We start from the raw sequence: 56990 nt of genomic DNA on the forward strand, positions 1-56990 counted from the left end.
GGAGGGTTATCGAATTTTGACACCTCACTGACAAGCCACCCCTTGACTCTTCCTGGCTGCAGCCCCTTGCATTGCTGTATCAATTCTTGCTCATAGTCAGATAACCATCTGCTATCCATTATTCCCTCCACAAAAATCAAGTGTAAAAAATATGCCTGATGACTTTTGATTAGTCAAGACTATATTTCACTCAAAATAACTAATCATAAAAACACAGGAGGAAGTTATGAGCAAAATCCTAAGAACAGAAGACATTGCAGAAATGCTTCGCACAACCACTGCTGCGGTGAGATGCCATATCTCCCGGCAAAAATGGGATGTGGTGCCCAAACCTTTTAAGCTGGGACGAAAATGGGCCTGGCTCTCGGAAGACGTCAATAACTGGTTAAACGATCAAAAAAATCAAGGAGGGAAAAATTATGAAGTGTAAATTAAAAAGGCTCAAAGTGGTGGTGGGGGCCACCGCTCTGAGCCGCAACGAAACGACCCTTGGGCTGAGTCATCTTTGTTATCCAAAAAATATCCACCTTCAAACCAAAAGTCAAGGAGGTGGATATGTATAAGATGGAAACCTTATCTTTAAATGCAAATAACGAACATGATCAAACAGAACATGCCTGTATCACCCTGGTCACCAGCTATTATCCTGAGTGTGTTACAAAACAGTATTGGTTGGATGACAACCAGGAGCTGCAAAAAAAGACCACTGCTTACATGGTTCGGGGAAAAGCAGAAATCATTGACATAGCTGGTCTAAGCGACTTCTCAACATTATTGCAAAACTTAAAACCGAACCAGGCCTTGACATATGGAATCCCTCCTGAAAGTGGGATCGAACTGGTAACAAGCAAAAAGTGGTTTAAAATGGGCAAGCCTGCAAACAAAATCCCAAGAACCAAGGAAATGTTTACTTGGAAAAATGGTCCTGGCGTATTGATGCTTGATTATGACCCGGATGCCGGAAACAAAGCTTTAAGCAAAGAGGAAATTGTCCAGGCGCTAAGAAGCACTTTGCCGGGGCTGGCAAAAGCAAAAATGCTGTGGTGGACATCGAGCAGCAGTCATATATTCAATAACGGTAAGGACATTACCGGACTTAAGGGTCAGCGCCTGTACCTGTTTGTAAAAGACAGTAGAGACATACCCAGAGCTGGCCAGGCATTAAATGAACATCTTTGGGCCGCCGGGTACGGGTATTACATGGTTAGCAAAGCAGGCAGCCTGCTTGAGAGATGTCTTTTTGATACCTCTGTCTGGCAGTCAAACCGACTTGATTTTGCAGCCGGGGCATACACATACAGTCCTTTGGAACAAAAACGAGGGGTGCCTGAAATCATACCCGGTCAATGCGAGTTCATTGATACCACCGTGGCCATTCCTGAATTATGTACACAAACACAGGCCTTGGCAAATGAAAAAAGAGAAAAGGCAAGAAGGGACGCTGGAGAAGAGGTCAAAACTCAAAAGAAGAAATATATCCACGACAAGACCCAGGAAATAGCTGGTTCCAACGCAGGGCCGAATAAAATCGAAAAGGTTCAAAAGACAGTTGAGCAGGCACTTGAGAAAAACAGCCTTAATTATGATTACCCGATTATTGTTGTTGATGAAAATACCCAGAAAGAATATCGGGTTACGGTTGAGCAGATTCTGGCTAACAAGAAAAAGTACCATGAGTGTCTTACCAAAGACCCACTGGAACCAGAGTATGATGGAGGCAGAGCTGTCGGAAAGTTATATCTCAAGGCCAATCCCACCCTAAATTCTTTTGCCCATGGGGGCAGGAAATTTAAACTGCTGCCCAGATTACAACGAGATGAGGTGGTTGAATATGCAAGAAAGGGAGAACTAGGATGCGCAGAATTGTTTTCCAGCCTGTTTAGAGGGCATTTCTGTTATGACCATACAGAAGGTGGCTGGTATGAATTTCTGGGGCATTACTGGCAGATGGAAAAAGTGGGCAGACATTTAAAATCCGCAATTAACAAGGTCCAAACCATCTTTGAACAAACTAAAAATGAGCTGGATGGCGAAATCATGATATTGGGCCAAAAGATAAAAAATCCACAAAATGAAAATGACAGCAAGGAAAAGATGAAGCAGGAAAAGGATAGACTTCAGGACCAGTTTCAAAATGTCTCCAAAATAGTTAGAAAATTAAACAAGCTGGCCTTCAGAAAACAGGTTGTGGAATTTGCAGCTCAGGGAGATAAAGCTTTGGGTATAAGGGGCGATGAATGGGATCTTAAGCCCTGGAAACTGCCCTGTGCTAACGGCGTTCTGGACCTGAAAAATGGCAATTTGAGGGAAGGAAGGCCTGACGACTATCTGCGCTCAGCCTGCCCTACCAGCTTCAACCCCGAAGCTGAGGCACCTACATGGGAGAAGGCATTACAGGAGATATTTGCTGAAGATAAGGAGTTAATAAATTTTGTACAGCGTGTGCTTGGAATGGCCCTTGTCGGTGATACCGTTGAGCATAAAATGATAGTTCTATGGGGATGTGGACGAAACGGTAAGTAAGGACACCATTTTGGAGGCCATAAGTCATGTGCTGGGAAATAGTCTGGCTGGTGCTGTTCAGTCCGAACTTTTGCTGGATCAGGGACGCCTTAAAAGCAGCAGTGGTCCAAGTGCCGATATCATGCGTCTGCGTGGGCTCAGGCTTGCGTGGGCCAGTGAAACAAACGAAGGGCGAAAACTGGATGCTGGCAAGATCAAGCTATTGACAGGTGGTGGCAACCTGGTCGGTCGGGCACCCTACAGCAAGTACGAAGTCAGTTTTGCCCAAAGCCATACCCTGTTTTTACTTACAAACTGCAAGCCACATGCCCCCAGTGATGATTATGCCTTGTGGAAAAGGATGGTACTTATCCCGTTTACCCAGTCGTTTGTAGACTCTCCTGAAAAAACAAACGAAAGACAGGTGGATAAATACTTGCTTGAAAAACTTAAAAACGAAGCAGAGGGTATTCTTGCCTGGTTGGTACGGGGATGTGCGGCCTGGCAGAAATATGGCCTGAATCCGCCTGGAATCGTTAACCAGGCTGTGCAGGATTATAGAAATGATGAAGATATCCTGCAGCAGTTTATTGAAGATGCTTGTTTTCAAGGTAATGATTGCATGGCTTGTGCTAGCGACCTGTATGAGCACTACAAATCGTGGATGCATAATAATAGTATGAAACCTCTTACCGGAACCAAATTTGGTCGTAAAATGTCAGAACGATATAATAAGAAAAAAGTGGGCAATATTAACTACTATATGAACATTGGTATTTTGTCCAGTTAAATTTATACTCCGGGTATGCCAAGTTTACCATCTATGTAACAAACTTTATATATGCATAATATCTATTTTTTTGAATTTTAAAAAGTTTATGCAAAATGGTCTTAACTTGGCATACCCGGCATAAGAATCAATGCAATATTTTTTGTTGTATTTCCTATATTTTTTAAAAATGGATTCAATAATAATTTTTTATATTAATTATATTTTTAATTATTGTATACATGCATTAAATATAAATCAACAGCATAACACAGTAATAGATACCATTTTTTGACCAACATGTAAACAGCATTTTATGATAATGACATAAACACAAAAAACTCCGTTTTTCTCGTAGGTTTTATCAAAACATAAAACTCCTCTCTGATTGGTGAAAATTTTCATAATACAGTCCAGCTGTAGAAAAACATTTTTGTTGCCAATTATTTATAAACTCGAATTTCATCCGGCCACTACCGCACAGCCAGGTTCCTTACCAGCATCCTGGTCCACTCTTCTCTGCCGCTCAGGGTGGGTATTTTGCCTCATTTAGTTTATTTGCCAGTTCCACGTAGGAAATTTCTGGATCTTTCTCCTTTTCCATCCTGATCCATTGGGTGACGGCTGCTTTGTCCGGCTTGCCGTTATGGATGCTGTTTCTCACAAACTCCAGGTCTGCATAAGCATAGTCGTCCAGGGGCGCAGATTCTTGTGCTTCCTGCGGGATTGACTCAGCATCTACAAGATTGATCGATGGATGGCTGACCTGCATTTTCTCCAGATCCAGGTCGCTCAGCTCAACCCCTTCAGCTGGATCAGCCCCCAAATCATTTTCCAACTGCCCCAGCCTTTCCTCCAGGTTATTCATTCCCTCCTGGACCTGGGTGAGTGCTTTGTATACCTGCACCATGGAGCCATTTATTTCCGCTGTCAGATTTAAAAGGGTGTCTTCCAGGGCATCAGCCAAGCCCTTGATTTTTTTCTGGACTACAAGTTCAGCTTGGCTGGACACTGCGGCATAAAGCTCCTGCTGGAGTTCGTCTTTTAGCTGGGAGTTTTGAATAAAACATTCGCCGCATTCTCCAACACCATCTTTCCTCGTTCCGTTTTCTCCTTCCTCCTCAAGAATCCTCCTACCTCCTCCTTCATCCTCCTTCCTCTTCGTTCCTCCTCCTTCGTTCTCATCCCTCCTCGTTCGTCCTCCTTCCTCTTCAGCGCCACTGGTAAGGCTAGACATCAGATTGTTAAGAGCCTGAAGGCCTGACAATCCCTGTTTTTCGGTCAAATAATCCCTGATCATGGCAAATGTGTATCCGTGTTCTCGTAAAGTGAAAACCAATTCAAAAAAATCAAGATTATCAGACCAGTATCTATAATGTCTCCCGTCATAAAGGCTGCTGAGATAATCTGAAAAATAATCCTTGCAGTCGATGACAGAGCGATAACGAATACCCAAAAGTTCAGCAATATCCCTGAGCGTTAACAGGCTTTTCTCCGTCATGTGATTACCATCCCGTAATTTTTTGATACTTTTGCGGTTATGTTACCATTAACACCGTGTAACAATAAAGTTTCAGCGATAACATCCGTCATCATTTGTTACCATGCTTTCCCTCTGATGGGTGAGGCCTTTAAAATGCCCCGATCACCTTCACTCTATCAGTATTAACTACCTGATTTTACACAACCCATCAGAAAAAATCCCACCAACAAAATTTTCACCTTCTTATATCCCATCAGCTGTCGGCCAAAAGTGTCAGAACATATATAATGAATTCAAAGGATTGGGTATCAAAATCATCCACCTTATATCCCATCAGATCAGAGCTTAGGGTATCAGCTTTTTCGCCCTGAAGCACTTTCACTTGTCTTGCCCTGGATGCTGGAAAAGACAAGCTCAGTAGCATCTTTCAGGGTATCTTGTGACAGATGCGCATACCTCTGGGTGGTTGATATGTCAGCATGACCAAGAAGTTTTTGGACTTCGTAAAGAGATCTGCCACTGTTTATAAGCAGACTGGCAAAGTTATGCCGCAGATCATGTATGCGAACATCAGGAATACCTGCCTTTTTGCGTATGCGATCCCAAGTGCCATGGAAATGCTTCATAGGCTCACCTGTCTCCGGGTTTGGGAATACATACTCGCATCCATTTTCTTTACGCCTCTCCAGAACATTTAATGCTCCCCTGGACAGGGGAATAACCTTTTTTACCTTGGCTTTGTTCCGCTCTGCCGGAATAATCCAGACTCCCTTTGCCATATCCAGTTCCTGCCATGGCAGATTGACTGCCTCTGAGCGCCTTGCTCCAGTTAGAATCAAAAACTCAATAATGTCAGGTACAACAGGGCTTCTGCACTTTTTTAATTCGCTAAGCAGCCTTTCGGTTTCATCACTGCTCAAATACCTCTCTTTATGATTTTCTTCTTCAAGTCTGGAGACATGCCTGGTCGGGCTTTTATCAATGACTTCCCACCGTTCCGCCAGGTTGAATATGTATTTGACCAGGGCCATGTAGCGATTCACTGATCCCGGTTTATGCCCCATGCGCAGAAAATTCGACTGTAGCTCCTGGACATCATCTCTGGTGATCTCAGACAATTTCATATTACCCCACAAGGGCATAATTCTTTGGTTGATCAATTTTTCATCGAACTCCCAGCTTCTTTTATGCACCTTGATATACGGAATATACTTGTCTTCTACGAACTGCTTAAAGCTTGGCATATTGCGGTTTTTTTCTACCTGCTCTCTGGGATCGTAGCCCATGATTGTCTGCGATCTGATTTGTTTTGCTCTGTGACGGGCATCTTCAAGTGATATGGAATCTGTGGGGCCTATTCTGGCCTGTTTGACCCTGCCGAATTTGTCCCGGTAGCGCTGGTAATAAGTGCACTTGCCAGTGCTTCTTACTTCCAGGGTGAAGCCGGGAATGTCTGAGTCAAAATAGTCAACCTTGGCCTTGTTCCTGACAGTGGGTGGGTTGGAGACGAATGAGGGGGTTAGATGGATTTTGGGCATTGATAATCCTCCATATAATATTTATAAATATAAATTACATTTATAAGGCCTGTAAACTGTCACCATAATTAAAAATAATATAAGATTTTTTTATAGAAGTCAAGATCAATATCTGATAGTAAGAAGAAAATTGTTTCCAGGGATAAACAAATGTTCAAAGAGGTCACAGGAGAGCAAATACGAGCCGCAAGGGCTTTATTAGGCTGGTCACAAAAGAGGCTTGCTGAAGAAACTTATATGTCGCAAACTCCCATCACCAGGCTGGAACGAGGGATAGTAGACAGGGTGAGTACATTAAAGTTAGTGGTTCAAACACTGGAGGAGGCCGGGATAGAATTTGTCAACAGGCCCGATGGGACGCTCGGCGTGCACCTGTTGCCGGACAGAAATGATTCAGATAAGCAGCTTACAGAAAATGACCAGCATTTAACTTAAGCGTAGCAGACAACATATACAAACCCTTACAACCTTGAAGCCACAGAAAGCCCAAGAAGGACCTTGAAATCAAAAAAGCGACCCTTGGCTCGAACAAAACCCTTGAAGCCACACATGGGCTTTGTATGGCTTTTTAGCTGGCCGAGCTGAATTATTTAAGGAGGATAGACATGAAGGCTTATGAATACATTGCAGAAGTTTCACCAGACGGGCACATCTCTGTTCCAGAAGACTTGAAGGAAAAGCTGGCACAGAATCCCAAAGTCAGGGTAATGTTATTATTTGAAGACGAGGAAAACTCATGGAATGAATTCACAAGGTCCGAATTTCTAAAGGGCTATTCACATAAGGACTCAGTGTATGACAACCTATAGCTTTGGCGATATCGTTTTGATTGGCTTCCCACATACAAGCCAGTCAGAGATGGCCAAAAGGCCGGCACTTGTCATTTATGACTCCGCTGATAATGACTTGCTTCTGGCCAGGATCACCTCACAAAGGTACACCTCACAATCTGATTATAGAATAATAGACTGGCAAGATGCAGGTCTTATACTGGAATCATATATCAGGCTGGGCAAGCTGGCCACCATTGAAAAGAAATATGTACTTCGGCTATTGGGACGATTGCAGAAGCAAGAGCAGGACAAAGTCCTCTCTATCCTGAAGGATATAGTCTGTGGTGGGCATTAAAACTTTTAACAAGAAGGTTGCCGGATTTTGAATCCACACAAGGCCGAATAACGGCCTTAGATAGTAAAAGATGAGGCAAGGGTCGGATAAAAGGCTGGAAGCCACACACAAAAGCGTGGGGGCTATTCTTGAGGGTGTGAGGGTAAAAAGCCAGCAGAGAAATCCCCTGCTGGCCTACATAGATCAACTAAGCTCTTCTGGTTCTTCCTCTTTGGCGGCCTTGAGCTTTTCATCCAGCTCTCTTAGGCTATTCAAGAAATTACTGGCTTGAGACGCCGGAATAATCAAGGTGCCGACTTCTAAGACTCTGGCAAACACTTAAACATCAAAAAGCTCCGGCTCCAGATCGGTTACTCCAGCCAGGCCTACTTCGTCATCGTGCACAACCCTCTGGGCTGTGAGCTCTTCCTTGCCCTCGGGAAATTTGGCACCTTCCGGGTTTTCCAGCACCAGGAAAAAATCGCGCTCGCCCTGATTGGAATTAGCCAGGGTCTGCACCCAGACCTTGGCCCACTGATCTCCCTCTTCCAGGGTCAATGTACCTTCGGTGGGTATATAGTCATATCGTAATCATTCAGGGGGTGCCAGCAATCGCTACCGAGAATAAACTTGAGGCGTACCCTCCAGCCGTGAGCGGCAGAGCCGCCCGCGTGCAACGAAGTTGCCCGTGCCAAAAAAATCTTCTTAGGCACGGGAAGCCTTCAGGCTTCACACAGGTACTCCGCACACACGGTTTGGAAGAATAAAGATCCCCAGAAGCATGCCCCGCCCATATCTTTAAACACAGTCTTGAGGTATTCGTTATAGTTTCTTCAGGCTTTGTGTGCGCAGGCAGCAAATAGTTTTAAGGATATGTGCGGGGGCATTACCCGCCTGACAGACAGGCAAATTGGCATGCCCCCCTGAAGGGTTACGTCATATCCAGCCTCGGCTGTACCGTCACGGGTATAAAAATCCACCGAGACTTCCCGGCTGGCGGGAGAGCCAAGCTCCACCATAAACCATACGCCTTCGCCTTCTGATACTTCCATGGGCACGGAATCCCTGGAAGGAGGCTCTGTGCTGCGGGCTTCTGGCTCCTGGACCACACCTGTAGATTGATCTATCCAGTCCGTATAAGAGCTAATCCGGGTGGATACCCCGATGTCGCCTACCGTGCCTACAGGCTGATCACCGGAGATAAATGTGTGTATTCCGGCTAAAAGCCAGTCGTCTTCATCTGCCAGAAACAGGCCTCCGCCTGAATCGCCGGGAGTAAGCATAGCCTCGTATTCGCCAACACCCAGGTGGGTCTCTCCCAGGATATTGCCAAGGGTATCATTTCTAATAGTTCCGTCATCGTAGTCGAATACCAGCTGATCCTCAAGGCTGCCTTTCCAGCCCCGTGCAGACATGGGCTCGGCTGTAGCATCCACAGTGTTTAGACCCTCTCTTAAGGTGGGCTGGGGATCATTTTTGGGAGTGCCGTAAGGATACATCCCCTCGCCGTATCCGGTTAGAAAAGCCAGCTGCCCTACCTCATCATCCTCCCGGTACAGCTCGTAGCGATCCGCTGATGCAGGAGCGGACCTCTCCAGGGTAACCAGGGCCAGGTCATGCCAGTATCCTTCCAGATCATCCGCCATATAGGCCGGATAGGTTTTAATATCCTGAACCTGTGCGTAGTCTGCCTAACCCGGAAAATAGACTTTGGTGTCAGAGGGATCAAAGTCATCCACCACGTGGGCGGCTGTGAGAATATGCAGACCTGATCTGGATAGAACACCAGAGCCCGAGGATTCACCATCTGCAATGCGCACCACCCCGGACCACTCTGATTCAGGTACTTCTCCGCCTCCATCCAGACGGTTTATTGCGGGATAATACATAGTGTGTCTACCTCCCAAAATATATGGCTCCAGAAATTTTATCATACCTCGAGCAGTGCAAGCAGATACTGCCCATACCCGTTCTTGCCCATGGACCTGGCTGTATTCTCCAGCTCCTGGTCCGTAAGCCAGCCGTTTCTCCAGGCTATCTCTTCCAGGCAGGCTATCTTATACCCCTGGCGTTTTTCAATGGTCTCCACACCAGAAAAAAAACGCAAGAAGAGACTGTCCCTTATGTTGCGAGTTCTCGTAACAGGCTGATATGCATGTAAATAAACCGGATTTGGCGGGGTCTTCATATCTTCATGGATACCAGGGGGATATGAAGACATGCAGCATAATTATTTTGGGCTGGCAACATAATTTTTGGCCTTGGAATATAGTACCACTTGTTTGGACTCAGCCTGCATATGGGCCTTACAGGCTGTCCAGCCAGTCCAGAGTCTCCTGCTCTTTTTCCCAGTCCAGAAGTTCATCCAGTTTGGGGTCCTGGGTCTGGTTCTGGGTGTATTCAATGAACTTCTGCTGCAGCTCTCGTTTGCGATTCAGACTCAGCTTGAGATAGACCATGGTGGATTGCAGGTTTTCATGTCCCAGGTGGTTTTTGATGTCTGTCAGGCTGAAGCCGGTCCCGAGCATGTTGATGGCACATGAATGCCTGAAGCAATGCACCGGATTCAATCCCTGGAATCGGTTTTCTTCAAACACCAGGCTCAGATATTTCCTGCATAACCGGTAGATGCCGTTTCTGGTAAAGCCTTGCCTGCGCTGATTTAAAAACAGGGTGTTCTGATGCAAGGGTTTGGGCCTGGGGCGGTATTTCTGGATATACATGGACATGAGCTGGACTGTCTTGGGCCAGAGCTCGATTTGGCGGTAGCGGTTGCCCTTGCCCAGGATGGCCAGGGTTTTCTTGTGCGGGTCAAAGTAGTCCAGACGTAGCGAGGCTGATTCCTCGGCCCTGGCCCCGGAGTTGTAGAGCAGGTGGATGATGGTATAATCCCGGAAAGCTCCGCTTTTCTTGAGATTTATACTATCCAGGACCAGCAAAACCTCTTCATGGGTGAGAAAGGCAGCCAGTTTTTTGGGGAAGCGCTTCTGAGGGATGGAGATAATCCGGTCTGCCAGCAGTTTATGTTCGGGATAGAGAAAACGGATCATTCTGGCCAGGGACTTGAATACCGCCAGTCTGTGGCCTCTGGTGCGAGCACTGTTATTTCTGTCGCTCTCCAGATGGTCTAAAAAATCCAGGATGAGCTGGGTGCTTAAATGCTCAATCTCCAGGGAGTTGATATCCCGGCCAAGGGTTTTGGAGGCAAAGGGCAAAAACAGGCTGAAGGTATGGCGGTAGGCCAGGATGGTGTTGGAGCTGACGCCCTTGGTTCTTGGCAGGTACTGATCAAAGAAGGTATGCAGACAGGAGCCCAGATTCATATGTCCTCCAGTCGCGAGATGGCAAAGTCCACAAATCCCTGGCGCTTCTCGGCGTCCATGACCTTGAGATACAGGGCGGTGTAGCGGTACTTGCTGTGGCCCATATACGCGGATAGTACTGGCAGAACAGCCTGGGGGTCCCGGCCCCGGTCCCGGGCCGCCTTGAGGGTGTTGACTGCAAAGGAATGCCTCAGGCTGTGCGGAGTGGGATGGCCAAAGACCATGTTGGCTATAATTCTTCTTGGGGCATGGATTCCCGTTTCCCGCACAGCCCTGTGAAAGACGGGATACACCTGATTGGTTCTCAGGGCGTTTTTAAATCCTGGCAGGAGATAAGGGCTTGTGCAGCACAGGGCGTCTCGAAGACTCAGGAAGTTATCCAGTTCTTTTTGGGCCTCCCAAGGAATGGGAATCAAGCGGTCCTTATGGAACTTGGTCTTTTGGATATAGATAGTGCCTTGCACAGGATCAAAATGTTCAAGCCCCAGGTTGAGTGGTTCGGACATGCGCAGCCCGCACCTGGCCTGCAACATTAGAGCTATGTATATGCCCATATCCACCAGGAAGCACTTTTCCCTGCTGCGCCGGATCTGACTTTGCACCCCCTGCAGGAGCTGCTCCACCTGCTCCGGGGAGAAAATGAAAGGGATAAAGGCGTTTTCAGTCTTGGCCGGGAGATCCTGGACCGGATTATGTTCACAGCAGCCTGTCCGGTGCAGATAAGCAAAGAAGTTGCGTGTGGCCTGAATGACATTGTTGACGGTTGCAGGCGAGCCCTTGATTCCATCACGGAAGCCCAGAAAAAAGGCAGGCGTGAGGTCTTCCCACCCCCGGGCATTATCCCGGACATAATAATCCAGTGCTCTCAGCTGGTTTGCCAGGCTCTTGTTCACATATCCAAGTTCCTTGCGGTACTGGATAAAATCATTTAGATGTCCGGCCAGAAAGCTCTCAAACTTTTTCATTGAACAATACCTCACGCATCAGTCTGGTGTGTACATGCAGATATCTCTTGCTGGTCTTGATGATGTCATGACCCAGCATCTCTTTGATTTCAAAGATGGACGCCTCCGCCTGCAACAGGTTCTGGGCATAGGTATGGCGCAGCCAGTAGGCAGATCCTTTGATCCCGGCCCGGCGGAAGCAGGCGCTGATATTCTGGCTCACGGTCAAAGGAGTGAGTGGTCCGTAAGGTGTCCTGGTATTGCAAAGAAGAAACCTGTGCCCGGGATCCATTGGTCTATTCCAGGCAAGGTATGCGGCCAGAGCCCTGAGTGCCCCCTGAGGCAGGGGAAGTTTGGCTGGAGAAGAGTTTTTTCTGTCCGGCAGGTATATCAGCTTGTCCCGGAATAAAATGTCATCCAGGGTCACCCGGCAGATTTCCCCCGGCCGAAGCCCCAGGGAGTAGGCCAGATGGATCATGGCATAAGACCGCAGTCCCCCGGGGCGATCCTTGTCAATGCTTTGAAACAGGGTCTTTATTTGTTCCAAAGTAAGAAACCTGGGTGGTCTGCTCTGGGCATACACCGGCGGCCCCTGGATCAAAGCGCTCAAATCTTTCTTCAGGATTTGTCTTTCCAGGTACAGGTAGCGTAAAAAACCTCTAAGGCCTGATCGTTCATGTATTCTGGTTTCAGGGGCGTATTTCCTGTTTCTTTCGGCCAGAAAAGCGTCCATATGTAAGACATCCAGGTCCTTAAGCCCCATGTCCTGGTTTTGGAGGTAGTCATTAAGTGCGGATAGAGTCCCCTGGACCCGGTAAATCTGCTGTTTTCCTACTTGGCGGGTTTGGGTGTAGAATTGGAGATACTCTTCATATACCCGGGGCAACCGGGCTCTTTGGAGCTTGCTCCTGCCTCTGCCTTCAGGCAAAGCACCCGGCGGCAAGCAGATTATGCCATTCTGGTGCAGGTAGCGCATGAATCCGCGCAGGACAAACCCGGCATACTTAACCTGGACATGGTCCTTAAATGCCTGCAAGGTATCCCGGGCAAAGGTACGCTCCCAGGGGATGCTATTTAGCACCACAAAGTCCAGCAGCCGGTTTAGAATTTGGCTGTGTTGGGCCATTGTCCATGGAGCATACCCGGCATTGTTCATCCATTCCAGGTAGTCCTGGATCTGCCTGTCCAGCATAACCTCTACCTGCCCAGCCTTTGTTCCATGTCCTGCAAAAACTCCACTGCCTCCCGGAAATTTAAGCCCTTGACCACCATGACCAGGTCAATGGGGTTGAAATTTCTTTCGCAACGAAAACACCTGGCCAGGTTGGTTCTGGGATTACAGGCGGTCAAAAACTCGGAGCAAAGCGGGCACAGAAAGCGCAAGTATCCGTCCCTGACTTTGGAGGGCATATCCAGGATATGGACAATAACGTCATTGACCAAAACCTTGTTTCGCAACCGCTGCAGTTCCTCTCTGGAATATCTTTGGGCCATGATTTCCTCCTCGAGATAAGTGTCAGTGATTAAGATTTGACTTCCCTATCACCACCCCGGCAGTGGAGGCTATCGAGTCCTACCTTTGCAATCAGGACCAAATCATGCGCAACCCATTGATACTTCTGTGATTTTCACGATTTTCGCGTCCATCTTTGCAATCAGCAGATCCTGGACAGAAATCATGGCGTAAGTTCCTGATATGTCACTGTTTTCAGCTGATAACGCGTCCAGCTTTGCAATTTCGCTGGAAATGGATTCGATGGCCCTCCTGCGCCGGTTTCTATATCGCTGTTTTTCCCGGTTGCTTCGAGTATAGTCAGGGTTGTTTTCCCTGTAGTTATTCCAGTAGTCAGGGTTCCTGGCACTCCAGCGTTGGTCTGAAGCCCTTTTATTGAGCCTGTAGGCCTGGTCCACCTGCATTTTCTTTCTTTGCCACCGGCGCTTGCGCGCTCTCTGGCAATCAGGCTTGGAGCAATACTTCTGGTCGGGGTTACGTTTGGTAAGGGGAAAAAGACACCGGCTCACTGCAGCGTTTTTTGGACATACAACCTCCAGGAGCAGTTACTCCAAGAGGTTGTAGTTTTGGAAAGAAGAAAAATGAATGAAAAGAATTCAGGCGGGGTCAAGAAAAAATCAGGGATCAGTGCTGAGTACTGGAGTCTGACCACTGAACATTCCGGGAACTGCCTCAAGGGCGGGGTATGCGGGGTATATGTCTATACCTGGTGAGGCGGGGTGGATTAATTCTGTTGAGCCGAAACTTACCTTAGGGCATTCAATCAGGGCGGGGTATGCAGGGTATGTTAAAAAAAATACTAAAGGCAGGCGGGGTATAGCGGGATACTGGCAACATAACTAAACTCGCAACATAATGTCCCCTTCTTCTCTCCGCAGATAAAGGTGCAGATAGCTCCGAGGGTAGCATGATTTTTGACCAGGGTGTTCCTGACCTGGTCCATCTAGCGGATGGCGGCTCTGGGATTGAAGATATTGGTAAACACCATACCTGGCCAGCAGAAGACACTCTTGGTAACTACCTCAAGGGCGGGGTATGCAGGGTATGTTAAAAAAAATACTAAAGGCAGGCGGAGTATAGCGGGATACTGGCAACATAACTAAACTCGCAACATAATGTCCCTTCCCATTTAGGTTGGCGCTCACAATGGGTAACAAAGGCGCTGAATTGCCCACATCAGGCAATGCATGAAATGGGTAAAAGGTCGCCTTAATTGCCCAAAGTATACCATGCATGAAATGGGGAAGGTAGATACCGGGGAGTAGGCGATGGGTCGCCCAATTTGTGCATTGCTTGAAATGGGTAAATGACGTGCTTAATTGCCCAAAACATGCCATGCATGAAATGGGTAACGAAAGGGCTGAATTGCCCATAACATACCATGCATGAAATGGGGAATGACAAGGACAAGTTGAAAGCCCAGAATAATCCCAGCTTTTAGCAAAAAGTTGGCCTCAGGATTCACCAAGCCGCTTCATAGAATACAAACCCTCCACCCCGCCAACCGGTGTAAATTTCCTGGTATCCTTGGACCCCAGCAGGTGTTTGACCTGATCAAATACCTCCTGCACAAAGTCCTTCCCGCCAATAACTCCAGAATCAGTAAAATACCGGCATCTGTACCTGAAGCGCTCTACTCGGGATATCTTGTAGCCTTTTTTCCTGGCTTTTTCCACAACCTTTTGATCAATGGTCTTGCCTTTGCCGGCGTCTACTGCTCCGGTCTCGTAAACAAACTGCCTGTACTTGCGGACAATCTCTTTGGGGTCCAGCTCGTTCCATTCCTTGAGCCCGAAATCAATATCCAGCAGACCGTCTTTATTACCTGTCTGGGTATGATAACCAAGTGAACTCCAGCGGTAATTCTCCGGTTTCTTAACAATACCGGCACGGATAGGGTTTAAGTCTACATAAGCAAGCAGGTTCACCAGAGTACTGCCTTCCTGTACAATCATACTCTTAAACCGGCCACCCCAGAAAAATCCCTTCCGCCTGTGCTTTTTGTTGTAATACCTGGTAAAGTTCTGCTTGATGTCCTTCACATAGGCCCCAAGGCTGCAAAGCCTCTTCTTGACCTCAGCCATCCGGTCAGTAGGCATCTCGACCTTGTCACCATAATAGTCCTGCCATCTCTTGATGATGTCTGAGTTGGAAATTTCATCCTCAGGGTGCATCCGGGCTACCAGGTGGAAATGGTTACCCATGACCGCAAACCCAAGCACGTCAACAAAGTAAAGCCTGCTCAGTCTTTTGATAAGCCCCAGCAGATAATCCTTGTCAGTATCCTTGATGGGCAGGCCGGGCAGGGCAGTACGGGATATGACATGGTAGACGGTTTGGCGGTCATTACGGATAAAACGGGCTATGCGGGGCATGAATTACCTCCTTTAAGGCTGGTGGTTGAGCTGTTGAAGCGAACTTATCGGAAAGCTGGTGATATGTCAAGAATCAACCTGTCCCTTAGCTCCCACTCAATCTCCAGGGAGTTGATATCCCGGCCAAGGGTTTTGGAGGCAAAGGGCAAAAACAGGCTGAAGGTATGGCGGTAGGCCAGGATGGTGTTGGAGCTGACGCCCTTGGTTCTTGGCAGGTACTGATCAAAGAAGGTATGCAGACAGGAGCCCAGATTCATATGTCCTCCAGTCGCGAGATGGCAAAGTCCACAAATCCCTGGCGCTTCTCGGCGTCCATGACCTTGAGATACAGGGCGGTGTAGCGGTACTTGCTGTGGCCCATATACGCGGATAGTACTGGCAGAACAGCCTGGGGGTCCCGGCCCCGGTCCCGGGCCGCCTTGAGGGTGTTGACTGCAAAGGAATGCCTCAGGCTGTGCGGAGTGGGATGGCCAAAGACCATGTTGGCTATAATTCTTCTTGGGGCATGGATTCCCGTTTCCCGCACAGCCCTGTGAAAGACGGGATACACCTGATTGGTTCTCAGGGCGTTTTTAAATCCTGGCAGGAGATAAGGGCTTGTGCAGCACAGGGCGTCTCGAAGACTCAGGAAGTTATCCAGTTCTTTTTGGGCCTCCCAAGGAATGGGAATCAAGCGGTCCTTATGGAACTTGGTCTTTTGGATATAGATAGTGCCTTGCACAGGATCAAAATGTTCAAGCCCCAGGTTGAGTGGTTCGGACATGCGCAGCCCGCACCTGGCCTGCAACATTAGAGCTATGTATATGCCCATATCCACCAGGAAGCACTTTTCCCTGCTGCGCCGGATCTGACTTTGCACCCCCTGCAGGAGCTGCTCCACCTGCTCCGGGGAGAAAATGAAAGGGATAAAGGCGTTTTCAGTCTTGGCCGGGAGATCCTGGACCGGATTATGTTCACAGCAGCCTGTCCGGTGCAGATAAGCAAAGAAGTTGCGTGTGGCCTGAATGACATTGTTGACGGTTGCAGGCGAGCCCTTGATTCCATCACGGAAGCCCAGAAAAAAGGCAGGCGTGAGGTCTTCCCACCCCCGGGCATTATCCCGGACATAATAATCCAGTGCTCTCAGCTGGTTTGCCAGGCTCTTGTTCACATATCCAAGTTCCTTGCGGTACTGGATAAAATCATTTAGATGTCCGGCCAGAAAGCTCTCAAACTTTTTCATTGAACAATACCTCACGCATCAGTCTGGTGTGTACATGCAGATATCTCTTGCTGGTCTTGATGATGTCATGACCCAGCATCTCTTTGATTTCAAAGATGGACGCCTCCGCCTGCAACAGGTTCTGGGCATAGGTATGGCGCAGCCAGTAGGCAGATCCTTTGATCCCGGCCCGGCGGAAGCAGGCGCTGATATTCTGGCTCACGGTCAAAGGAGTGAGTGGTCCGTAAGGTGTCCTGGTATTGCAAAGAAGAAACCTGTGCCCGGGATCCATTGGTCTATCCCAGGCAAGGTATGCGGCCAGAGCCCTGAGTGCCCCCTGAGGCAGGGGAAGTTTGGCTGGAGAAGAGTTTTTTCTGTCCGGCAGGTATATCAGCTTGTCCCGGAATAAAATGTCATCCAGGGTCACCCGGCAGATTTCCCCCGGCCGAAGCCCCAGGGAGTAGGCCAGATGGATCATGGCATAAGACCGCAGTCCCCCGGGGCGATCCTTGTCAATGCTTTGAAACAGGGTCTTTATTTGTTCCAAAGTAAGAAACCTGGGTGGTCTGCTCTGGGCATACACCGGCGGCCCCTGGATCAAAGCGCTCAAATCTTTCTTCAGGATTTGTCTTTCCAGGTACAGGTAGCGTAAAAAACCTCTAAGGCCTGATCGTTCATGTATTCTGGTTTCAGGGGCGTATTTCCTGTTTCTCTCAGCCAGAAAAGCATCCATATGTAAGACATCCAGGTCTTTAAGCTCCATGCCCTGGTTTTGCAGGTAGTCATTAAGTGCGGATAGAGTCCCCCGGACCCGGTAGATCTGAACATGTCCCACCTGGCGGGTTTGGGTGTAGAATTGCAGATACTCTTCATAAAGCCTGGGCAGCTGGGCTCTTTGGAGCTTGCTCCTGCCTCTGCCTTCAGGCAAAGCACCCGGCGGCAAGCAGATTATGCCATTCTGGTGCAGGTAGCGCATGAATCCGCGCAGGACAAACCCGGCATACTTAACCTGGACATGGTCCTTAAATGCCTGCAAGGTATCCCGGGCAAAGGTACGCTCCCAGGGGATGCTATTTAGCACCACAAAGTCCAGCAGCCGGTTTAGAATTTGGCTGTGTTGGGCCATTGTCCATGGAGCATACCCGGCATTGTTCATCCATTCCAGGTAGTCCTGGATCTGCCTGTCCAGCATAACCTCTACCTGCCCAGCCTTTGTTCCATGTCCTGCAAAAACTCCACTGCCTCCCGGAAATTTAAGCCCTTGACCACCATGACCAGGTCAATGGGGTTGAAATTTCTTTCGCAACGAAAACACCTGGCCAGGTTGGTTCTGGGATTACAGGCGGTCAAAAACTCGGAGCAAAGCGGGCACAGAAAGCGCAAGTATCCGTCCCTGACTTTGGAGGGCATATCCAGGATATGGACAATAACGTCATTGACCAAAACCTTGTTTCGCAACCGCTGCAGTTCCTCTCTGGAATATCTTTGGGCCATGATTTCCTCCTCGAGATAAGTGTCAGTGATTAAGATTTGACTTCCCTATCACCACCCCGGCAGTGGAGGCTATCGAGTCCTACCTTTGCAATCAGGACCAAATCATGCGCAACCCATTGATACTTCTGTGATTTTTACGATTTTCGCGTCCATCTTTGCAATCAGCAGATCCTGGACAGAAATCATGGCGTAAGTTCCTGATATGTCACTGTTTTCAGCTGATAACGCGTCCAGCTTTGCAATTTCGCTGGAAATGGATTCGATGGCCCTCCTGCGCCGGTTTCTATATCGCTGTTTTTCCCGGTTGCTTCGAGTATAGTCAGGGTTGTTTTCCCTGTAGTTATTCCAGTAGTCAGGGTTCCTGGCACTCCAGCGTTGGTCTGAAGCCCTTTTATTGAGCCTGTAGGCCTGGTCCACCTGCATTTTCTTTCTTTGCCACCGGCGCTTGCGCGCTCTCTGGCAATCAGGCTTGGAGCAATACTTCTGGTCGGGGTTACGTTTGGTAAGGGGAAAAAGACACCGGCTCACTGCAGCGTTTTTTGGACATACAACCTCCAGGAGCAGTTACTCCAAGAGGTTGTAGTTTTGGAAAGAAGAAAAATGAATGAAAAGAATTCAGGCGGGGTCAAGAAAAAATCAGGGATCAGTGCTGAGTACTGGAGTCTGACCACTGAACATTCCGGGAACTGCCTCAAGGGCGGGGTATATGTCTATACCTGGTGAGGCGGGGTGGATTAATTCTGTTGAGCCGAAACTTCCCTTAGGGCATTCAATCAGGGCGGGGTATGCAGGGTATGTTAAAAAAAATACTAAAGGCAGGCGGAGTATAGCGGGATACTGGCAACATAACTAAACTCGCAACATAATGTCCCTTCCCATTTAGGTTGGCGCTCACAATGGGTAACAAAGGCGCTGAATTGCCCACATCAGGCAATGCATGAAATGGGTAAAAGGTCGCCTTAATTGCCCAAAGTATACCATGCATGAAATGGGGAAGGTAGATACCGGGGAGTAGGCGATGGGTCGCCCAATTTGTGCATTGCTTGAAATGGGTAAATGACGTGCTTAATTGCCCAAAACATGCCATGCATGAAATGGGTAACGAAAGGGCTGAATTGCCCATAACATACCATGCATGAAATGGGGAATGACAAGGACAAGTTGAAAGCCCAGAATAATCCCAGCTTTTAGCAAAAAGTTGGCCTCAGGATTCACCAAGCCGCTTCATAGAATACAAACCCTCCACCCCGCCAACCGGTGTAAATTTCCTGGTATCCTTGGACCCCAGCAGGTGTTTGACCTGATCAAATACCTCCTGCACAAAGTCCTTCCCGCCAATAACTCCAGAATCAGTAAAATACCGGCATCTGTACCTGAAGCGCTCTACTCGGGATATCTTGTAGCCTTTTTTCCTGGCTTTTTCCACAACCTTTTTTTCAATGGTCTTGCCTTTGCCTGCGTCTACTGCTCCAGTTTCATATACGAATTGCCTGTATTTGCGGACAATCTCTTTGGGGTCCAGCTCGTTCCATTCCTTGAGCCCGAAATCAATATCCAGCAGACCGTCTTTATTACCTGTCTGGGTATGATAACCAAGTGAACTCCAGCGGTAATTCTCCGGTTTCTTAACAATACCGGCACGGATAGGGTTTAAGTCTACATAAGCAAGCAGGTTCACCAGAGTACTGCCTTCCTGTACAATCATACTCTTAAACCGGCCACCCCAGAAAAATCCCTTCCGCCTGTGCTTTTTGTTGTAATACCTGGTAAAGTTCTGCTTGATGTCCTTCACATAGGCCCCAAGGCTGCAAAGCCTCTTCTTGACCTCAGCCATCCGGTCAGTAGGCATCTGGGCTTCGTCACCATAATATTTCTGCCACCTCTTGATGATATCTGAATTGGAAATCTCATCCTCAGGGTGCATCCGGGCTACCAGGTGGAAATGGTTACCCATGACCGCAAACCCAAGCACGTCAACAAAGTAAAGCCTGCTCAGTCTTTTGATAAGCCCCAGCAGATAATCCTTGTCAGTATCCTTGATGGGCAGGCCGGGCAGGGCAGTACGGGATATGACATGGTAGACGGTTTGGCGGTCATTACGGATAAAACGGGCTATGCGGGGCATGAATTACCTCCTTTAAGGCTGGTGGTTGAGCTGTTGAAGCGAACTTATCGGAAAGCTGGTGATATGTCAAGAATCAACCTGTCCCTTAGCTCCCCCTCTGGAGCCAATGTTACCGCTTTCCTGGCTGACTCCAAAGAGAGTGAAGGATCAGTATTCTGCAGCTGATGTGCCAGGGCAGTCAGGTAATCAGATACACCCGAAGCTGTCTCACTTTTTTGCAAGAAAGAAATCGCAGCATCCAGGCCATTTGATGCAGCCAACATCCTGGCTTGAGCAACTATAGCTGAATCAAGGTGAACTTTTGTTTGAGAATGATTGCTGGCAGATTTTTTGCGAGTTTTTCTTTTCTTTTTTCTGGCTTTCATGAGGCTCTACAAAAATTTGACTTTCAGAATATTACCAATCAATTTCAAAGTAAAAAGCCAGCAGAGAAATCCCCTACTGGCCTTAATCAATTACTGCTGAGTCTGCTCCCTGGCCTCTTTCAGCTTACTATCCAGCTCCTTCAGACTGTTCGCCAGACCATTCATAAAATTACTCGCCTGGTTCGCCGGAATAATCAGGGTTCCGGCTTCAACTGTTGTGTCGTCTGGGCCACGCTGGGTGAGCATAATTCTCAGGTTTCCATTAGACAAAGTCACTTTCGAAATACCATCCGCAAATACGTGCATGTTGATTCTCCTATTATATTTTTATCTTCTCAAAATCAAGTTCTTCCATACTCTCCCAGTCCGGCTCCGTCTCCTGCTCAGCGAGTTTCCTCAACCTCGACATCTGAGTCAAGGAGTAAAGCTGCCCGTACATAACCTTCAAACCGCCGGTATCCCTGAGTTGAATAAAGGATTCTCCGGTAAGGTCTTTCAGCTTACCCTCGCTTATTCTATACAGACCGCCGTAACCTTCCCAGGGTTCGATAAGACCGTGTTCATTCAATACCAAACAGGCCTTGTCAGTTATAGCCCTCTCTTTGGCTATCTTTTCCAGAAAGTCGATTATCTGCTGCGTCTTCTGGGTGGGTTTGCTGTCTTCACCGAAAATCGGTTCTCCGCTATCACCAATCAGACCAGAGTTCTCGTCTACACAGACCACCTGCTTTCCATTCTGAGATTCAGCAAGATAGAAGGGATGTGCTCTAAAATAGGATGGGATATAACTGGTTCTCCATTTACCTTCCTGGGTTACAAACAGGTTCTGTTCAAGTTTTAAGCCCATCACAGCACTCAGTATGTACTTGTTCCTGGAATAGGTAAAGGCTATTGGAAAAGCTGGTACTGCTCTGGGAAGTTCAGAGATAACCAATGGCACAGTGGTGCGGCTTCTGGTGAAAATATAGTCTTTAGCTTGGGTAAAATATTTACCTGCGTGTCTTGTCGTGGATAGTGGCTGCATATAACTTGCTCAAAAAAAAGGCCCGCAGAAGTAGCGGGCCTTTTTGGTTATTTAAGTTGGTTTTAGAAGCTGAAGTTCGCTTCGGTTATGTTGCTCAAGCAGTCCTTGCCGAAGTCTTCCAGCACTCCGATAAGGGTCAGCTCGCCTTCATCTATCTCTCCATCGTCATTAGTGTCATCCCAGTGCCAGATTTTGGTGTCTCCATCTTCTGATGCAGTTGCAGACATGAAGATCATCTCGCTACCTTCTGCCAACTGTTCATTCAAGAAGGCGCTTCCAGCTGTTTCAATGTCTCCTTTCTCATCCCATATACTATCAACTGCTACAACCTCAGCGTACACATCATCGCCCAGGGTGTATTGCTGGAACGCCTCTTCAGGTTCGTTGGGGTTATCCAGATCCATGTTGCTGAAGTTCAGCACATCGTCTTCTGCGTCGAACCCTTTGATGGTCAGGTTGTCATCCTCAATCTCAAAGGAGATATTTGCAGAGACTTCCTCACCCAGATCCAGGATGTGCCGACCTGCTGAAGCTTTTACCACCACAGAGCCCTGGCCGGTAATCTCAACGTCATGCAGAATCCTAGACTCTGCTGTCAAGGTGTAGCCATCAAGTATCTCGATCTCATCACCGAATTCAAGGGTGTTGTCACCGACTTGAAAATCTTCCATGTCGATATCAGTTTCTACCTTGCCAGTCAGTTCGATAGTTCCATTGCCTGGTATATCCAGCTCTTCAGCATCGGTTATGTTCATGGTCAGAGTCTGGTCTGCAGCAACGGTCGGGAAGGTGGTGGTCTCATCCATCTCAGCTTCTGTCAGATCCATGTCTGCGCTGATACCTGAGAGGTCCACTCCGCTGGCATCACCCAGAACCACAACCTTGCCGTCACCGCCTATGGTTACTTCATCAAGCAGTGAAGCATCAGCGGTCAAAGTAAGGTTGTCACCTATTGTGTCACGCAGTTCCACCTCACCAGTCAAGTCGGCATCTCTCAGATTCAGACTGGATTCAATATTAGAGAAGTCCAGATTTTCACCGGAAACGCCTTCTACAACTACCGTGCCGAGTCCGGTAACGGCAAAGCCGTCTGCCTGAGCAGGTGTCAGGGTTATGGTTATCCCCTCTGCTACTGTAGCAGGCATATTTGTAGGTTCTGTGCCTTCATCTGCTTTAGTGAGATCCAGGCTGGATTCAACATTTGAAAGGGCGTTACCAGTTAAATCTCCCATAACCTGCACAGTGCCGGGGCCTTCAAAGGTAACATCGTCAACGGTGTCAGCATCTGCTATCATGACGGCCCCAAGGCCCATGTTTACAGTGGCTCCACCGAGATCACCTGTGAAGTTGATGGCTTCGTTTTCGTACTCAGAGAGGTCGAACTCTACGTTTACAGTACCAGTCATTGTCAGAGCACTCAGATCCATTGCTGGAGTAAGGTGAGGATCAACAATGTTCAGGGTGCCAGTCACTTCAAAGTCAGCCTCGTGGGCCTGGGCTGCGGTCATGGTCCAGTCACCGTCCAGAGTAGCGGGGAAGGTAATTGTACCTTCAAGATCAGTGACGTCGATAACTGCATCAGCATGATCAAAGTCACTGAAGTCATACTCTGTGGCGGCTGTGTTGTAGAGGGTTATTTGTGTATTTGCATCAGCTGTTAAATCAACCTCATGGGCCTGGTCACCAGTCATGTGCACATAAGTTGTCTCAGCTACGCCTGTGATATTTATGTGCGTCATATTACCCAGATTGGCATTCTCTGTAAGATCCAGATCCTGGATGCCTGTGACCTCAACTGTCAATGCACCAGCTTCGCCAAGAGAGACATTGGAAAGATCCAAGTCCTCAGTCATGGCTGCAGTGGTTGCCTCTACAGTCAGGCTTCCATCATCATCACCTTCGCCAGAGCTAACCACGGTTACACCAGTAATCTGGGCTGCGGTAGCAGTAAGTGTAAACGTATCGGCTACTTCAATGGAGTCAAGACGCTGCAGATCGATGTTGTCACCTGTAATGTTTTCAGAATCATCTACTGTTGCATTAAGCGTCAGTGTTTCTGCTACATCCTCAAGATCAAGATCTTCACTGTCAACAAGTGCAATCTGGATAGTTCCAGTGCCGGTGTACTCACCCTCGTGCAGTTGCTCTTGGGTCATAATCAGAGTCTGACCAGTCGGGATGACCAGGTCGTTAGGAACTGTGTCTGCGCCAGTTACATCCACTTTGGCCGTGCTGATCATATCCAGCATCTGCTGAGTCACGAGTACACCATCAGCATTGTACTCTTCAATAACCAGTGTGCCGTCTCCAGTGATTTCGGAGAAGCTTACAACGTCAAGCCTTGCATCTGCAATGTTTACTCCGTCTTCAGCTGTGACATCAAGGTTTGTCCCGTCATCAACTACTGTGAAGTCTGCGCCCAGTTCAGTATTGAGTTTCTCGGCAAGGTCTGCACGAGTACCGTCACTGGTAACTTCCACTGCGTAGTCGTTGCCATCATGCTTGAAGGCTAAGATAACGGTATCTCCATCGGTAAGATCAGAATCATCGATTGTTGTAAAAGAAGCTGTAGGATCTGCTGTTCCCACTGTTTCATTATAAACCGATGGATCAAGCGTCAGAGCCACATCCTCAGTGATGTTCAGTGTGCCTGCGAAACCTGCGAATTGTGTATCTTCTCCACTATTTGTCAAGTCAACTGCTGTTTCTGACGCGCTGGTTACATTGAGCGTGCCTGTTGCATCACTTTGAACATTGGCAGCACGCCCGAGGTTTTGAGCAGAGATGCCTACAGTGTTTTCACCAACAATCAAATCCGTGACATTGGTCAGATTACCGGCAAGATCAGCGTCTTCAGAAACAATGACTTCTACGTCTTGCGCGCCAACGTTTTCAAGATTGTTTGTGAAGATTGAGCTTCCCGCAGCGTTTGCATGGATTTCCAGGTTAAAATCATCCATATCAAGCGTAATGTTGTCAACGAGCTGATCTGCGGTGAGGATAACTTTGTTGAGATCATCTCCACCAACAGCATTCAAATTGGCTTCGACATCTGTATCAGCGGTCAGATCTGCTTGAGTAAGATCCAGGGTAATAGCATCGCCGCCTGTATCGCCAATCAGGCCAGCCAAAGCTGCGGTATCACCATCTGCAAATGTACCTGTTACTTCTACTGTGCCTTCGCCTACTATTTTATTTGTGCCTGCCAGAACTTTTGCCTGAGCAACGGTCAGAGTAAGCTCAGCATCGTCCATGAGTTCGATGTCAGCATTGACTGCATCCGTGCTTGTAAGCTTATCATGTTGAGTCAGCTCCATATCCTCAGTGACCTGCACAGTTACGGCTTGCCCTGTTGCTGTCATACCGGTAAGATCAACACCGGTGTTCTCAGCATCAAGCTGAACAATAAGGTCGAATGTCCCAGTGTCAATGTCCAGATCACTTACAAAGTTCGCCTGCTCTGCAGAGAGTGTGACAGTGTCTGCTGTGATAGCTTCTATGTGACCTTCAGCCGTGTCTTGCGTTTCATTCAGAGTAACGCCTGTGAGGTCGGCTGTGTTTGTAGCTACATCAATCGTTTCAGTTCCTAATGTCCCTGATAGGACTACAGTGCCACCATCATTTGAAACAGTGAATGATACTGCGTCAGCTTGTGCAACTGTGACTTGCACTTCTGCGCCGGTGTCAAGATCTAAGTCACCTGGTGAATCACCATCAAATTCAATATCTGCAGCAACATTAGTTAAATCAACGGTTTGATCTTGTGCTAAATCACCGATAACATCAAGGGCACCATCACCGGTAACGCTCACACCGTCAGCCTGTGCTGGCGTAAGGGTAAGGGTTTTGCCACCATCAACAGAAATTGAATTGCCCTGGAATGAGAGGCCAGTTGTGACAATACCACTAAGGTCATAATCACCATCGGCATTGCCGGTGATCATGACAGATCCAGCTCCTTGGATTATACCAGAAGAGTTATCAATTGTATCTGCCTGCTCTGCTGACAGTGTCAAAGTGACATCGTCTGCTACGGTTACAGAGGTAAATTCTTTCCATTTATCCTCTTCACCTGCAGCTAAGGTCATGTTGCCTGATACAACTGCTGTGCCGTAAAGGTCGGCAGCTGTTGCTGAACCTGTAGCGAGGTTTACTGTCCCATCATCGCCTGCTTCGAAGATGACGTTGAGTTTGCCACCGCTTTCTGTAATTTTTACACCATCAGCCTGGCTGGCTGTCAGGGTCAATGTTTCGCTGTCCAGGTTTACCTCATCACTCTCAAAGGTAAGATTTTCTACTTGCGTGAAATCAGCAGTAGCACCGTCAATGTCACCATCTACTACTACTGTCCCACCAGTAATTTCGGTAGCATCAGCCTGAGCAGGTGTAAGAGTCAGTGTATAGCTTCCGCTTATCTGAATTATATCTGCAGTATCTACACTCGCTGCAGTAGTCAGATCTTTTGTTGCATCGACCTGAAGGGTGAAAGTATCAGTGCCTGTAACACCTACGTTGGACAAGTCAACATCCACAGGGGTGTCTGTCCCAACTATAACCTCAACATCTCCTGTATCGTCTCCATCGTTTACGATAGAGGTTAACGCAGCTGCCTGCTCTGCTGTAACGGTCAGGGTGTAGCCATCCTTTATTGTTAGAGTAGTTGGGTTATCTACCAAGTTAGCAATACCAGTCAGATCAGTGTCTTCTTCTACAGCACCAGTAATGATTTTAGTCTCGCCATCACCAGTAATGGTCACGCCATTGGCCTGTGCTACATTTAGCGTCAATTCGGCATTTTCACCAACGGATATGCTGTTGCTTTCAAAGGTTAGGCTGTCAGTAATAGCTGACAGATCTATTGCAGCAGCATCTGCTGCGATATCCCCTGTAACGGTAAAGGAGAACTGGGCATTACTGCCGCCTTTAGTCACATCTGCAACATCAGCTGCAGAGCCAGTGATCTTCACCTCAGCTGTGCCTTCGGCAGGTTCATTTACATTCAATCCGCTCAGGCGGGATTCATAAACAGCTGCTGAAGCGGTAAGCACAACACCATCAGCCAGTTGGATCACTGTGCCACCAGGCATCCTGGAGGCCAAGCTGAGGCTCTGGGATTCAGTTACATGAACGGTGAGAGTTCCGCCGTCAGTAATCTCACGTAGGTCCACATTCATGTTTCCATGAACATCAATGTCTTCAGCAGATTCAAGTTCCTGCCCATCAGCCTGCACAGAGGTCAGAATCAGCGGACTGGTGGTATTTCCCATAAGTCCTGCATCTGCATCAGCACCTTCCAGTTCAAAGTCGCCGGTTACCTGGCGGAGGTCTATGGTTACACCAGCAGCAGAGATACCGCTTAAATCTGCACCAGCTGCATCGCCGGTTAAAATTACGGTACCGTCTCCATCTATTGTTGCACCGTCTGCATCTGCAGCAGCCATGGTCAGTTCGGGATCGGATACAAGAGTAATATCTAAGTCACCAAGCTGGATACCGGCTGGGAAAGTGATCTCTCCATCTACATAATCGTCAGCATTTATATCGTCGGCGGTTACGGTCCCGTTTTCAGAGCCAATGGCTGAGAAATCATAAGCGATATCTCCTTCAATATCAGTAACGAAAACATTGCCATCATCGGCAGCTCCTTCTGAATCATCACCAACTATCGTACGTCCATCTGCCTGGGCAGCTGTGAGGGTAAAAGTATGAGTATCTGCAACGGTAATCTCTATGTCACCCAGGTTTGTGTCTGGGCGAAGTGTAACAGTATCAACTTCAGCACTCGCACTGGCTGTAATACCACTCAGGTCATAAATATCATCGCCATCCAACCCAGTCACAGTAACACTACCATCCCCGGTAACCGAACCACCAGCTTCAGCTAAAGCGGTCGCCTGAGCAGCGGAAATAGTCAGTGTCGCACCCTCACTAACATCAATAGTGACGTCTCCAAAATCTGCTACATATGTCAGATCTACATCTTCAGTGATTTCAATTCTACTGTTTGAAGTTAATCCAGAAAAGTTATAGGCTTGTTCATCTTCTATTTCCCTATCAACAGTTATATCATCTTCAAATTTCTTTCCACTGGCTTCAAGTGCAGTAAAAAGCTCTTCCGGTTCAACAGTGAATGTTGTTGTGGTCTTACCATATTCTCCGTACTGGATGGTTATGGTGTACTCTCCAACATCGAGACCTTCAGTACCTGTTATCTCACCAAAGTCAAATGGCTTAGTCTCACCAGCTGCAACTGTAAAACTCTCATCAACATCATATTCATCGCCATCAATATAAACTGTTAAATCGTAGTCTAATTCTATTGCGCTGTCATTGACTACTTCTCCACCAAACGAAAGAAAATCACCTTCAGTAATAGGATCTATCTCATCGATATTTATAGTTACGTCTTCTGGATGTTGGGGACGTGTCTCAGGTTTTATCTCAGAAGTATCTGGATCTAATTCAATCTGTGTTTCTTCACCATCACCAATTCTAACCTGAGCAACCGTTTTTAAATCGGCTCCTACTTCTAAAGACAGCATGGTATTCCCATCACCATCTTGAACAAGTATAGAACCAGTATCTTCGTCTACCACATAATCATAATCAATTCCTTCGGTCAATGTAAAAGTAGCTTCTGCTGCAATATCAGTATGTACTTCTACATCTCTTGAGTTGCCACCTATAGCAAATTCAATGTTTTCATACTCCATTCCTCGTGCAATACGAAAATCCAGTTGTCCGTTTACAGTAAAAGTCTCATTGTTGTAGTTCTCACCTAGATAAACCAATGTAGCCATAACGCCTCCATTTGTTGAGATATTAAAATTATAAATTACTGATTAGTATCTAATTTAACTCAATTTGCCGGCTTGGAGATTAACTCCAAGCCGGCTAAAAGCCACAATACTTATGCAGCAATCAACTCTTCTATATATGTATTTAAACCCATCTCTTCAATAACTTCATTCTTTTCGACTTCAAATCGAACATCTACTACATTTTGTAGTGTAGCTCCAAATGGAGTATCTACTTCAGCGTCTTCAATCAAAATTGATTGGTCAGGATCTCCTGGATCTTCAAAAAAGTTAATTATGGCACCTTCATCAACGTTCCTGACAGAATCAGTAGAAACATGGCTTACTTCATCAAGACTGTCCATTTGATCAACGAGAAGTATGATGTCACCATCATCGTAATTATAATTTTGTATAATAGACTCAGCAAATTTAGCAAAAGCGTTATTGCCGTCTGATTCGAAATTAAAGACAAACACATCTATCTGATCGTCAGTACCAATAAGTGTCTGGCTAACACTAGCTGGTTCATCATCTGCTTCGATAACGTTGAAGTCCGGTACCTCCGAAACTGTCACACTTTCAGTTTCAGTCACCTCAACTGCGTTATCAGCATTTGCTTCTATCAAGATTTCGTAGTCACCAACCTCAACGTCCTCATCCCAAGTGAATTCGAATTCCTCTGACTCACCCATGGTTATTTCTTCCCAAGCCTTTTCAGCGGAGAAAACCACCTCACTCTCATCGTCAGTAATGGTCAAACTAACAGTTACATTCTGAGCATCAGCAATATCTACAAATACATTGCCAGAGACAGTTATTTCATCTCCTTCAGTGGGTTCTTCTGGGTCAATAGTGATATCTGTAATATCCAGCGTGGCTAGCTGTTCGACAGTAAAGGTGTAGTCGTTAGTTATGTCACCGATAGTTGCTGTTGCTGTGTAATCGTTAGCCTCTTCTATCGAAGTAGCATCTTCGAATGTTGCAGCACCTTCGCTAAAGGACAATGTTACATCAATATACTCATCTCCGTTTATGGTAATATCGGCTGTGTAGTCACCTTCCAGGTCTGCTCCATACTGATCCACTGCATCAGTAAACTCCAGCACAGGCTCCTCACCGGCATTAATATCCTCAACGAAAAGTGAGAAGTCGTCCACTCTCAGTTCTTCAAGCTCAAGATCCACTACCTGAGTGTCAGTCTCTCCATTTGCAGATACTTCCACTGTGAAGGAATCAGCTTCCTCGTAGGCTGCTGCAGTTACCGTCACGGTTCCATCTTCTATGGAAACACCGTCTATATCTTCCAGAATATTCCAGGTAACTTCTACGTCTTCCATCTCAGTGCCATACTGATCCAAGACACTTACTGTGAATTCTCCAGTGTTCGGCTCATCGTCCGAGGGGATCTCCATGCTGTCAGGACCTTCAACTATTTCTACCTGGTCTACTCTCAGTTCTTCAAGCTCAAGATCAACCGCCATGGTTTCAGTGACAGTAGAATCGGTCTCTGAAGTGGCCACCACTGTGAAGGTATCGCCTTCCTCGAACTCATCGTAAGCGTCTGTACTTACAGTCACTACGCCGTCATCTATGGTGATGCCGGTTATCTCTTCTTCAAGGCTCCAGATAACGTCCTCATCCATCTCTGCGCCGTACTGATCAAATACAGTAGCGGTGTAGGTGGCAGTGTTCGGCTCTTCATCCGAGGGGGGGATCTCCATGCTGTCAGGACCTTCAACTATTTCTACCTGGTCTACTCTCAGTTCTTCAAGCTCAAGATCAACCGCCATGGTTTCAGTGACAGTAGAATCGGTCTCTGAAGTGGCCACCACTGTGAAGGTATCGCCTTCCTCGAACTCATCGTAAGCGTCTGTACTTACAGTCACTACGCCGTCATCTATGGTGATGCCGGTTATCTCTTCTTCAAGGCTCCAGATAACGTCCTCATCCATCTCTGCGCCGTACTGATCAAATACAGTAGCGGTGTAGGTGGCAGTGTTCGGCTCTTCATCCGAGGGGGGGATCTCCATGCTGTCAGGACCTTCAACTATTTCTACCTGGTCTACTCTCAGTTCTTCAAGCTCAAGATCAACCGCCATGGTTTCAGTGACAGTAGAATCGGTCTCTGAAGTGGCCACCACTGTGAAGGTATCGCCTTCCTCGAACTCATCGTAAGCGTCTGTACTTACAGTCACTACGCCGTCATCTATGGTGATGCCGGTTATCTCTTCTTCAAGGCTCCAGATAACGTCCTCATCCATCTCTGCGCCGTACTGATCAAATACAGTAGCGGTGTAGGTGGCAGTGTTCGGCTCTTCATCCGAGGGGGGGATCTCCATGCTGTCAGGACCTTCAACTATTTCTACCTGGTCTACTCTCAGTTCTTCAAGCTCAAGATCAACCGCCATGGTTTCAGTGACAGTAGAATCGGTCTCTGAAGTGGCGACAACGGTGAAGGAATCGCCTTCCTCGAATGCTTCGTAAGCATCTGCACTTACAGTTACTAAGCCTATATCATTTATGGAGATTCCTTCCAGATCACCCAGATCTTCCAGAATCCAGCTTACATCCTCACCAGGCATTTCATCGCCGAATTGATCAAATACAGTAGCGGTGTAGGTGTAACTGTTCTCGCCGTCTGAGGGAACCACGACCGTCTCGTCGCCTTCCACGACAATGCTGTCTACTGCGGGGGCTTCATCGGTCAAACTTACTTCAAACTCACCGGTAACGTCCTCATCACTCACTGAAGTGGCGATTACGGTGAATTCTTCATCGGGATCAGCATCATGGGTAACGGTTATTACGCCGTCATCAATGGTTACACCGTCCACCTCCTGATCCAGGCTCCAGGTCACCTCTTCTTCCATTTGAGCGCCGTACTGATCCAGGACTTCCGCTTCATAAGTGACAACCTCGGTCTCACCCTCTTCAGGAATCAGGATAGTCCCTGGGCCATCCACATTCACGGTAGTAACAACCAAATCCTCCAGCTCCAGATCAACTTCCATAGTCTCGTAGATCTCTTCGTCAGTCTCGGAAGTGGCTACCACTGTGAAGGAATCGCCTTCCTCGAATGCCTCGTAAGCCTCTGTACTTACAGTCACTTCGCCTGTATTCTCGTCTATGGAGATTCCTTCCAGATCACCCAGATCTTCCAGGCTCCAGATCACTTCCTCATCCGGCATTTCATCGCCGAACTGATCAAAGACAACGGCACTATACTCGCCCATTGTCACGCCCTCGGAAGGAATAGTCAGGCTATCCGGGCCATCCACAGTTATATCGTCAACAACTGGGCCTTCCTCAGTAGTAAAAATGAAGCTAAAGTCCTCTTCGAGTGTTACGCCTGGATTCAGATCCCAGGCTACTGCATCGGTATTAATTACCACCGTAATCTCGGTATCGTAGGCAAAATCTTCATCCGGAGTAATGGTGAGAACATCATCGGTCACAGAGGCAGTAAAATCAAAGCTTTCCTCATCCGCTGTGATCTCAATCTCACCTGCATCCAGAAGCTGGATGTCCTGATCAAAGATAACCTCTATATCAGTGTCTATTGAAACATTTTTATCTCCCTTTTCAGGAGTGGTCTCAAATACAGTTATGTATTCCGGAGACTCCTTAATTTGAAAATACAAACTTTCCTGGTCGTCTTCGGTATCCAACTCAAGATTATACCAGCCAGTATCTAAATCCAGCTCATCAGGATCTATATCAACCTCCTGATTCCAGCGCTCACCTTTGCTGAGCTCTACATCTTCCCAGACCTCAATAACATCACCATCAACAGTCAGGGAAATATCCCGGACCCCTTCTTGACCCTGATTTACAACCTGCACATTAGCAGTACCGGTTTGAAAATCCCAGAATTCTTCAAGCTCAAGGGTCTCTATTTGAAAATATGGCTCCTCAACATCTACCACTGTCAGAGCATCTGTGAAGGTCTCTGTCTCATCATCGGTTTCCACCTGGATATCGTAATCTCCGACATCCAGACCAGTGGTATCGATATCTGTGAACTCCACCGTGCCTGTATCACCGGCTCCAATTGTGAAGTCTTCCTCGGTGACCACAATGTCTTCAGCATCGGGTACTACAATGGTCAGCACGATATCCTGGGTGCCTTCCTCGCCTCCGGTGTTTTCTATGTCTACACTGACACTGGCTTCTTCACCCTGGTCAATGGGATCGGCATCTACCGAGACCACTGCAAAGTAGGCAGGATCAGCAAACGCTGTGAAAGTCTCGGAATCTTCATCAGAATCATAGTCGTCCTCAACTTCAAGAGTAAGAGTATATTCCTGACCAGGCACCAAGTTCTCAAGGTCATAATATTCACCAAGCCAGAATTCACCTTCGTATGTTTCCCCTGCGGAAATTACTGTTTCATCGTCAGAGTAAATCTCTTCATCATCAAGTGATATGGTGATCTCTAAATTTTCTGTATCAACCGCACCATCATTATCGATATCGAATGTTACCAGGTAATCTTCCTCCTGGGGATCGTACTCAGCTTCCCACATCCAGGCCCAAAGATCAGATGTAAGTTCATCCAGCTCAAAATCAACCGTCTTTTCCTGGCCATCTACTTCAAAATCACCTTCATAGTCCTGGTATCCATCCAATTCTACTGTAAACCAGTATTCACCGTCTTTAAGGTCTTTTGCGGCCTGGTAAAAGGGCTCTTCATCTCCAGCTTCTGCGCTTCCAACCTCTTCAGTTCTTTCTTCGTCCGCGTAAACTGTGACGGTCCAATCATCGACTTCCTCAACCTCGCTAAAGGTAACTGTGTAGGTTACAGGCTCTTGCTCAGTGGTAAAGCTGAAGTCATAAGCCTCTTCCAGCTTCACATCTTCATCACCTTCCCAGCCTACAGCATCTTCGCCTACTTCTACTGTCATCTCAGTATCGTAAGCCAGAGCCTCGTCAGGGGTGATGGTCAATACATTGTCTTCTACTGACACCTCGTCTTCTGAGAGAGCCGTACCGGACAGGGTGATATGTTCCCAACCAGTATCGAGCAACTGAATGTTTTGATCAAAAGTAACTGTTATATCTGTGTCTACCTCTACATCTGTGTCGCCATCCTCGGGAGAGGTAGTATCCACTGTGAGATTTTCGACAACCGCTTCTACTGTCAGAGCATTGTCAAAGGTCTCGGTCTCATCATCGGTTGCCACCTGGATGTCGTAATCTCCGGCATCCAGACCAGTGGTATCGATATCTGTGAACTCTACTGTCTCGGTCTCACCGGCTCCAATTGTGAAGTCTTCCTCGGTGACCACAATGTCGTCAGCCTCGGGTACAACAATGGTCAGCACGATATCCTGGGTGCCTTCCTCGCCTCCGGTGTTTTCTATGTCTACACTGACACTGGCTTCTTCACCCTGGTCAATGGGATCGGCATCTACCGAGACCACTGCAAAGTAGGCAGGCTCAGCAAATGCTGTGAAAGTCTCGGAATCTTCATCAGAATCATAGTCGTCCTGAACTTCAAGAGTAAGAGTATATTCCTGACCAGGCACCAAGTTCTCAAGGTCATAATATTCACCAAGCCAGAATTCACCTTCGTATGTTTCCCCTGCGGAAATTACTGTTTCATCGTCAAAGTAAATCTCTTCATCATCAAGTGATATGGTGATCTCTAAATTTTCTGTATCAACCGCACCATCATTATCGATATCGAATGTTACCAGGTAATCTTCCTCTTCGGGATCATACTCAGCTTCCCACATCCAGGCCCAAAGATCAGATGCAAGTGCGTCCAGCTCAAAATCAACCGTCTTTTCCTGGCCATCTACTTCAAAGTCACCTTCATAGTCCTGGTATCCATCCAATTCTACTGTAAACCAGTATTCACCGTCTTTAAGGTCTTTTGCGGCCTGGTAAAAAGGCTCTTCATCTCCAGCGTCCGCGCTTCCAACCTCTTCAGTTCTTTCTTCGTCCGAGTAAACTGTGACGGTCCAGTCCTCGACCTCCTCATCTTCAATGAAAGTTACTGTGTATTCTGGATCATCTATGGCCGTGACAGTCAGGTCAATATCCTCAACTTCTTCTCCAGCACCTACCTGCACCTGCTGTTCCTCGGCCAGCTCATAGCCATCAACAGAAGCGGTGACTGTGTAGGTACCCGCATATACACCCTCCAAAAGGTAAGCATATTCACTCTGGCCGTCATCGTCTGCGGTTTCTATGATGTACTCATAGGTCTCGCCGTTCTCGGCTGACACAGTAATCTCGATGGCAGCTTCAGGATCTGCCTCGCCCTCTACATCAAAGATACTTACCGTGCCGGCTATGGAACCCGGCAGTGATACCAGGTTAAAATCATTACCGTCGTTAACTTCACCTGCCTCTACAGTGATATCCTCGAGGACCCCATTATCAATTTCATATGCGCCTACGGCATCACCAGTCACCTCGGCAGATACTTCGTAATTTCCAGCCTCCAGACCCTCTATAATATATTCAGCGCCGGTCTCACCCTCCAGGATCTCCAGGGTCACGGCTTCGCCATTGGCTTCTACAGTCACTTCCACGTCCCGGTCCACACCTTCGTTGTCCAGGACTATCTCGCCGGAGATGGAGCCGGGGGATTCATCCCTCACCTCCCAGGATACTTCATCATCCTCATGCATCTCACCTTTATAATAGGGGACGACACTGATCTCCTTGCCAGCATCAGCCACAGGAAAAACCTCCTGATCCAGCTGATCACCCCGGACCCAGCCACCTCCCAGGCTGGTCTGCAGGGGCTCTCCATCTACCTTGACCTGAAGCCATATTTCATCATCCTTTACCCCGGATGGGGGGGTGATGCTGAACATCTGGTCCAGTGGAGTGTCCTCGATGGCATAACTCTGCTCTATGGTCAGTTCATAATCCCAGGGTTCAGGGAACTCGAAAAATTCTTCGCCACGCCAGTCATTGTGCTCCCAGTCACGCAGTCCAAGCTCAGGACTGTGAGCCCGCACATAAATGGTGTTGTGTCCGACCTGGTCGCCGGTGACCATAAGCTCGTCCAGATCTTCAGCCTGGACCCAGCCACGACCGGCTTCAGTGTCCACCAAGGAACCCTGGACCACACCTTCCTCGTCCATCTCGCCGGTCCATATCTGATACCAGGTTGCAGTGTCGTCTTCATCGGTGAAGAGTTCGGCAAAAGAAGTTTCCATGGATATATCTATGTCGGTATGAAATTCGATTTCCGGGGGACCAGGAAAGTCAAAATAATCTCCACCCCTCCAGTCATTGTGATGCCAGTCCCCTGTACCGATTTCCTCTTCACGGCCCCGGACATACAAAGAGTTATGGTTAATCTGATCATAGCTGACAGCAATATCGGCAAGCTCCTCTATTGACAGCCAGCCAAGAGAATTGCCATCAACTACACGCCCCTCCTCATCGATACGACCGGTCCAAACTTCATAATGGGTATAAAGTTCTTCCGTGTCCGTAAACAATTCGTTGAACCGAGTGCCTACGGAGATTTCAATATCGGTATGAAATTCGAATGACATAGCTTTTCCTCCTTATGGTTTAGTGGCTATTAGTATCTCCATCACAAGCAGGTTGTCAACAGTAAAAAGCCTGTTTTTTACTGACAAACCCTTTTTTTTATATTTTTTTTGTGAGGCTGTTTGACATTAAAGGAAAAAAGAAGTTGCAAGGCATCATTTTTAAAGCGCTACAAAAATTATCTTGATGTCTACATGGCAATGCACAGATTTACTGATTGCAGAGTAAGTTATCAATTACTTGCTGACAGCTGAATACAAAATCTAATAATTTCAAGTATTTACATTATGAGTTCTTATGTCCAGCTTATACTTAGAGAAATGATTTAACTCTGGTTATGCCCGAAGTCCTGAAGGACAGGATTTCATACAACCTCCCCCGGCCTTAAGAAGTATGGGAGTATGGGCGTATGGGCGTCAAGATATCTTCACGCCCACGCAAAATGACCGCAGGAGCGGTCGAAAAAAGTTCCCACGCAGAGCGTGGGAACGATAAAGGAGGGGAGTTTACTAAGACCAGACGTCAGAGGTCAGAGGTCAGTAAAAACAAAAAGCGCGGGTTATGCCCGAAGTCCTGAAGGACAGGATTTCATACAACCTCCCCCGGCCTTAAGAAGTATGGGAGTATGGGAGTATGGGCGTATGGGAGTATGGGCGTATGGGTTACGCCGTGCCTGTAATCCAGATGGGCAGGAGTAAGAAAAAGTTTCCAACATGTTTGTTTGAAATTTGTGCTAAGCCAGGCCGCTATAGTCATCTAATTCATCTTGAGGCACTCCCTGCACTTTAATGCCGACTGACTCCCCCCCTTCTGAAGAACGGGCCACAGCAGTGTCTGTGCCCGGCAAAAGCTTGTCCGGCCCCATATCCTCAGGATCCAGCCCACCATACACATATTCCTGATCTGTCAGGTATCCGTCACCCTGCACTACCGTCAAAGCCCAGTCAAAGGCAGTCGAATCCAGGGTGGCTGCTACCGGGTCGGCACCAATACTTCCAGTGTATGCACCCACAAACTGGTAGTCACCATTTACAGTCTCGCGGATAACCGGAGAGCCGCTGGCACCACCGGCAAAAGACATATCCTGAGAAAACTCCAGACCACCGCTTTCCTGGCCGTATTCATCATAGCCAGGGAGGTAATCTGTTGCAGTACCTTGAGCATTCCATTGAAAATAAATGTTATTGCCTCTATCGTCCTCACCCTGCTCAATATTTTCACTTGGGTATCCTGATATGGTTACAGAATCCCCCGTAACATCCCTGTCCGTCTCCTGTCCGGCATTCCAGAACCAGTCGAAGTGTTCCACTCCTTCTACCTCTCTATCCAGGGTGACTATGGCCATATCCGTATCCGGCCATGCCTTGCCCCATTCGTCTTTTTGCAGGTAGGCATGCTCACCTGCGTACTCGTTGCCGTCCTGCTCATCAAACAGGTTGCCTCCGTTACGTCCCAGAAAGAAATCGACAGCATTCAGCTCTGACAGGTCAGAGGCCCAGTCCTCATCATCTGTAATTACGTGAGCATTGGTCATTATATGCATGGGGCTGATTAAAAACCCAGTACCGGTGCCATACCAGCCCTCGTCATAACCATCGTGGTCTGCCACAACATGCCCGATCATGTCAAAAGGAGACTTGTCCGGATCCGACCACTGCCACTCAAAGTCACGGTCTTCTTCGTCTTCATACAGGCCGAAGGTTTTTACCTCCGAGACTGTCTCCCCGTCCTCCTCTACACTTACCTCGAGCTCCACAGCCCCTGGATCAAAAGCCAATGTATCTTCCAGGGTCCACGAGACCTCTTCCTCTGCTGGTACGCTATGATTGAGATCCACTCTCTCTGTTACCCCGGTTGTATCCTGGGTAACGGTGAATTCCACCTGCCCTGCATTTCCGGTATGTTCCACGGTAACATTGACATGTACACTGGAACCAGCTTCTCCAGCAGTAGATAAGCTATCTATCGTGACGGTCAGTTTTTCTATACCTCCCCAGTTGGGGTGCCATTCGTCTCTTCCTTCCAGGGGAGAACCTGTTGCAAAATCCCGGGGCTTTTCAGCTATGCCTGGAACCTGCCAGGCGGAAAGATCCTGCTCAAACAGCTTGGCGTTATATAACATCCAGCCCATGTCTTCCACGCTGGAGACATCCCAGTCTCCGATGTCCTGGTTGAATTCAGCTGATTCGAACATACCAAACATATTCGCAACGCTGGAGACATCCCAGTATCCGATATCCTTATTAAAATCCGAGCCATAGAAAAGACCCGACATATCCATTACCTGCGAGGTATCGATATTATACTCTGAATCCTCAAAGGTATATTCTACACCATTGTGCTCCACGGCATAAGAGCCATCTGCCACCGCATCCCGCAGCTCGTCTTCTGTGACTGTAGAAAAGGACTCAAAATTACCCATCTCCAAATGGTCCGGGTCGACTCCATCCAGCACAACCTTGCCGAAACCCTCACCGTCTTTATTTACAATATCTACTTGAGCATCAGTATCTCCATCATCTCCGAAATCCAGCTCCCACTCACCATCAGAGCTTGTCAGGATGTTATCCACACTATCCCAGGCCCAGCTTTTAGCTAATGCGGTAAAGTCGAGCCTGTCTGATCCCTCATCGGTTTTAAACCCGCTGATTACAATATCGCCTTCTTCATAGGCTATAGTAAACCGCCCTTCTTCTGACAGACCCAGCTGGTTTACCCCTCCTTTGCCAAGCTGAACATTGTATTCCTGCCCCTCGTAGCCCTTTAGTGAGAGTTTACCGGAAAAACTGTTGGCAGCTTTATCATTCAGGGTGATTTCCTGGCCATAGGATGATAACTTGACAACGATATCGTTAAAATCCATGTCCTGCTCGGTAAAGCGCAGAAAAACCTGTGTATCCTCGTGCAGAAGTTGGAAGTCAAAGGTATCCAGATTATTAGCCCCACCATCTGATGAAGCAACAAAATCCAGCTCCACTGAGGCATTTTCAGAACCCCACCAGACAGTAACCTCTTCTAAAGAAGACAAGTCAGTGTCCTCGTCACCAAACCCCTTAAATAACACTTCATTTCTTCTACTTAAATTTATGTGCAGGAATTCAAGTTTTTCAGCATCAAGCACGGTCACCTCATTAGTTCCAACAGCAAAAGAAAACTGAATAAATTCAGCATTACCTGCTGAAATGCTGTCAAACCCAGCCTCATCTCTAAAACGAAAGTGAATTCTTTCAGTCTCTAAGAGTTCAAGTTCGGCACCAGTAAACCCTGTATCGCTGTTAACCCGCACCTGGCGAGTACCAACCTGACTAAAATCCTGAGTCCCGTTATAGTTATTTACCTGCAGCGTACCTTGACCTGATATGTCTTCACCATTTGCCTGGTCTGCACTCAGTTCAAGCACTCCGTCTTCTTTAACCATAAAAGAATCCACATCAAGTATGGTGTCTGGGTGTACAGACAGTATTCCGCTATAGGTATCGCTGTTAACCCTCAGTGTTGCTATATTTTGCAGGCTGGACTCCTGGGTGAGATTAAGGGTCTGGTTTAGTAACGTACCGAACTCAAAGCTGAGGTCTGCGCCGTTCATGTCGAGATTTAAGGTCATATCTCGTGATTGGTGCTGGCCTATGTCTTTAGCGTGAATTACCAGTTCAGAATCTTTTGTGGTTCCTTTCACAGCAAGACTGTCGGCCTGATCGGATGAAATCTGCAAACTTACATCGTTTCCTTGAAAATCCACCTGGTTCAGTACTTGAGCCAGGGAAGAATGCGCATTGGAAAGGTCAGCGTCCTGCTGCACCAGAAGAGATAGTTTGCCTCCTTCATGACTCCTGGAATATTCAACGTCATCTCCGAAGTCCTGAACCTGTGAGGCGGTTAAATGCATGGTGGAATCAATAAACGTGAACAGATCAGCCGAACCTATTCTGATAACCTCAAGTCCCTGGATATCCATCCGGGTTAAGTCAACATCACCCTTGGCGGCATTGATGGATTGAAAGCCGCTTATTGAGCCCTGAGCGTAGACATCATAGAGGTAAATTGAATTGTCATCTCCTCCAGCAGAGCTTATATCCAGTTCAGCACGAGATTGTGAATTGCCAGCCTCGTAAATCCGGATATAATCCTCGCCTGTACCTCCGGTGAAGGAATAACTTGCGCCGCTTGCAGCCTTGTCAAGATAAGCACGGATATGGTTGTCCCCGGTCTGGGAACCTGTGGTCACTAAATTATCTGCACCTGATGCCGCCTCTACGTATAAAAACAAGCGTGAATCCAGTTCTGCAGCATCCACTGTGGTCTGATCGGCAAGGGTTAGATTCCCTCGAATGCTGCCAAGATGCACATCCCTGCTACCCTCAATGGAAACATTTGCTGCGTCTGCCAGGTCTATCCTGTCAGGATCAAACAGTGTATTGCCTCCACCGTATTCCGGGTCATCGTAGGTGGAGTTGATACGCAGATCCTGCAGTTCGTTGTTTGTAGCCACCTTAGAAATCGCAGCCCCATGCATGCTCAGCTCAAGGCTATCCAGATCGGAACTTGTCAATTCCATTTTATTATGGATAACAGAGCCGACCTCTATGGATCTCTCCTGAACCTGATCATCCAGAATCAGGGTATCTACATCGCCCTGCCAGATCTCTACGTCTTTATCAGCTCCTTCTACTGTTACTTCACTCTCCTCCCCGTTAAGGGCTTCACTGATTTCCTTATACTGATCCCCGGACAGGGTGAGCTTTGAGGCGTTTTGCAGATCCATGGTGTCAATGCCGGAGAACTCAGCCAGGTCCGTGAGGTCCCAGTGCTCGTCTGCATCTCCAAACCCTACCAAGTAAATACCCTCGACTCCAACTAAAGTGGACCCGGCGGTATGGCTGTCTTCAGCTATGGTTACTGAAGTCGGGTTTTTGTGTATAGGTGGTTCAAAGTATTCATCGTATCCGGATTCATTTGTAGTATCGAACCCGGATACTCTGGTTGTCAGGTCAGGTTCTAATTCCGCTATCTTACTCACCTCAAAATCCAGTTCATACTCGGCGTCTTCCTGCCACCACCATTCACCGGTTTCATTGCTTACCTGTACATAATATTCCCCGGGGTCCAGTTCTGTCTGGATGGAGTTTTTATCCGCCTTCACGGTTTGTAGAGAGTCCCCTTCATCACCCTCGCGCAAAAGATCCAGGGAAACATTTCCCGTGGCTTCGAGTCCTACTTCGGCATCCACGTCCAGCTCAAATTTATAGAAATGGTCTTCACCTGCAGGGACTTCTTCCTGGAAAGACTTGCCTTCTTCACTGACAGCCTCCCAGATATCTATAACCCTGGCTGCATCAGGATCCCGGCCCGGCTCATCCGGGCGTCCCGCTTCAGCAGTGTTCAGGCCCAGGCTGTATTCGGTCTTATCCTGCCACCACCACCTGCTATCCTGGTGCTCCACTACTACCTTGTACTCGCCGGCATCAAGTGAATCTTTTTGAAGAAAATCTTCACCTTCCTGCAACTTTTCGCCCTGGCTATCTTTGAGCGTTAAAGAGACACTGCCGGTTGCTTCAATATCAACTGCCCGGGCTTCATCCAGTTCAAACTGGTAATAATGACTGCCATCCCCGGGTTGTAGGGCAGCCTCCCTGTCTTCTTCAGGGACAAGATCAACTGCTTCATCAGGATCATCGGCAGGCAAGAAATCCAAGGGGGTAATATCCAGGTGGTATTCGGTCTTATCCTGCCACCACCAACTGCCGGCTTCATTTTCCACCTGGATGTAGTAACTCCTGCCTTCTTCAAGACCCCCGTAACGTATCCCCTGATCTCCATTGGCCAGAGTATTACCATCTTCATCCTGAAGCTCTACAGAGACATCGCCCTTGGTTACATGGATCTCCATAGCGGATTGATCGGCATCAAACTGGTAGTAATGGTACTCTTGAGGCGAGAGATGAAAAGCAAAGGACTTTTCCTGGGTTAATTCAATAAATCTGGCCTCATCTCGAGTGCCACCAGGATAATTCGTACCATCAGAACTCATGCTTACCTCCTTTAAGTCAGTGAATAGAATTGTGATTCTGGATTGCTATAGAATAGTCAGGATCAGTCCAGGGTGTTTTGCCGGTAAGCGCATTCCAGAACATCCGCAAGACCCTAATCTTCTCAGATGCAACTGCAAAAAGTCCTTCTTGCAGTTGCAGGAGACAGGAGACAGGGGTCAGGAGTCAATAAAAACAAAGAGTTAAAAGTTTGACTTATTGCTGAATTACTCATGATCCGACTTTTTGCAGGCGTATCTTCTCATGGTAAGAGGAGAAACGCAAGAACAACCTGTCTCCTTCCTTTGAGGCACAGCTTCGCCAGCTTCCTTTTTAACGCCGGCCTGAATCTGTATGAGGTTGGAAAGTTGCTGGGGCATACTTAGATGAGGACAACAATGAGACAAACCCTCCACACCACCAACGGGAGAGATGAAAAAAACGCAAGAAGAGACTGTCTTCTTCCTAAGGCGGCCTTTGCCCGCAACCCAATAAAGAAAAGAGCTATTTGACAGGATTAACAGGATTAAGAGATGGATTAAGAGAAAAATCATTTTGTCCTGGCCGGAAGCCAGGCCAAAAGGTTATCAATCGCCTTTGGCGATGGCTAATGCAATCTGCGGCTTCCGGCCGCTGATTGCTTATCCTGTCAATCCTGTTAATCCTGTCTAAATTTCTTGTTTTTTGTGACAGGGTCTGAGGAGTAAGCCACTAACAGCCCTTACAGATAATGAACCGGGATTTGAACAATATTTTCAGCCGGTTGCTGGATGGATGCGGCCCGGTTGACCACAATGCCGAACGGCGCGCCCGTGTCGTGGATGAAGTTCTTCAGCCCGCGCAAATCCTGTTGTTTCAGCGCCGAGTTCAGTTTGATCTCAATGGGTAACAGGCCGAAAAAGCCTTCCACCACCAGGTCGACCTCTGATTTATCCACGGTGCGGTAATAGAAAAACTCCAGGCCGGTTTCCATGGTGCAGTGCAGGCCGCGAATAATCTCCTCGGTAACAAAGCTTTCAAAGGAGTGGCCGGCCACCGGGTGAAGCAGCAGGGCGTCGAGGTCGGCAATCCGGAGCAGGTAATGCAGTATCCCCTGATCGCGGAAAAAGCCCTTGGCCGCCTTCTGTATTTTTTTCAGGGAGTTTTTTTCATAAGGGGGCAGATTGCGCCAAACAAAGGTTTGGTGGATGATGTCGAGGTAATCCTTGATGGTTGACACGCTTACCTCCAGGGAGCGCGCCATCTCGCTCATATTGAGTTGGTGGCCGGAAAATTGGGCGAGCAGGAGAAGGAATCGGCGAAAATTGTTGATGTTAAGCCGGGGAAACAGGCTCCGGATGTCCCGCGCGATGTAATCCCGGATGTAATTATCCATCCACAGTTTGTAGTAAGCGTGGTCTGCTGCCGCGTGAATGGCGGGTTCGGGGAACCCGCCCCGCAGCCAGACGCGGGCGCTTTGTTCCGGGGTGACGGTGGAGGAAAGGTCCGTCAGGGCCTGCATTCCCCTGTTGCTGACGATGGCATCGTACAGGGGCGAGAGGGGGCGCTGGAAAAGCTCCCCTTGCTTGAAAGGCCACATCTCGACGGTGGCAATCCTGCCGGCCAGGCTTTCGGTAATTCCCTTGCCGATCTCCGGTGAACTGGAGCCGGTAAGGAGAAAGCGGCCCTTGCGGTTGCGATCGGCATCGATCACGCCGCGCAATACCCTGAACAACTCCGGGTACTGTTGGGCTTCGTGGATAATGACCCGACCGGAGTTAATACTAAAAAAAGCCACCGGATCGGAGCTAATCAGTTGGTAATCGTTGGGGTTTTCCAGGTCGTAGTAGCGCCAGTCCGGCAGCAGTTTGCGGGCCAGGGTGGATTTGCCGCATTGCCGGGCACCGATTACTGCCACGGCGGGAAACAGCTTGAGTAGAGCGGCGATTTTATCTTCGAGATCCCGTTTTCTGTCCATGATATTTACATGTTAGTCGCAAATATCATGGGTGTCAAGATTGCTGGAAATACCCTGCTGATTACCCCCTGAATACTTACGTACTTCTATCCGGAAAAAAATTACCAACACTCCAAAACCCGTGTAACCATTCAGGGGGTCTTTGGTAGTGATTGCTGGCACCGGCCTGGGGACTGTCCCTCGCTAAGCACTAACTGAGCAGGTTCACAGTAAGCATTAAGGGGGTACACAGTTGCAGTCCCTTTGTCACAAGGCCTGGGGACTGTCCCCCGCTAAGAATATTTATGCAGATTCAAAAAAACCTGCTTCTGCAATTATTGTCTGGACAGTCAAAAGTTCTATCGCAACACCCTGAAATAGTAATGTTTTTTAAAAATCCAGCTGTCCAATTACATTTAGGAAATAACTATCTGAAATCACAAGTCTTTTGTCTTTAACAATTAACTGATAACTTTTAACTCTCCAGTTATTGTGTTTGTGCAGGAAAGGTATCGCGGGGACTGTCCCCAGGCCGGTATCTGCCCCCTGAATGGTTACGGTTCACACAACTTCGCGTTTGTCAGATTATTTTGTGCAGGAAAGGTGTCGCGGGGACTGTACCCAGGCCGGTTCCGGCACCCCCTGAATGCTTACACTTGATGGATTTAAGATTGCGTACGTTTTTCTCAGCAGGCATTAAAGTATCCACATATGCTGAAGGATAACCATAACTGTACATAACTGAGGCCAAGTCTCTGAAAACAGCAACTGCATGTTTTTATTGAGTTTAACCCTATAGAACAGCCCATTTTCACCCTTACAGGGGCAGAAAGTGACAGGTTATTACTTTTTATTGGCTTCGAGGGAACTTATTTTTGATGAGTTTTTAAAAAGGGTCTGCCCTCCAAGAGAACTGAACTGGCGCAAATACAGGCGTGCCAGCCGGCGCAGCGTGCTCAGTCGCATTTACCAGCTGGGACTGAGAGGCTTTTTTGAGTATGCCGACTACCTTGATGCCAACCCGCTGGAAGCAGCCTTCCTGCCAAATCTGCTCAAGGTCACTGTAAGCCGCTTTTTCCGGGAGACTGAACTCTGGGATCACCTGGCTGCAGACATACTGCCGGCAATGGCTGCTGCACATCCTGCCAGCCGCCCTCTTCAGGTGCTGCATATCGGGTGCTGCAACGGTGAGGAGCCTTACTCCGTGTCCCTATTATGGAAAAATGAAATAGAACCGGTATTTCCAGGGGCGAGGATATCAATCACCGCCATGGACATTGACCAGACTTGCCTGGACCGGGCAAGGCAGGGCTGGTACCCTCGAAAAACCCTGCGAGAAGTACCTGTCGAGCTGCAGAAAAAATGGTTTGAGCCGGAAGATGGCGGCTGGCGGCTGGACGAAGAAATAAGGAGCATGGTCAATTTCACAAAGCTGGACCTGCTGAAAGACCATCTGCCCGGGCAGCAGGATATGGTATTCTGCAGATACCTGGTCTTTACATATTTCCAGGGTAAAAGGCGCAGGGAAATGGCCCGCAAAATTTCAGAGTGCATAAATCCCGGCGGACTGCTCATCCTGGGCAGGAAAGAATCCATAGGCTCACAGGAACAGGACCTGTTTACTGCTGTCCACCAGAACTTGAAGATATACAAAAATGAGCGATGATAACGTTAGAGTTCAGGGGGAACTCAGTTGTAGTCCCTGGCACCAGGTCTGGGGACTGTCCCCCGATAAGCACTAACTGTGGTAAAGCAGAGCACTGATGAAAGGAATCGACCAAAACTTTTACAGACGCCTTGTCGCACGCGACGGGAGCATTAGAAAACAAGTACTTGCTGGTCTCAAAGACCTGGCCTATACTCAGGTTAGCGCTCACAAATGTCCCAGTTCTTCAGTTCTCTTGCAATAAAGGGCCGGAGAAGCGAAGAAATTCATCACCATTGACGTTTGTCAGGAAATGAATACATTGACTACATGTATTCACAAGAGGAGACTAAAAAAATGCCTACTTCTGTCCGATTGCCAAACGAATATGAGCAAAGACTGGATTATCTGGCCAAGCAAACGGGGCGCTCCAAAGCGTTTTATATCAAACAACTCATCATGGACCACCTTGATGACCTTGAAGATGTTTACTTGGCTGAACAAAGGCTGGAACAATTGCGGCAAGGCAATGATGAACTAATAAAAGGAGATGAGTTCTGGAGCGGATTAGATGTGGACGATAAAGTATCTTAAATCCGCTCGGAAAGATGTCCAAAAAATTGACCCTCAAATCCGTAAGCGAGTCCGGGAATATTTGGAGCAACGGATTGCCAGGCTTGAGAATCCACGTCAGCTTGGTGAGCCACTAAAAGGACAGTTGACCAAGCTATGGCGTTACCGAGTTGGAGACTACCGGATTGTTTGTGAACTGCGAGATCACGAGCTGATCGTGATTGTGGTTCGCATAGGACATAGAAAAAATGTGTATAAAAACTACGACCTTGAGCTATAGCAATATAAGGATCTTCCCCCACCACATCATTCCATGATGCGGGCACCTGCCTCAATTGCTCCGACGAATCATAAAAATATACGCGATGTTTTCCCCAGGATTTACGGTAATCCATGAACTCAAACTCACAGCCGCCAAGTGAATGGAAAGGATGGTCAAACGGAAAGTTCTGCTCTGAAGGTCTTCACTTGTCGTAGTTGATGGATGTGCCCAATCTCTTCATGGAATACAAACCCTCCACCCCGCCAATAGAAGTAAATTTCCGCTCGTCCTTGGAGCCAAGCAGGTGCTTGACCTGGTCAAATATTTACCCCGTAAAATTTCTTCCCATTTTACAGGGGCTTCCTGCACAAAATCCTTCCCGCCGTTAACCCCGGAATCTGTAAAATACCGGCATCTGTACCTGAAGCGTTCTACCCTGGAAATCTTGTAGCCTTTTTTCCTGGCTTTTTCCACAACCTTTTGATCAATTGTCTTGCCCTTTCCAGCGTCTACTGCTCCGGTCTCGTAAACAAACTGCCTGTATTTGCGGACTATCTCTTTGGGGTCCAGCTCGTTCCATTCCTTGAGCCCGAAATCAATGTCCAGCAAACCGTCCTAGTTTCCGGTCTGGGCATGATACCCAATAGAACTCCAGCGGTAATTCTCAGGAAGAGCCATCCACTTGCTCTATTCAAGGTTTATGCCAGTACCGATACCAGGCAGGGCCAAGTACCTGTAAGGTGCGCCTCGGGTAACCATTCAGGGTCTCCTCGGTGTTGATTACTGGCACAAGGCCTGGGGACTGTCCCTCGCTGTGTAGGTCTGTGCAGGATCACGGAATTTTGCGCTTATAATTTGGGTGCGGCTCTTTTTCGACAGCCAAGTTTAAGCTTCCCCATGACTGATTCTTACAAATTTTAAAATCCAGCTTGTTGGTTATTTGATTTTTTTCAGATGACCATCCTTGCGAGGATGCCGGGTTGAGATGGTCTTTGGCACGATGCCGTTTTTGTAGAGACTTTCATGGTTGCGCTTATACTCGCATTTTTCATGAAACTCCCAGTATTCGTCAAAGTCATGGCTGCAACGCAGGGCGCGCAGCTTCAGAACTGCTTCTGCGCCTTCCAGGCTCCAGCGTGCACCGGTGTCTTCCATCCTTTTCTTGACCAGATGCTTACAGGCCCCTTCGATGACTCCGGTTGCAACAGGCAGACCGAGACAAAGATACCGGTCGTATCGGAGGTAGGCTTTGTTATTGAGCAGGTAATCTGCGCATTTATCTATTGGGATACGGGACTTTGAACTCAGTTTCTGCAAGGTAGCGCTACGGCGAATCCCCCCTGCAACGTATCCGGCCTTACCGCGAAGGACTTCCAGAAATTGAGCTCCGCATCCATTGGGTGCAGGCTGTTCTTGCCTTCCTGGCCGTATCCAGCCCTCTCCACCCTGAGCTTCCCAAACACAGTCTCAATATTACGGCCATGGTTCCGGATATTGTTGCGTTGCTCTGAATCACTGTCCACTACCGGAACAGCAGCCTTGCCGGGACTGCGCGTGTGCAGATGATCCTGCAGAAGTTGACGCATCAACTCACGGCCTCGTTTCTCCAGTTCCCGCTCCAGTTCACTATGGGTCATGGTATGTGCCTCCGGTGAATCAAGGTAACCCAACACATGTTTTTCAAAACATTGCCTGGACTCTCCATATACCCCCTGCCCGGCACGAATGGGAGACAATGCCTCGGCTGCCTGCATCATGACTGGCCTCCTTTCCCTGCAAGTCTGGTTACAGCGTTCTTGACCAAGGGAAGGACCAGCACCTTTTTAACTGCTGCGCCATGACGTTTGCAAGCTCGATCCGTACGGCCCCTGCCACTGGTATCACCAAGCAATTTCCAGTTGGAAGCCAGATAGCAACCCCCAAAAAACGCTGCCTGTCTACAAGAGTCTCCACAAGCAATGGTTCAAGACCATATCGCTCAAACCAGTCCACACTAAGATGCTGCAACGCCCTGGACAAAGCCATGCTCGCCAGATTCTTTATCCTGGCCAGGATCAGAAAACGGCTGTTGTTGACCACATGCTGCAAGCGCTTTGAACGCGTGCTGTCATCCCAACCAATCCACTGATCACGCACCTTTATTCGCCAGGCCGGACTGGAAAACTGGACGCAGGCCACCAACTCCCTGCGTGGTCGGCCAGTATGTATCAAATATTGCAACCGTGCCCCGTAGGGCATCTGACAGTTGCCCACACATAACCCCACTACGAGCGGGGGAAGCCTCATTGAAATAAATCGATCACATTTTCAACAAGCGTAATACTTTTGATGTTTTTATGTTATATTCTTGTCACTTATTTAGCATACGAGTGTAGTATTTATAGCACTTGATAAGAATTTCAACCGCTCTTCGCGGTTAAAATAAATTTTGGGGTCAAGTGTGGGCAACTGTCAGGGCGTATATGGCATGATCAGTTTTACCCTGCCTGACAAAAAAAGCCCCTGACTTAACCAGGAGCTTTACCAGTTCAGTGCTGGACATGGAAGGAATCTTAGGCACAGCTGCCTGCCTCGTGAACTTCCAGCAGAGTATACTTTCCTGAAGGCTGGGTACTGGACTCAAGTTCGGTGTCATTTAAGAACTCAATGAATTCCTGGATCGGCATAGGTTCGACAACTGTCTCCGGGCTGCTTGAGAGTTCCTCAAGATAGGACTCTATAGCTTCCCTGAGATTTCTTTCAACCTCAGCCAAATCCGCTCCCTGAGCAACAAGGTTTAGCTCCAGACAGACTGCGATATATTCAGAGGAACTTTTTCTCACTATGGCTGTATATTTTTCATGCATGATGTGCTCCGTAGGTTGGTCCCAGCATTTCAACATCACTCCACCCCATAGTCAAGATCAGTCCAGGGAGTTTTGCCGGTCAAGGGAAACAAAGCGCTTTGCCTGGCAAAGGAGTAAGAGCTTGGCTTCTGCCAGCGTTTGTCGGCGTGGGTTTTGGGCAGGTGATGGGTTTCATTTAAACAGCTACAGCGTCTCTGATAACTGAAAAATCCAGCTTTCCCAGCGGGTCTTTTTGGGTCCTCTCAGAGGCGTCAAGTATCTCTATGGATACAATTTTGCCATCTTTGCCGTAATCAATAACAACTCCGTTAACCTCTAGAGAATCCACAATGGGCTCCCCTGGGAGAAATTCTATATTCATCAGATCGTGCTTTGAATCATACTCAATCTTCATGCTGCTGTTCCTCCCAATACCTGGAGACCTGGGACGTAAAATAACCTGTAATCACAGTAAGTTGATTGTCCTCTTCCTCGTATACCACCCTGAGCAGATAAATAGTGTCATCAAAAAAATATTTACGTTGAGCTACAGCTCTACCCTTTGTCCCCTCAACCAATTGATCAGGTTCTTGTATAGTTTCAAAAACCATACTTTCGTCAACACCACGTTGGGAAAGCTTTTTTCGGGCAATAGGAATAATGGTAACCGGCTTTGGACTCATTATCTCATATTTTATGCATTCTTCCGGCAATTGGCAAGGAGCTGCTTACTCCCTCCTTATTTCGTAGTCAGGGTCGGCCCACGGGGTTTTGCCGGTAATAGCATTCCAGAGCATCCGCAAGGGTCCGGTGTTCTCATGGTAAAAAAGCCAGCAGAGCTTCCTCCACAGGCCTTAATCAATTACTGATACTTCACCTTCTAATTCAGATCCTTCAGGCTACCACCCAGAGCCCGCATGAAGTTTGCCGCCTGGTTCGAAGGAGTAATCAGAGTCCCTGAGTAAAAAGCCAGCAGATTTATCCCCTACCGGTTGCACTGATTATAATAGCGAAATTATATGCTAAGATAAAGATTTCGTAACCATTCAGGGGGGCTCGGTGGTGGCTACTGGGATCAGGCCTGGGGACTGTCCCCGCTAAGTACTAACTGTGCAGGTTCACAAACTTAGTGTCTACAATTTTTGTATTTGTGCGAAAAAGGTGTCGCGGGGACTGTCCCCGGGCCGTTTCCTGCGCCCCCTGAATGGTTACAAGATTTCTACTCCTGCAATAGATGGTCAAGGCTAAATTCATGTCTATGATCCACAGCTCTCTCTACAGCTTGGTCCAGCTCTTTGATAAAATCTTCAAGGCACTCTGAATATTTTGCCTTTTCGATTAAGAAGTTTATTTCTCCCAAATCCCTAACTTTTTCAATCTTTTCTTGGATTGAGCAGTCTTTTGTCTCAAATAAAATATCAATAAGATAGTTCAACCTGACTGATTTGTATACCACAAGAAAAGCACCCGCTTTTATAACATTGGCACCTGTCATTGTTTTTTTTAAATACCTGACTAATTCCTTTTTATCATACAGTTTAAAGGTCATTAAAAACAAATCTTCGATGCGCTCGTCTAAATCCATAGTCATTATAGCTGCTTCTATCTCAATCTCAAGATGTCCAAACCTCTTTTTGAAAATTGAAAAAATCATAGATAATTTCTCATTTATTAATCCTTTAAATCTTCCTGATTGATAAAAACCATTAGGGTGATTTATTGCGTATTCATACCCTTCTCTTCTATACATATCCTCATCGCTTAAATGGTCGTGAATAGAACTATTTATAACTTCTATATTTTTTGTTTCATATGATAATTGGATCATTTCTCTCAGGAACAGTTTATTTTTTATATATCTTATTTTTTGGTTTATATTTTTATCAACTTCATTAAATTGATATTTCATAGATTCAACAAGCATGTCTTGTAAAGCCTCAATTCTGCCATCCCGATTCCCTGATTCAATGTATTTTTCTTTAATTTCCTCAGCACCTTGCGCAAAACCTTCCTTCTTCAACTCTTCTATACGTTTTCGATCAATCACCATAGCTAATTCCTTGGTCAAATTTCATGCACTTACCGAAATAAATCTGCTTGACAAACCTGCAAGTCAAGCTTAAACTATTCTTAAAATCATCCCCAAGGGTAAAACCTTGGCTCACGTCGGGTTGCGATCCGGCGGGTTTTTTATTTTTATACCCACCAACAAAATTACATACCTTGTAGACAGCTTTAATTTACAGCCAACCTATCCACCAGTCATCGGTTTTCTTTATTACTGCTCTGTAATGCATCATGCGGCTTCCAGGTCGTGAACCTTTATTTCTACACGAAGACCCGCAGTTACAGCCATGTTTACAAGGGAGTCCAGGCTGAAAAGGTTTATTTTTCCCCGTTTAAGATCGGATATGCGTGGCTGGGTGACCCCAAACAAGCTTGCCGCCTGGGACTGGCTGATTTCATTACGCTGAATATGTTCGCTGATAGCCATCATCAGAACAGAGCGAAGCTTCATATTTTCAGCTTGTTCGGGTGTATTTTCAATGGCATCCCAAACGCTTTCAAAATGGTTATTGCTCATTGTTTCCTCTCCTGCAGCAATTCACGGTAGCGGTTTATCGCCAACTGAAGGTCCTTTGGTAATTTTCACAGCAAGCCTACTGAGGCTTTCCACTGCTCATTCTTCTCTTCAGCTAGCATCTTAAGCCTTGCCTACAGAGTTGAGGGCATCGACACAATCACTTGAGCAGTTGACATCCAAAATGCTCACAGAAATGCTTTTTAACCCGCTCATACACTTCTGAATGTAACGCTCCGAATCGACCAACGAAAAGACCTGCATTTAATGTGTAGACCTTATCCAGCCTGACCCAGCTGGGCTTCGGCAGTACACCTTCCACAAAGCATTCATTGTCGAGCGGGAATGCCGCATGATGAGGAGGGCTTGAAGTAATGGCAAGGCATACCATATCTTCAAAAGTGTCTGGAGGGGTAAGCGCAAGGACAGGTCTTTTCTTGCTTGCCTGCATGCTGGAGAAAGGAAAAGGCACCAGCAAAACTTCACCTGGTTGGTACATTGTTCCAGGCTTCGTCTTCTTCATTGCTCCATATTTGTTCCATACTGAATAACTGGGCTTTCAACAAACTGTCCTGCTCCGCCTTGTGCTTCAAAAAGTAAGCATAGTTCAGGACTTCCCTTTGAAGCGGCTCAGGAAGCTGCTTTATCTCGTTAATTACAACTTCTGTCGTGTTCATAGCGGACCTCCTTTTCTACACTTAATAACTAATACCCTGGTTTGCAACCCTTTCCCACCTCATAGTCAGGATAAATCCAGGGAGTTTTGCCGGTAAGCGCATTCCAGAGCATCCGCAAGGCTCCGGTGTTCTCATGGTAATGTTCATAGCAGGCCTGCAGCTCGTTGATAAAACCTGTCAGCCCCTCCATTGGTGTAAAGGTCCTGTCCATAATGGTGACTGGCTTATGGTTGAGCTTGACTATCTCTTCTTTAGCTTCTTCTAAGTTCGGGTATTTCTTCAGGGTAGAGAGTCCCTGGTTAATTCTTTTACGGATCTGCTTGGGGTATTCATCAGAAAAAACAAAGTGGCCTTCAAAACGCTTAGTAAGAAGTGTTTGATTAAGAGTGATGCTCATTAAAGTATTTTCGTAAAGCTCGGTTAACTGATTCTGAATCAGGGAAAAATTTAAACAGATCAGGTTCAATATACACTAGATTTGTCCTCTCTTCACGATATTTTTTGGCAAATTTACCACGTTCTCCTGACTTGATAAGTTCCGAGGGGTATTCGGGGCGTAAGGTGTCGTTATGATTCATATGCTGTTCGCTCCTTGCGAGTCATTTGTCTGGCTGATATAATTCTAATTGTTCCTGTGCACTCAGTAAACGATACTACCAAACTTCTTCCTTTTGATGTTGTACCGAAAAGCAGGTAGCGGTCTTCCTCAACCGAATGATCGGGATCCGATACGCAGGATGAGAAAACATCACCAAAAACCTCAGTGGCTTCGACGAATGAAACTCCGTGTTTTTTAAAGTTTGACCTGTCTTTTGTATCATCCCAAGTGAAATCCACAGCTAAACACTTCTCTTCTCATGGTTATATGTAAGGGTGTCGGGTACATCCTCAATGGCGTTTTTCGATATAGCGGTATAGTATTTGGGCTGAACTGATGAGGGCATAATATATCGTTTGATAAAATATCTTAATGATTGCTCCCGGATAGCTGCCACTGTCTGGCTAAAAACTATTTCTGGCACCCTTATAGCAAAATATTAACCTTTTTGCTGCAGTCTGTAAAGGTAAGAAAGGGGATATCAACTATAAAAAAATTAGACCTTCAGGCTTTGCCCAACCTTTTCAAAGAGTAAATCCCTTCAACCCCGCCAATCGACGTAAATTTCCTTGTATCCTTGGAGCCAAGCAGGTGCTTGACCTGGTCGAATACCTCTTGGACAAAGTCTTTTCCGCCGATAACCCCGGAATCTGTAAAATACCGGCATCTGTATCTGAAGCGTTCTACTCGGGATATCTTGTAGCCTTTTTTTCTGGGTTTTTCCACAACCTTTTTTTCAATAGTCTTGCCTTTGCCTGCGTCTACTGCTCCGGTTTCATATACGAACTGTCTGTATTTGCGGACAATCTCCTTGGGGTCCAGTTCGTTCCATTCCTTGAGGCCAAAATCTATAGATAAGAATCCGTCTTTGTTTCAGGTCTGGGTATGGTAGCCGAGTGAACTCCAGCGGTAATCCTCCGGTTTCTTAACAATACCGGCACGGATAGGGTTTAAGTCCACATAAGCCAGCATATTAACCAGAGTGCTTCCTTCCTGTACAATCATACTCTTAAACCGGCCACCCCAAAAGAAACCCTGCCGCCTGTGCTTTTTATTATAATACCTGGTTCACCCGGTTAAATCCCCCGCACAAAAAATGAGATTGCTAAAAATAGAAGGAGGTTACATATGGGGAGGTATTATATGGAGTGTAAGAAGGGTGATGTGCGGGGGGCTGCTACCGCAGCATTTAACCGGGTAAAGATCTGCTTGATGTCCTTCACATAGGCCCCAAGGCTGCAAAGCCTCTTCTTGACCTCAGCCATCCGGTCAGCAGGCATCTCGACCTTGTCACCATAATAGTTCTGCCACCGCTTGATAATGTCTGAATTGGAAATTTCATCCTCGTGGTGCATCCGGGCTACTAAGTGGAAATGATTGCCCATAATGGCAAATCCCAGCACGTCAACAAAGTAAAGCCTGCTCAGTCTTTTGATAAGCCCCAGCAGGTAGTCTTTGTCAGTGTCTTTAATAGGTAGTCCGGGCAGGGCAGTACGGGATATGACGTGGTAGACGGTGGCTTGGTCATTGCGGATAAAACGGGCTATGCGGGGTATAAGATACCGCCCTTAAGGCTGGTGGTTGAGCTGTTGAAAAAATGGATAGCATAAGCTCTTCTTCATTTCCCATGGAACACTGTCCACTTTGCTGTGGAATGCTGTCCGTTTTCCCGTGGAATACGCATGCTCTTTTATCCGGAGATACTCATTGGGTCTTAAGTGCTGTACGTCTTCCACTTTCAGGCGCAGCAGATCCCCGATGCGCAGTCCGTTGTTTATGCCCATGGTGAACAGGAGCAAATCCCTGGGGCTATCTTTGAGAAGCTTCTTTATGGCCTTGATGTCTTCAAGCCTTCTTATGGGCTCGACCTTGATAGAACTGCCTTTGGTGGGATGGTTTGTTTTCATGTCTTGGGTTATACAAACTGTGCTTAGTTATTGCCAAAAAACTTGACGTAATCTTTAGATTGTGAAGGTGGGTGTGAAAGTGATTAGAATTAACTGCTTGTTATCATTGTATATTTGAGGAAGTTTTTATCGAATGTCAATTTTATCAAAAGTTGGCATTTAGTCCTGTTCCCCTGCCACCTAATAATTCTCCTTGCCTACCTGAAGACTATGCCTTATTCTTCCCTTATGAGTGATACAAGCAAATACCACGATCACACTTTCAGGGCGATACTGGGACGAGAACCCGTGGCAAGGGATTTCGTAAGGTATCATCTGCCGGAAGAGATAACCAGGGACATGAACCTGGATACTGTCAAGGTGTCCTCCAGGTCATATGTCAGCGACAATCTCAAGGAGAGCATGACCGATATCGTGATCACCCTGCAGCTCAATACTGGAGAGCCCGCTGAAATATACATATTGGTAGAGCACAAGAGTGATCTGGATGCCTGGACCAAGATCCAGCTATTCAAATACATGAACGAAGTCTGGCAGAGCTTTATCCAGAAGAAAACCGGAACTCTGCCGATCATAATTCCTTTGGTTTTTTATCACGGAACAGCCAGGTGGAATTATAGCCTGGAGTTTTCTGACCTCTTTAATCTACCGTCTGAGCATTACAGGAAATATATTCCGAATTTTGAACATCTCCTGCATGAAGTCCCGGAAATCAATAAGAAGAAGGCCAAGACCTCCATTACCCTTGAGGTTTTTCACCAGGTCCTTGAATACATATTTTATCCGGAAAAAAGAGATCAGATATATGAAGCTTTAGAGCTGTTGTTTAAAGGTTTGGATGCCAAAGAGGCTCATGAAATCTTTGCAATTTTGATCAAGTATTTGCTTATAGCCACAGATGAAACGCCCGAAGAGGCAGAAGAGAAGGTCAAACATCTTCCCAAAGGAGGAGAAACCGTGAGAACCACAGCAGAAGTATTGGAAGAACGAGGTTACAATAAGGCCATTAAGGAAAAACCTATATGGGAAAGACAGGCAGAGCTAAAAAACGCTAAAGAAACCCTCATAGATGTAGCCACAGAAGCATACGGTCCCTTACCTGGCTCACTCTACGAGAAAATCAAGTCCATTCAATCTCTGGAGAACTTAAGGGCTCTAAACAGAAAAGTGATCAGAACCCAGTCCCTCGAAGAATTTACCGAACTCGTAAACAGAGCAGCACAGAATTGACCTCTAACCTCCTTGGTTCACCAACAGGCCACGCTGATTCAGTAGGTGTGGCCTTTTTTTGTCCTTCCAAATTATACTCCTGCATCTATTTATTGAAGTAGATCGTTTAGGTCATGCCTGGGGCAACACCAACACAATCCTCGACGAAGCCAGGAATGCTGATGAACTGGATATTGATGAACTCTTCAGCTGGAATGTGGTGGATACAGCTGAAAATATTCTGGATGTCGTCGACGAACAGATAATTGAAGATGCTAAAGCGGGCCATGCCCGCAACCCAAAGAAGAAAAGAGTTTTTTGCCCACCCCAGTTGAATGGAAGACCCAGTTGAATGAGAAGAAATTCAACCGGGCAGGAATTCAACGGGGCAGGCAGATCACACCCAGTGAAATCCGCTGCGCTGAGACTTCGTCTATTTCATAAGGAGGTTCGAGGTTAGTTCTGTGCTGCTCTGTTTACGAGCTCGGTAAATTCTTCGAGGGACTGAGTCCTGTAAACCTTTCTGGTTAAAGTCCGCAGGTTATCTATGGAGTTTATAGACTTGATTTTATCCTGGAGAGAATTTGGTAAAGGTCCGTGGAAGTCTCCAGCCACATCTATGAGGTTTTCACGGGCATATTCAAGCTTAGCGTGCTTTTCCCATTTA

At 47.3% G+C, this 56990-nt stretch carries 53 protein-coding genes and 5 pseudogenes (1 of these 58 running past the window's edge); 13 read left to right on the forward strand and 45 right to left on the reverse strand.

Annotated features, from left to right (window positions below):
* Positions 1-140, reverse strand: the start of a protein-coding gene (locus DTHIO_RS19075) for a hypothetical protein (protein WP_161598711.1). 784 nt of this gene lie to the left of the window's left edge; 140 of the gene's 924 nt are visible here — the first part of the coding sequence; it begins with the start codon at positions 138-140; its stop codon lies beyond the left edge, outside the window.
* Positions 141-226: 86 nt separating this feature from the next.
* Between DTHIO_RS19075 and DTHIO_RS19080 the strand changes: the two genes are divergently transcribed.
* The 3 genes from DTHIO_RS19080 to DTHIO_RS19090 all read left to right on the forward strand — a co-directional run bounded on the left by DTHIO_RS19080 (position 227) and on the right by DTHIO_RS19090 (position 3292).
* Positions 227-430, forward strand: a complete 204-nt coding sequence (locus DTHIO_RS19080) for a helix-turn-helix transcriptional regulator (RefSeq protein WP_008871865.1) — start codon at positions 227-229, stop codon at positions 428-430.
* Positions 431-555: 125 nt separating this feature from the next.
* Positions 556-2523, forward strand: a complete 1968-nt coding sequence (locus DTHIO_RS20190) for a hypothetical protein (RefSeq protein ID WP_050775256.1) — start codon at positions 556-558, stop codon at positions 2521-2523.
* A complete protein-coding gene (locus DTHIO_RS19090) occupies positions 2504-3292 on the forward strand; it encodes a DNA primase family protein (RefSeq protein ID WP_083804060.1) in 789 nt (262 codons plus the stop codon). Before DTHIO_RS20190 ends, DTHIO_RS19090 begins: the two co-directional genes overlap by 20 nt.
* Before the next feature lie 505 nt (positions 3293-3797).
* On the opposite strand, the gene DTHIO_RS19095 is transcribed toward DTHIO_RS19090, so the two are convergent.
* Both DTHIO_RS19095 and DTHIO_RS19100 read right to left on the reverse strand, forming a co-directional pair.
* Positions 3798-4772, reverse strand: a complete 975-nt coding sequence (locus tag DTHIO_RS19095; protein ID WP_008871867.1) for a hypothetical protein — start codon at positions 4770-4772, stop codon at positions 3798-3800.
* 335 nt (positions 4773-5107) lie between these two features.
* Positions 5108-6292 carry a site-specific integrase gene (locus DTHIO_RS19100; protein WP_008871868.1) on the reverse strand — a complete coding sequence of 395 codons (1185 nt, stop codon included), beginning with the start codon at positions 6290-6292 and terminating at the stop codon, positions 5108-5110.
* A 150-nt stretch (positions 6293-6442) separates the two neighbouring features.
* Between DTHIO_RS19100 and DTHIO_RS19105 the strand changes: the two genes are divergently transcribed.
* The 3 genes from DTHIO_RS19105 to DTHIO_RS19115 all read left to right on the forward strand — a co-directional run bounded on the left by DTHIO_RS19105 (position 6443) and on the right by DTHIO_RS19115 (position 7420).
* Positions 6443-6727, forward strand: a complete 285-nt coding sequence (locus tag DTHIO_RS19105) for a helix-turn-helix domain-containing protein (RefSeq protein WP_008871869.1) — start codon at positions 6443-6445, stop codon at positions 6725-6727.
* 170 nt (positions 6728-6897) lie between these two features.
* Positions 6898-7101: a hypothetical protein gene (locus DTHIO_RS19110; protein WP_008871870.1), complete on the forward strand. Its 204-nt coding sequence runs from the start codon at positions 6898-6900 to the stop codon at positions 7099-7101.
* Entirely contained in the window at positions 7088-7420 is a 333-nt protein-coding gene (locus DTHIO_RS19115; protein ID WP_008871871.1) for a type II toxin-antitoxin system PemK/MazF family toxin, read from the forward strand. Before DTHIO_RS19110 ends, DTHIO_RS19115 begins: the two co-directional genes overlap by 14 nt.
* A gap of 318 nt (positions 7421-7738) precedes the next feature.
* Here DTHIO_RS19115 and DTHIO_RS19120 read toward each other — a convergent pair whose 3' ends face one another.
* The 9 genes from DTHIO_RS19120 to DTHIO_RS19155 form a co-directional block, all read right to left on the reverse strand.
* Complete coding sequence (locus DTHIO_RS19120; protein ID WP_008871872.1) at positions 7739-7957, reverse strand: hypothetical protein; 219 nt, start codon at positions 7955-7957, stop codon at positions 7739-7741.
* A gap of 275 nt (positions 7958-8232) precedes the next feature.
* Complete coding sequence (locus DTHIO_RS19125) at positions 8233-9066, reverse strand: trypsin-like serine protease (RefSeq protein WP_279614638.1); 834 nt, start codon at positions 9064-9066, stop codon at positions 8233-8235.
* 24 nt (positions 9067-9090) lie between these two features.
* Positions 9091-9288 carry a hypothetical protein gene (locus DTHIO_RS19130; protein WP_040419525.1) on the reverse strand — a complete coding sequence of 66 codons (198 nt, stop codon included), beginning with the start codon at positions 9286-9288 and terminating at the stop codon, positions 9091-9093.
* A gap of 41 nt (positions 9289-9329) precedes the next feature.
* On the reverse strand, positions 9330-9506 hold the full coding sequence (locus tag DTHIO_RS20765; RefSeq protein WP_337833173.1) for a hypothetical protein: 177 nt from the start codon (positions 9504-9506) through the stop codon (positions 9330-9332).
* A gap of 199 nt (positions 9507-9705) precedes the next feature.
* Positions 9706-10722 carry a tyrosine-type recombinase/integrase gene (locus DTHIO_RS19135; protein WP_008871873.1) on the reverse strand — a complete coding sequence of 339 codons (1017 nt, stop codon included), beginning with the start codon at positions 10720-10722 and terminating at the stop codon, positions 9706-9708.
* Positions 10719-11687, reverse strand: coding sequence for a tyrosine-type recombinase/integrase (locus tag DTHIO_RS19140; protein ID WP_008869516.1), 969 nt, complete (start codon positions 11685-11687; stop codon positions 10719-10721). Before DTHIO_RS19140 ends, DTHIO_RS19135 begins: the two co-directional genes overlap by 4 nt.
* On the reverse strand, positions 11674-12858 hold the full coding sequence (locus DTHIO_RS19145) for a tyrosine-type recombinase/integrase (protein WP_008871874.1): 1185 nt from the start codon (positions 12856-12858) through the stop codon (positions 11674-11676). Before DTHIO_RS19145 ends, DTHIO_RS19140 begins: the two co-directional genes overlap by 14 nt.
* A 5-nt stretch (positions 12859-12863) precedes the next feature.
* Positions 12864-13160 carry a CHC2 zinc finger domain-containing protein gene (locus DTHIO_RS19150; protein WP_008869518.1) on the reverse strand — a complete coding sequence of 99 codons (297 nt, stop codon included), beginning with the start codon at positions 13158-13160 and terminating at the stop codon, positions 12864-12866.
* 102 nt (positions 13161-13262) lie between these two features.
* Positions 13263-13688, reverse strand: coding sequence for a hypothetical protein (locus DTHIO_RS19155; protein ID WP_040418625.1), 426 nt, complete (start codon positions 13686-13688; stop codon positions 13263-13265).
* A gap of 72 nt (positions 13689-13760) precedes the next feature.
* Between DTHIO_RS19155 and DTHIO_RS22780 the strand changes: the two genes are divergently transcribed.
* Entirely contained in the window at positions 13761-13892 is a 132-nt protein-coding gene (locus tag DTHIO_RS22780; protein ID WP_008871875.1) for a hypothetical protein, read from the forward strand.
* Positions 13893-14633: 741 nt separating this feature from the next.
* On the opposite strand, the gene DTHIO_RS19160 is transcribed toward DTHIO_RS22780, so the two are convergent.
* From DTHIO_RS19160 to DTHIO_RS19185, 6 genes are all read right to left on the reverse strand, one after another.
* Positions 14634-15554: a transposase gene (locus tag DTHIO_RS19160; protein WP_008871876.1), complete on the reverse strand. Its 921-nt coding sequence runs from the start codon at positions 15552-15554 to the stop codon at positions 14634-14636.
* A 44-nt stretch (positions 15555-15598) separates the two neighbouring features.
* Positions 15599-15811, reverse strand: a complete 213-nt coding sequence (locus tag DTHIO_RS19165; protein WP_008871877.1) for a site-specific integrase — start codon at positions 15809-15811, stop codon at positions 15599-15601.
* A complete protein-coding gene (locus DTHIO_RS19170) occupies positions 15808-16776 on the reverse strand; it encodes a tyrosine-type recombinase/integrase (protein ID WP_008869516.1) in 969 nt (322 codons plus the stop codon). Before DTHIO_RS19170 ends, DTHIO_RS19165 begins: the two co-directional genes overlap by 4 nt.
* Entirely contained in the window at positions 16763-17947 is a 1185-nt protein-coding gene (locus DTHIO_RS19175) for a tyrosine-type recombinase/integrase (protein WP_008870522.1), read from the reverse strand. Before DTHIO_RS19175 ends, DTHIO_RS19170 begins: the two co-directional genes overlap by 14 nt.
* 5 nt (positions 17948-17952) lie before the next feature.
* A complete protein-coding gene (locus DTHIO_RS19180; RefSeq protein ID WP_008869518.1) occupies positions 17953-18249 on the reverse strand; it encodes a CHC2 zinc finger domain-containing protein in 297 nt (98 codons plus the stop codon).
* 102 nt (positions 18250-18351) lie between these two features.
* Positions 18352-18777, reverse strand: a complete 426-nt coding sequence (locus DTHIO_RS19185) for a hypothetical protein (RefSeq protein WP_040418625.1) — start codon at positions 18775-18777, stop codon at positions 18352-18354.
* Between the two features lie 72 nt (positions 18778-18849).
* Here DTHIO_RS19185 and DTHIO_RS22785 point away from each other — a divergent pair, with 72 nt between their 5' ends.
* A complete protein-coding gene (locus DTHIO_RS22785) occupies positions 18850-18972 on the forward strand; it encodes a hypothetical protein (RefSeq protein ID WP_008869520.1) in 123 nt (40 codons plus the stop codon).
* Positions 18973-19453: 481 nt separating this feature from the next.
* On the opposite strand, the gene DTHIO_RS19190 is transcribed toward DTHIO_RS22785, so the two are convergent.
* The 8 genes from DTHIO_RS19190 to DTHIO_RS19220 form a co-directional block, all read right to left on the reverse strand.
* Complete coding sequence (locus DTHIO_RS19190; protein ID WP_008871878.1) at positions 19454-20374, reverse strand: transposase; 921 nt, start codon at positions 20372-20374, stop codon at positions 19454-19456.
* 44 nt (positions 20375-20418) lie between these two features.
* Positions 20419-20739 carry a hypothetical protein gene (locus DTHIO_RS21260; protein WP_144311582.1) on the reverse strand — a complete coding sequence of 107 codons (321 nt, stop codon included), beginning with the start codon at positions 20737-20739 and terminating at the stop codon, positions 20419-20421.
* A gap of 90 nt (positions 20740-20829) precedes the next feature.
* A complete protein-coding gene (locus tag DTHIO_RS19195) occupies positions 20830-21045 on the reverse strand; it encodes a hypothetical protein (RefSeq protein ID WP_008871879.1) in 216 nt (71 codons plus the stop codon).
* A gap of 13 nt (positions 21046-21058) precedes the next feature.
* Entirely contained in the window at positions 21059-21763 is a 705-nt protein-coding gene (locus DTHIO_RS19200) for a SapC family protein (RefSeq protein ID WP_008871880.1), read from the reverse strand.
* A gap of 62 nt (positions 21764-21825) precedes the next feature.
* Positions 21826-28563 carry a beta strand repeat-containing protein gene (locus tag DTHIO_RS19205; protein ID WP_008871881.1) on the reverse strand — a complete coding sequence of 2246 codons (6738 nt, stop codon included), beginning with the start codon at positions 28561-28563 and terminating at the stop codon, positions 21826-21828.
* 110 nt (positions 28564-28673) lie between these two features.
* Positions 28674-36086 (reverse strand): Ig-like domain-containing protein, encoded by a 7413-nt coding sequence (locus tag DTHIO_RS19210; protein ID WP_008871882.1) that lies wholly within the window; start codon positions 36084-36086, stop codon positions 28674-28676.
* Between the two features lie 731 nt (positions 36087-36817).
* Complete coding sequence (locus DTHIO_RS20195) at positions 36818-42112, reverse strand: BspA family leucine-rich repeat surface protein (RefSeq protein ID WP_008871884.1); 5295 nt, start codon at positions 42110-42112, stop codon at positions 36818-36820.
* 719 nt (positions 42113-42831) lie between these two features.
* Positions 42832-44067, reverse strand: coding sequence for an ATP-binding protein (locus DTHIO_RS19220; RefSeq protein ID WP_008871885.1), 1236 nt, complete (start codon positions 44065-44067; stop codon positions 42832-42834).
* Between the two features lie 832 nt (positions 44068-44899).
* Between DTHIO_RS19220 and DTHIO_RS19225 the strand changes: the two genes are divergently transcribed.
* The 3 genes from DTHIO_RS19225 (at position 44900) to DTHIO_RS19235 (ending at position 46544) form a co-directional block, all read left to right on the forward strand.
* On the forward strand, positions 44900-45712 hold the full coding sequence (locus DTHIO_RS19225; RefSeq protein WP_144311586.1) for a CheR family methyltransferase: 813 nt from the start codon (positions 44900-44902) through the stop codon (positions 45710-45712).
* 336 nt (positions 45713-46048) lie between these two features.
* Complete coding sequence (gene relB / locus DTHIO_RS19230; protein ID WP_008871887.1) at positions 46049-46285, forward strand: type II toxin-antitoxin system RelB family antitoxin; 237 nt, start codon at positions 46049-46051, stop codon at positions 46283-46285.
* The gene (locus DTHIO_RS19235) at positions 46263-46544 is read left to right on the forward strand and encodes a type II toxin-antitoxin system RelE family toxin (protein WP_008871888.1); all 282 of its coding nucleotides are present in this window, start codon (positions 46263-46265) and stop codon (positions 46542-46544) included. Before relB ends, DTHIO_RS19235 begins: the two co-directional genes overlap by 23 nt.
* A 34-nt stretch (positions 46545-46578) precedes the next feature.
* Here the strand turns inward: DTHIO_RS19235 and DTHIO_RS22595 are convergent.
* From DTHIO_RS22595 to DTHIO_RS19310, 18 genes and pseudogenes are all read right to left on the reverse strand, one after another.
* A pseudogene (locus DTHIO_RS22595) lies at positions 46579-46659 on the reverse strand (hypothetical protein); the annotation flags it as partial.
* A 69-nt stretch (positions 46660-46728) separates the two neighbouring features.
* Positions 46729-47195: pseudogene (locus DTHIO_RS19240) on the reverse strand (hypothetical protein); the annotation flags it as partial.
* 267 nt (positions 47196-47462) lie between these two features.
* Positions 47463-47903 (reverse strand): annotated as a pseudogene (locus DTHIO_RS19245) (hypothetical protein); the annotation flags it as partial.
* Positions 47831-48283, reverse strand: coding sequence for a hypothetical protein (locus DTHIO_RS19250; RefSeq protein ID WP_040419534.1), 453 nt, complete (start codon positions 48281-48283; stop codon positions 47831-47833). The gene DTHIO_RS19250 and the pseudogene DTHIO_RS19245, both read right to left, overlap by 73 nt.
* 28 nt (positions 48284-48311) lie before the next feature.
* Positions 48312-48812 (reverse strand): Druantia anti-phage system protein DruA, encoded by a 501-nt coding sequence (locus DTHIO_RS19255; RefSeq protein ID WP_008871889.1) that lies wholly within the window; start codon positions 48810-48812, stop codon positions 48312-48314.
* A 148-nt stretch (positions 48813-48960) separates the two neighbouring features.
* Complete coding sequence (locus DTHIO_RS22790) at positions 48961-49086, reverse strand: type II toxin-antitoxin system HicA family toxin (RefSeq protein ID WP_279614637.1); 126 nt, start codon at positions 49084-49086, stop codon at positions 48961-48963.
* Positions 49079-49372 carry a type II toxin-antitoxin system HicB family antitoxin gene (locus DTHIO_RS19260; protein ID WP_008871890.1) on the reverse strand — a complete coding sequence of 98 codons (294 nt, stop codon included), beginning with the start codon at positions 49370-49372 and terminating at the stop codon, positions 49079-49081. The genes DTHIO_RS22790 and DTHIO_RS19260 overlap by 8 nt, the downstream gene beginning before the upstream one ends.
* Positions 49373-49547: 175 nt before the next feature.
* On the reverse strand, positions 49548-49766 hold the full coding sequence (locus DTHIO_RS19265; RefSeq protein WP_008871891.1) for a DUF2283 domain-containing protein: 219 nt from the start codon (positions 49764-49766) through the stop codon (positions 49548-49550).
* On the reverse strand, positions 49756-50034 hold the full coding sequence (locus DTHIO_RS19270) for a hypothetical protein (RefSeq protein ID WP_008871892.1): 279 nt from the start codon (positions 50032-50034) through the stop codon (positions 49756-49758). The genes DTHIO_RS19265 and DTHIO_RS19270 overlap by 11 nt, the downstream gene beginning before the upstream one ends.
* A gap of 536 nt (positions 50035-50570) precedes the next feature.
* The gene (locus tag DTHIO_RS19275; protein WP_144311583.1) at positions 50571-51419 is read right to left on the reverse strand and encodes a hypothetical protein; all 849 of its coding nucleotides are present in this window, start codon (positions 51417-51419) and stop codon (positions 50571-50573) included.
* 228 nt (positions 51420-51647) lie between these two features.
* Positions 51648-51935 carry a helix-turn-helix domain-containing protein gene (locus DTHIO_RS19280; protein ID WP_008871894.1) on the reverse strand — a complete coding sequence of 96 codons (288 nt, stop codon included), beginning with the start codon at positions 51933-51935 and terminating at the stop codon, positions 51648-51650.
* A 157-nt stretch (positions 51936-52092) separates the two neighbouring features.
* On the reverse strand, positions 52093-52455 hold the full coding sequence (locus DTHIO_RS19285) for a type II toxin-antitoxin system PemK/MazF family toxin (RefSeq protein ID WP_153305080.1): 363 nt from the start codon (positions 52453-52455) through the stop codon (positions 52093-52095).
* Positions 52415-52609 (reverse strand): DUF2281 domain-containing protein, encoded by a 195-nt coding sequence (locus DTHIO_RS19290; RefSeq protein WP_008871896.1) that lies wholly within the window; start codon positions 52607-52609, stop codon positions 52415-52417. The genes DTHIO_RS19285 and DTHIO_RS19290 overlap by 41 nt, the downstream gene beginning before the upstream one ends.
* Positions 52610-52637: 28 nt before the next feature.
* On the reverse strand, positions 52638-53006 hold the full coding sequence (locus tag DTHIO_RS19295; protein WP_008871897.1) for a hypothetical protein: 369 nt from the start codon (positions 53004-53006) through the stop codon (positions 52638-52640).
* Positions 53007-53176: 170 nt separating this feature from the next.
* Complete coding sequence (locus DTHIO_RS23060; protein WP_008871899.1) at positions 53177-53446, reverse strand: BrnT family toxin; 270 nt, start codon at positions 53444-53446, stop codon at positions 53177-53179.
* Between the two features lie 265 nt (positions 53447-53711).
* Positions 53712-54275, reverse strand: a pseudogene (locus DTHIO_RS20785) (transposase); the annotation flags it as partial.
* A 131-nt stretch (positions 54276-54406) separates the two neighbouring features.
* Positions 54407-54763 (reverse strand): annotated as a pseudogene (locus DTHIO_RS20790) (transposase); the annotation flags it as partial.
* 12 nt (positions 54764-54775) lie between these two features.
* On the reverse strand, positions 54776-55114 hold the full coding sequence (locus tag DTHIO_RS19310) for a site-specific integrase (RefSeq protein WP_435050725.1): 339 nt from the start codon (positions 55112-55114) through the stop codon (positions 54776-54778).
* Positions 55115-55342: 228 nt separating this feature from the next.
* Here DTHIO_RS19310 and DTHIO_RS19315 point away from each other — a divergent pair, with 228 nt between their 5' ends.
* Together DTHIO_RS19315 and DTHIO_RS19320 are read left to right on the forward strand one after the other, a co-directional pair.
* The gene (locus DTHIO_RS19315; RefSeq protein WP_008871900.1) at positions 55343-56344 is read left to right on the forward strand and encodes an Rpn family recombination-promoting nuclease/putative transposase; all 1002 of its coding nucleotides are present in this window, start codon (positions 55343-55345) and stop codon (positions 56342-56344) included.
* 58 nt (positions 56345-56402) lie between these two features.
* The gene (locus tag DTHIO_RS19320; protein ID WP_040419546.1) at positions 56403-56675 is read left to right on the forward strand and encodes a hypothetical protein; all 273 of its coding nucleotides are present in this window, start codon (positions 56403-56405) and stop codon (positions 56673-56675) included.
* Positions 56676-56779: 104 nt separating this feature from the next.
* On the opposite strand, the gene DTHIO_RS21765 is transcribed toward DTHIO_RS19320, so the two are convergent.
* Positions 56780-56990 (reverse strand): hypothetical protein (locus DTHIO_RS21765; RefSeq protein WP_040419549.1); only part of this gene is annotated, 211 nt, incomplete at its 5' end.

Source organism: Desulfonatronospira thiodismutans ASO3-1 (assembly GCF_000174435.1).
GTDB lineage: Bacteria > Desulfobacterota > Desulfovibrionia > Desulfovibrionales > Desulfonatronovibrionaceae > Desulfonatronospira > Desulfonatronospira thiodismutans.

What these genes read in the sequence shown, in the direction of transcription:
- DTHIO_RS19190 (WP_008871878.1), bottom strand. Translation starts at nt 20,374, where the DNA reads ATGCCCCGCATAGCCCGTTTTATCCGTAATGACCGCCAAACCGTCTAC.
- DTHIO_RS19115 (WP_008871871.1), top strand. Translation starts at nt 7,088, where the DNA reads ATGACAACCTATAGCTTTGGCGATATCGTTTTGATTGGCTTCCCACAT.
- DTHIO_RS19150 (WP_008869518.1), bottom strand. Translation starts at nt 13,160, where the DNA reads ATGGCCCAAAGATATTCCAGAGAGGAACTGCAGCGGTTGCGAAACAAG.
- DTHIO_RS19100 (WP_008871868.1), bottom strand. Translation starts at nt 6,292, where the DNA reads ATGCCCAAAATCCATCTAACCCCCTCATTCGTCTCCAACCCACCCACT.
- DTHIO_RS19255 (WP_008871889.1), bottom strand. Translation starts at nt 48,812, where the DNA reads ATGAGGCTTCCCCCGCTCGTAGTGGGGTTATGTGTGGGCAACTGTCAG.
- DTHIO_RS19210 (WP_008871882.1), bottom strand. Translation starts at nt 36,086, where the DNA reads ATGTCATTCGAATTTCATACCGATATTGAAATCTCCGTAGGCACTCGG.
- DTHIO_RS20190 (WP_050775256.1), top strand. Translation starts at nt 556, where the DNA reads ATGTATAAGATGGAAACCTTATCTTTAAATGCAAATAACGAACATGAT.
- DTHIO_RS19140 (WP_008869516.1), bottom strand. Translation starts at nt 11,687, where the DNA reads ATGAAAAAGTTTGAGAGCTTTCTGGCCGGACATCTAAATGATTTTATC.
- DTHIO_RS19145 (WP_008871874.1), bottom strand. Translation starts at nt 12,858, where the DNA reads ATGCTGGACAGGCAGATCCAGGACTACCTGGAATGGATGAACAATGCC.
- DTHIO_RS19220 (WP_008871885.1), bottom strand. Translation starts at nt 44,067, where the DNA reads ATGGACAGAAAACGGGATCTCGAAGATAAAATCGCCGCTCTACTCAAG.
- DTHIO_RS19280 (WP_008871894.1), bottom strand. Translation starts at nt 51,935, where the DNA reads ATGAGCAATAACCATTTTGAAAGCGTTTGGGATGCCATTGAAAATACA.
- relB (WP_008871887.1), top strand. Translation starts at nt 46,049, where the DNA reads ATGCCTACTTCTGTCCGATTGCCAAACGAATATGAGCAAAGACTGGAT.
- DTHIO_RS19080 (WP_008871865.1), top strand. Translation starts at nt 227, where the DNA reads ATGAGCAAAATCCTAAGAACAGAAGACATTGCAGAAATGCTTCGCACA.
- DTHIO_RS22780 (WP_008871875.1), top strand. Translation starts at nt 13,761, where the DNA reads ATGAATGAAAAGAATTCAGGCGGGGTCAAGAAAAAATCAGGGATCAGT.
- DTHIO_RS19105 (WP_008871869.1), top strand. Translation starts at nt 6,443, where the DNA reads ATGTTCAAAGAGGTCACAGGAGAGCAAATACGAGCCGCAAGGGCTTTA.
- DTHIO_RS19180 (WP_008869518.1), bottom strand. Translation starts at nt 18,249, where the DNA reads ATGGCCCAAAGATATTCCAGAGAGGAACTGCAGCGGTTGCGAAACAAG.
- DTHIO_RS19285 (WP_153305080.1), bottom strand. Translation starts at nt 52,455, where the DNA reads ATGAAGAAGACGAAGCCTGGAACAATGTACCAACCAGGTGAAGTTTTG.
- DTHIO_RS19235 (WP_008871888.1), top strand. Translation starts at nt 46,263, where the DNA reads ATGTGGACGATAAAGTATCTTAAATCCGCTCGGAAAGATGTCCAAAAA.
- DTHIO_RS19200 (WP_008871880.1), bottom strand. Translation starts at nt 21,763, where the DNA reads ATGCAGCCACTATCCACGACAAGACACGCAGGTAAATATTTTACCCAA.
- DTHIO_RS19270 (WP_008871892.1), bottom strand. Translation starts at nt 50,034, where the DNA reads ATGAGTCCAAAGCCGGTTACCATTATTCCTATTGCCCGAAAAAAGCTT.
- DTHIO_RS19130 (WP_040419525.1), bottom strand. Translation starts at nt 9,288, where the DNA reads ATGTATTATCCCGCAATAAACCGTCTGGATGGAGGCGGAGAAGTACCT.
- DTHIO_RS19310 (WP_435050725.1), bottom strand. Translation starts at nt 55,114, where the DNA reads ATGAAAACAAACCATCCCACCAAAGGCAGTTCTATCAAGGTCGAGCCC.
- DTHIO_RS19195 (WP_008871879.1), bottom strand. Translation starts at nt 21,045, where the DNA reads ATGCACGTATTTGCGGATGGTATTTCGAAAGTGACTTTGTCTAATGGA.
- DTHIO_RS19265 (WP_008871891.1), bottom strand. Translation starts at nt 49,766, where the DNA reads ATGAAGATTGAGTATGATTCAAAGCACGATCTGATGAATATAGAATTT.
- DTHIO_RS19295 (WP_008871897.1), bottom strand. Translation starts at nt 53,006, where the DNA reads ATGAGCATCACTCTTAATCAAACACTTCTTACTAAGCGTTTTGAAGGC.
- DTHIO_RS19205 (WP_008871881.1), bottom strand. Translation starts at nt 28,563, where the DNA reads ATGGCTACATTGGTTTATCTAGGTGAGAACTACAACAATGAGACTTTT.
- DTHIO_RS21260 (WP_144311582.1), bottom strand. Translation starts at nt 20,739, where the DNA reads ATGAAAGCCAGAAAAAAGAAAAGAAAAACTCGCAAAAAATCTGCCAGC.
- DTHIO_RS22785 (WP_008869520.1), top strand. Translation starts at nt 18,850, where the DNA reads ATGAATGAAAAGAATTCAGGCGGGGTCAAGAAAAAATCAGGGATCAGT.
- DTHIO_RS19110 (WP_008871870.1), top strand. Translation starts at nt 6,898, where the DNA reads ATGAAGGCTTATGAATACATTGCAGAAGTTTCACCAGACGGGCACATC.
- DTHIO_RS19165 (WP_008871877.1), bottom strand. Translation starts at nt 15,811, where the DNA reads ATGAATCTGGGCTCCTGTCTGCATACCTTCTTTGATCAGTACCTGCCA.
- DTHIO_RS19095 (WP_008871867.1), bottom strand. Translation starts at nt 4,772, where the DNA reads ATGACGGAGAAAAGCCTGTTAACGCTCAGGGATATTGCTGAACTTTTG.
- DTHIO_RS19160 (WP_008871876.1), bottom strand. Translation starts at nt 15,554, where the DNA reads ATGCCCCGCATAGCCCGTTTTATCCGTAATGACCGCCAAACCGTCTAC.
- DTHIO_RS19260 (WP_008871890.1), bottom strand. Translation starts at nt 49,372, where the DNA reads ATGCATGAAAAATATACAGCCATAGTGAGAAAAAGTTCCTCTGAATAT.
- DTHIO_RS20195 (WP_008871884.1), bottom strand. Translation starts at nt 42,112, where the DNA reads ATGAGTTCTGATGGTACGAATTATCCTGGTGGCACTCGAGATGAGGCC.
- DTHIO_RS19170 (WP_008869516.1), bottom strand. Translation starts at nt 16,776, where the DNA reads ATGAAAAAGTTTGAGAGCTTTCTGGCCGGACATCTAAATGATTTTATC.
- DTHIO_RS19135 (WP_008871873.1), bottom strand. Translation starts at nt 10,722, where the DNA reads ATGAATCTGGGCTCCTGTCTGCATACCTTCTTTGATCAGTACCTGCCA.
- DTHIO_RS19250 (WP_040419534.1), bottom strand. Translation starts at nt 48,283, where the DNA reads ATGATGCAGGCAGCCGAGGCATTGTCTCCCATTCGTGCCGGGCAGGGG.
- DTHIO_RS19175 (WP_008870522.1), bottom strand. Translation starts at nt 17,947, where the DNA reads ATGCTGGACAGGCAGATCCAGGACTACCTGGAATGGATGAACAATGCC.
- DTHIO_RS19290 (WP_008871896.1), bottom strand. Translation starts at nt 52,609, where the DNA reads ATGAACACGACAGAAGTTGTAATTAACGAGATAAAGCAGCTTCCTGAG.
- DTHIO_RS19315 (WP_008871900.1), top strand. Translation starts at nt 55,343, where the DNA reads ATGAGTGATACAAGCAAATACCACGATCACACTTTCAGGGCGATACTG.